This window comes from Streptomyces sp. UF-297, assembly GCF_058245575.1.
Map to the genome: position 1 here is coordinate 1 of NZ_JBSIBZ010000087.1, position 40638 is coordinate 40638.

The window sequence follows — 40638 nt, forward strand, 5'->3', positions numbered from 1 at the left end:
CCCCCCCCCCCCCCCCCCCCCCCCCGGCTCGTACGGCCGCTCTCGCCGCGGGCGGTTACCGAGGCGCGTCGCCGTCCGCCGCCTGCGCGGTTGTCATGCTCGGCGCCGATTCGAGGGTTGGGCCAACGCAGCCTCGGCGGCGGCGAGGATGCTGCCGAAGGAGCTGGTGATCATCCGCGGTGCGAGGTGCCGGGTGAGGAAGGCACCGACCAGCGGGGCGCGCATCTCCGCGCGGGTGGTCCAGTTCACCAGGGTGCCGCCGTCGACCTCGGTGAACGTCATACGGCCGAGTTCGTGCCGGGACGGCGGCAGGCTGCGCTCGACGACGTACTCGGTGGAGTACGGCGGGTCGTAGTGAGTGACGCGCTCCCGCAGCCAGCCGATCATCCAGAGGTGACTGCGCACCGCGCCGACACCGTAGGGCGCCGTCTCGCCGCGCCGGGTCAGCCGGCAGCGCAGTACCAGGGGCGAGCGCGTGTAGTTGGAGGTCGTGGTGAGCCAGGCGAACACCTCGTCGATGGGGGCGTTGATGGTGCGCTCGACGGTCATGGTTTCCATGGCAGATGCTCTCCTCGGTCCAGTGGGCGCACGGTCTCGGAGCGGTGCAGCTTGTCCGGGTTGCGAATGGCGTACAGGCCGGTGATCTGTCCGTCGTGGATCTCGAAGGCGAGCAGCCAGTCGAGTTCACCGTCGGTGATGCAGCGTGCCGCGGGCATGCCGTTGTAGGTGGCGTGCTCGATGTGGGTCGTCGCGTTGAAGGTAGTACGAGCCACGCCGAGGATGAACCGGGCGACCTCCTCGCGCCCGGTGATCGGGCGGCGGGCGGTGACCACTTTCCCGCCCCCGTCGGCGAGCTGTACGACATCGGGCGCCAACAGATCCATCAACGACTGGACTTCGCCGGTCGCCGTCGCGTGCAGGAAGCGCTGGACGATCTCTTGGCCGGCCTCGGAGTCGGGCTCGAAACGGCGACGGCGCGCATGGACGTGCCGACGCGCGCGGTGGGCGATCTGCCGGACACTGACCTCGGTCTTGCCGACCGAGGCGGCGATCTCGCCGTGGGAGTAGCCGAACACGTCGTGCAGCACGAACACCGCGCGCTCGGTGGGGTTCAGCGTCTCCAGGACGAGCATCATGGCCATCGACACCGACTCGGCCAGGATCGCGTCCTCGCTCACGTCGGGCGTGGTGCGGATGGGCTCGGGCAGCCAGGTGCCGACGTACTCCTCGCGCCGCGCCTTGACCGCGCGCAGGTGATTGAGGGCCTGCCGGGTCACCAGACGGACCAGGTAGGCGCGCGGATGCTCGACCGTGGACTGATCGACCGCGCTCCACCGCAGGTAGCTCTCCTGCAGTACGTCCTCGGCGTCGGCGGCGCTGCCCAGCATCTCGTACGCGATGGTGAACAGCAGCGGACGATGCTCGGTAAAGGCGTCCTCAGCCATGCTCCGCCCCCACCCCGACCATGCGTCGGCACCCTGTCATCACACCCGGCTCCTCTCTTCGGCTGCCCATCGGGACACTTCGGACCAGCGATCCGTGACAGTCCATCGTGGTGATTCAGTTCACAACTCAGGACAGTTGAAGCCCGGGCTTCGATCACGGCAGGTCAGAGGCATCAAAACATGCAGGTCAAGAGGCAGAGAGGCCCGGCCGCTCAGCGAAGCGTTCCGTGCCTCTGCCGAGCCTTCCGAGGCACCGCGCTGGATTCGCGCCGGCTCCCGAAGGGATCGATTTCCCCGGTTGAACAGCCGCTGCAGCAGTGCTGATTCCTGGTCTCACCCATGAGCATCCGGCGCGACTTTCGCCGTCGGCGATGTGGAGCGGGCCGGTCAGGAGGCGCCGGGGTTCCGTGATGACCCGCCGTTTCGCAAGGTGATCAAGGTAACTCGTCTCCCGTGGGCGGGAAGGGACGCCAAGCAGCGCGCTATGAGACGTTTTGAGTGGCAGGGGCGAGGACACGCCTCTCACGTGGAGCTGGACGAAAAGGGGTGCGGAGCGTGCGGACATGGAGCACGGCTGATATGAACATGGCGATGGAACTCGGCTTCAAGGTGGCGCGGCGGGGATACGACCCGGGGCAGGTCAACGCATACATCAGGAGCCAGTCCGAGGGGCAGCCGGCGGATCCGCCCTCGTTCGATCTGGTGAGGCGGGGCTATGACCGCGCACAGGTCGATGCGTACATCAAAGGCCTGCGGAGATAGCCGTGCATGCTGCCGGGCCCGTCGTATGCGCGGGCCCGGCAGAGGGTGCCGAGAGTTCGGCGCGGATCGTTACGGCCGGACGTCGACGGGCCTTTCGGTGCGCAGGTCGTTGACGAAGCCGTCCTTGACCACGCGCACCCAATAGGAGTGCGTGCGGACGTGCGCGGGGATGTCGGCGCTGCGTTCCAGCTTGCGGTCCATCGAGGTGGCGCCGCCCTGGACGTCCCGCTGGAACGTGTAGGGGTCCCACAGCCCGAGCTCGCTGATGTAGAACGGCTTGCGTTCCATCAGCATGACCTGGTCCGGACTGCCCTGTGTGGGCTCCCAGTTGACGCGGACGGTGCCCGCGTCGAGGCGGTCGACCGACTTGATCGCCGGCGCCTTCGGGATCACGGAGGAGGCGGCAGGCTTGAGGCCGTTGCTGCGGATCGTCCGCGGCACCCACTTCTCGTAGCCGTCCGGGTTGTCCAGCTTTCCCGTGACACGCAGCTCCGTGGGGGCCTGAGTCTGCCCGCCCGCGCATGCGTCGACCTGGGCGACCTTGTGCCAGCCGGAGGAGATCCTGACGTCGTCTTCCTTCTGGAGCTTCAGCTCGCGGGCTGTGCCGTTGAAGACCCCGCTCACGGAATAGACGTAGCGGGAGTCGTGGTCACGGACGACCTGGTAGCTGCACCGGTCCACGGCCGCGGCGCGCGCGTCGACCGCCGAACGGGGCGACGGCGCGGTGCCGGACGGTGCGGAGGCGGAGGTGAGAGTGGGGGCGGCGTCGGGGGTCGACGAAGTCGCGGTGGCGACGCCTGTACCTGCGGCAAGGGCTCCAAGACTCAGCGCGCACACGGCGATTCCGGCGGCGGTACGAGACGGCATGCATCCTCCGGTGGCATCTCACGGTTAACGATCAAGACCGGACGCTACCGGCAATGGATAGTCAATAGGAAGTCATGAACTGGCAAAGCGGCGGGTTTGCGTCAACTCCCTTCAATTGATGTCCGAGATGGGTCGGCGGCGATGGCTTTGGCAATGGCGAGGAGCCGCGCTGCCGGGGCGGCGCTCAGGCGCCGGTGCTGCTCGGTTAGCGGCAGGCGCGTGTGCGCCTGGCTCCCCGTGACCCACTGGATCGGTCACCCCCCGGCCCCTGCACCAGTTCCTGCCACTTTCAACACTGATGCGCTTTCCGGGAGTTGGCGGGACCCCACCCGTCCTGCTGCACAGCGGCCACATCCCGCCGGACGACCGGTCATCACGCCGGACGACCGGTCCTGTGATGCGCCGCGCCAGTGCCGGGGCACCGATTCGGGGGCGAGTTCCGCCTCGGACGGTACGACCGGCCCCACCAATGCCCGACGCTCCACCGCGGGATTGCGGCATCTCCGCGCACTACACGTCAGGGCTGAGCGAGGTCACGAGGTCGGAGGCGGCCAGCAGACGGACCGTCCTGGCATCCAGGCCGGACGAGTGCAGGGCGAACACCTCGGCCTGCCGGGGGAGTACGAGGTCGCCGCGCAGCAGGTACGCCAACTGGGCCTGGGCCGGGTCCGGGGCGGGCCCGCTGTCGGTGGCCGGAGTGCCGATCCGGCCGGCGAACGCCGCGGCGTCCTCTTCCTCGCGGCGCCGGTAGGCGCTCACCGACCCGTCGTGGTGACGTACCAGGACGGTGGCGGCGCGGGCAGCGGCCTGCCAGGTGGCCAGTTCGCCGAGGCCGACCCGGGCGCCGGAGGCGAACAGCCCCGTCAGACCACGGCCGAGGAGGGCCAGGTCCTCCGCGTGGCGGTGCACGGCGTGGTGGGTGCCGGTGACGCCCTTGACGACGTCGAGCCAGCGCATCGTACGGCCCGAGACGTCGAGCACCATCGGGACCGCGGCGCGCGCCCGGCCCGTCAGATCGAAGCGCTGCTCGACCTGGCGCGGATCGAACGCCGCTCCTTCGCTGCCGGGCCGGTCACGGACCATGAGTCCGGCGAACGCTTCGTCGAGGTCCTCGAAGGCGACGTTGTTGAACGAGAAGACGACGGCCACTACGTACCGCACGCGTTTGGCGTTCAGCTTGTCCAGGTCGAGGTCGACGAATTCGGACGCGCCGCGCGGAGCCGGTGCGCTCGTCAGGTCGCCCGAGTGCACCGCGGCGTCCCGGCGGTAGCGCAGGTGGGTGTAGTCACAGGTGCCGATCTGCTGCCAGTCCGCGGTGAACATCGCCGTGGACAGGTCCAGGTCGGTGCGGCCGGAGGTCTCGCTCTCCATCCAGTGCAGGAACAGACGGATCGTCCTGCCCTCGGGGATCGCCAGTTCGCTGCCGCGCGGCAGCGTCACCAGGGAACGCGAGGCGGTCCGCTCCGCGAACGGAGCGACGACACCGTCCAGGGCAGCGTCGATGACCGCGACGCCCACCGGCGGCCGGGTGCCCGCACGGCGCAGGACCTCACCGGTCAGAACGGTCACCGCACGGTCGACGACGCCGGCCGGCAGCGGTGCGCGCTCGTCCGCCGTGATGTGTGCCTTCGCGTTGCCGCCCTTGGGGAAGAACACGCGGTCGTGTCCCGGGGCGGTACGGGTACGGATCTCGCCGAGCGTCGAGAGCAGCACCGGTGCGGACACCCGCGGCACGGCCTTCTCCAGCGCGGCCAGCACCGCCTCGCTGCTGCCCTGATCCGTGCCGTCCTGATTCGCGCCGTCCTGGTCCGTGCCGTCCTGGTCCGCCAGACGCAGCAAGTGGTCCAGGCGGCGCAGCAGTTCGCCGGGGCGCTGGGAGAGCAGCGTCACGGCGGTGGCAATGTCCGCTGCGGCGAGGGCGGTCTCGACCCGGCCGGGCCAGTGCGGCAGGCGGACCTTCTCACCGGAGACATCGGCGTTCGGCACCTGCTGTGCTGTTGCCCGCAGTTGTGCGGACAGGCTGTCGTCGGTGAGCCGGACCTCGCGCAGCGCTGCGACGGCGAGGGTTGCCCGCGGGTAGCGGTCGGCGTACTCGAAGGGGTGCAGCCGCTCGGCGGCGTGCTTCCACGCCATCTCATGGCGCCGCATGTCCTCGATGACCAGGGAGGGTTCGAGCCGGTCGAGTACGGACAGCAGAGCGCGGCGCAGCGGGCGCGGCACCTTGGTGAAACGCGGCACGGTGACCAGACCGGCGTCCCCGCCGGAGCGCACCACGAGCAGGCGCAGCACATCGGTCGCCGTATTCACCAGGCCGTCGGCGGCAGGGAGCGTCACGTCGTACGCCGCCGGGTCGGCGAGCAGCCACGCCAGGACACGCGCCTTGGTCTCACGGCCCGGGATGGTGCGCGGCAGCCAGGACAGGGCGGCACGGTCCCGGGTCTCCAGGAGGGTTTCGAGGTCGTCGGTGTCCTGCGGGCTCAGCGCGCCGGAGCGGGCCAGCAGGGTGTCCAGCTCACGCCCGGCATCGGCGGTACGGGTGGTGAGGTCGCCGCCGTACGTGAGAACCCTCAGCCGCTCCGGCAGGGCCCGGCCGGAGCGGGCGGGGGCGCGCGGCGGCTGCGGGCGCAGGAACGGTTCATCGGCGTCGAGGCGACGGTGGCACACCGGACAGGCGGAGAAGTCCGCACCGTCGAAGCAGGCGCGGCACACCAGGTGCGCGCACGGCGAGACGGCGTGCACGGTGCCGTCCGTACCGCACAGGACGCACGGCTGCTCCGGCGCCTGGAACAGGAGTGTCAGCACACGGTCGACATAGAAGGACAGGGTGTCGGTGGGCGTGCTGGCGGGGAAGTTACGGAAGAGCGGGGTGTGGTCGATGTCGGCGCCCAGGGCGTGGTCGATGTCCGCCAGCAGAGCGCGACCTTGGACGGCCAGCGCTCCGGCTTTGAGCGCGGCGAAGGCCTGCCGCAGCTCGGCCGCCAGCAGATAGCCGCGCTCCAGGAGATCGGCTTCCAGCAGTGAGACCCCGGCGAGGCCGTCCACCGTCGGTTGCGTGCCGGACGTGGTGGGGACGGGGAGGTAGACGGCTCCACGACGGGACAGCAGCACGGCGGTCAGGCTGCGGCGGCTGTCGGTACCGGTGGTGATGGTCGTGGTCGTCATGGCTGTTCCTCCCCTCCCCGGCGAAAGCGCCGGGGCCGACGCGGCACCGGCCGGTCGGGCCGGTGCCGCGCGAATTCCTTGAAAGCGAGCGCGAGGTGAGCCGGGTCATTTCCGTAAAGCGAGACTCGCAGCCATCTCAGCGCCGCACCGCGCCGAACGTATCAAGCCGACGAAGTCCGCTGCACCTGCGTTGTGTTGCCTCGGAGGAACGCGCTCACCTGCGCCAACGCCCCTTGAGGAACCGCCTTCCGGTGGTCAGCGCACACCAGCACTGATCCGAGGCTCAAGTAGGTGCGGGGCGGAAAGGGAACGCGCTCGTTTCAGTGAGAGGAAAGAGAAGGAAGCACGTTACGGAGCCGCCCCGCGTCGCACACATTAGCAACCATGAGATAGCCGGCGCGCCGGATTATTACTTCCGTTCAGCGGGGGCCAGTTCATAACCGGCCGCCTCGACCGCTTCGCGCACGGCCACGACGTCGAGAGCCCTGTCGCTGGTCACGGTGACCGTGTCGTGGTCGACGTCCATGGCCACGCCGGTGACGCTGGCCAGGCGCTCGAGTTCCTTGGTGACGAAGCCTGCGCAGTGCCCGCAGGCCATGCCTTTCACCGTGTACGTGCTCTCGGTCATGCCGATGACTCCAGGCGCCCGGTCTGCATCGTGTCGGGATCGGAATCGGGATCGAGGAATCTCTTACAGGCTGTCAAATTTGCAGGACCCGGAAGATTTAACAAGGTGTAAGAGTTGACTTCGCCTCAGGTTCCACGCCGTCGCGCCGACGCCCAGCGCAGCAGGGCACGCATCCTGGATGCCGCGCTCCGGCTGCTGAACACGCACCCCGACGCGAGCGTCGAAGGCACCCTTTCGCCGGACTGGCTGGTAGCCGTCACCGCCACACTCGGCCACGCCGCGAGCGACGAGGTCGAAGCGGGCCGTATGTCCGACACAGAGGCAGCGCACGCCCTCCGCACCAGCCTGTTCCGCGTGCTGGGTGCGGCCGCGCCCGCACCCCCCGCCCTGTAACCTGCGCCTTTGCAAAGGAAGCCCGCGCCCTGAGCGGGCCTGTCGAAGTCCGGCGCGCTTCCGGACCCCGTAAGGGGCGCGGGGCTGTGCCGATATGCGGCCGCAGGCGCGTCGGCTCAGGCCTCGAGCCGGGCCGCCAGTCCGTCGAGGACCCGGTCGAGTCCGTACGCGAAGTCGGCGTCGCGGATCTGCTGCGGGTGTACGTCCTGGCGGGCGGAGCTTCCCTCGCGCAGGCGCGGGTGTTCCTGCGAGGCGTCGTCGAAGGCTGCCCGCAGGTGGGCCACCCACTCCTGCTCGGTCATGCCGCTGCGGGCGATCTGCGAGAGGTAGGCGGCTTCGGAGGTCGCGATCCCGATGACGTACGCCATGAGCGTGCCCACGGCCTGGTCCTTCTCGTCCGTGGAGAAGCCCGCCGCCTCGAACTGCGCGAGCAGTCCCGACGTCGCCCGCATGGCGTTCGGGCCGATGTGGACGAGGCCCACCTGGCCCAGCTCGGGTGCGATCCAGGGGTGCCGCAGGGCCATCGCCCGCAGGTCGGCCGCGCTCCGGGCGACGGCCGCGCGCCACTGGGTGCGGTCGGTGGCGGCCGGTACCTCCAGCTCTCCGTAGATGTCGTCCACGACCAGCTCGATCAGCTCGTCCTTGTTGGACACGTGCCGGTAGAGGGAGGTGGCCGCCGCGTTCAGGCGCGTGCCGAGCTTGCGCATGCTGAGCGCCTCGACACCCTCCGCGTCCAGCAGCTCGATCGCCGCGGCCACGATCTGCTCGCGGGTCAGCTGCTCCCGCTGCGGGCGGCGCGGGCGGGTCCACACCGATGCGATCGGCTTCTCGTCGGCTGGCATGCGTCCCTCATCCCTGTTCGTCCCGTTGTTTCGCCCCCACGGTAGCGCACGCTGTACGCACCTTGCGTACAGCGTTCTCTCGTGCGTACAGTGTTCGCATCGAGAGAACGCCGTACGCATCGGGTGGGAGACTGGCATGTCGAAGAGCGTGAGCTGGGACGAGCGGGGCAACTGGGGCGCCAACGGCGAGTGGGGGACCCGGAATTCGGCGGGACGGAAGCTGGACCTCGCCCACTGGCAGGCCCGCCTCGACGAACTGCGCGCCCAGCACCACGTCCCGGGGGCGTCCCTCGCGCTCCTCGTCGACGGGACGGTGCATGAACTGGCCAGCGGCGTACTGCACCGCGGCACCGGCGTGGAGGCGACGACCGACTCGGTCTTCCAGATGGGCTCGATAGCCAAGATCTACACCGCCACCCTGATCATGCAGCTCGCCGAATCGGGCCAACTGGACCTGGACGCACCGGTCGTGGACGTACTGCCGGAGTTCTCGGTCGCCGACCCCGAGGCGACCAGGGCGATCACCACGCGCCGGTTGCTCAGCCACACCAGCGGCCTCACCTGCGACTTCACCCATGACAGCGGGCGCGGGGACGACTGCCTGGCGAAGTACGTCGAGGCCGCCAAGGACGTGGCGCTCGACTGCCCGCCCGGCGAGGCGATCTCGTACAGCAGCGTCGGCTACAACCTGCTCGGCCGGATCATCGAGGTGGTGACCGGCAAGGTCTGGGACGAGGCGCTCAAGGACCTGCTCCTGACCCCGCTCGGCCTCACGCACACCATGACGCTGCCCGAGGAGGCGCTGCGCTTCCGTGCGGCGATGAGCCACCTGGGCGAGCCGGGCCAGGACCCGGACCCGGCGCCGTCCTGGGACCTGATGCCGCGCTCGGCGGGCCCGTACGGCAGGGTCATCGCCACCGCCGGGGACCTCGCGCGGCTCGCGCGGATGCACCTCAACGGCGGTGTGGCGGAGGACGGGACCCGGGTGCTCTCCGAGGAGACGATCGCGCTGATGCAGCGGCGCGTGGTCGACTGCCCCGACAAGTGGACGGTCAGCTCGGACGGTTGGGGCCTGGGCTGGACCCTGTACGACTGGAACGGGGTCCGGGGCTACGGCCACGACGGCGCCTCCATCGGGCAGTACGGCTACCTGCGCGTGGTGCCGTCGGCGGGCGTCGCGGTCGCGCTGCTCACCAACGGCGGCGGTGCGCGTGAGGTGTACGCGGCGCTCTACCGCGAACTCCTCGCCGAGCTGGCCGACGTGACGATGCCGGAGCCTTTCGCCCCGGCGGCCCAGCCGCCCGTGGTCGACTTCGCGCCGCTCGTCGGCACCTACCGGCGCGCGGGCGTGGTCATCACCGTGACCGAGAAGGACGGTGCGGGGCACATGGTGTACGAGTTCGTCGACGGCATGAAGGACTTCTCCGAGCCTCTGCAGATCGAGCTGCTGCCGGTGACGGAGACGGTCTTCGCCGGTACGGGGGTGGGCGCGGCGTTCAGCGAGGACTACATGCCCGTGGTCTTCGCCACGCTGCGGGACGGCACGGGGTGCGTGTACGTCGGGATGCGCTGCGGGCCCAAGGTCGCGTAGCGCAGAGCCCGGATTCACGGGACCCCGGGGGCGCTGTCCCCGGGGTCCCGTTGCGGCGCATCGGAGGTCTGCGGGCGAGCGGCGGATGTGCGGCAGGGCCTTCTGTGCAGTCCCTAGGAGCGGCCCACGTGACCCCGCAGCTTCGTCGAACGGCCGCTCAGGCGACGGCGGTTGGGGCGGTGGTCCTGGTCAGGCGCAGGGCGGCGAGGGCGAGCAGGGCTGCGGCGGTCATGCCCGCGAACATCGGGACGGCGGTGTGCTCCCCGCCGAGGCCGACCAGCGGAGCGGCCAGCGCGCTCAGCAGGCTCTGGGCGGTGCCGAGTACGGCGGAGCCGGTGCCGGCGGCCTGCGGGACACGCTCCAGGGCGAGCGCGGCCGCATTGATGCTGACCGGACTGATGCCGACGAACGCGGCGTAGAGCAGGACCAGAACCACGGCCAGGTTGAGCCGGTCGGCCAGGGCGAGGGCGCACAGGGCGGCGGAGCAGACCAGCATCACGCCCAGGCCGGTGCGCAGCAGCGAGGCAGGGCTGAAGCGGCCGACGAGCTTGGTGACGGCGATACCGGCCAGGACGCTGACGATGCCGACGGAGGCGAAGGCGGCCGAGGTCTGGCCGACGCTCAGGCCCAGGAGGTTCTGGAAGAGGAAGGAGGCGCCGCCCAGGTAGCAGAAGAGGACGGCCAGGGCCATGCCGAAGCAGAGCGTATGGCCGAGATAGGAGCGGTTGCCCAGGACTTCGCGTACGGCGCGTGCGGTGTCCGCGATACCGTCGCGGTGGCGGCGCTCGGGCGGCAGGCTCTCGGGGACGGCGACGACCGCGGCGACCAGGGCCAGGAGCGAGGCGGCCGACAGCGCCCAGAAGACGGCACGCCAGTCGGCGGCTTCGATGACGGCGCCGCCCACGACGGGCGCGATGACCGGTGCGATGCCCATGAGGGTCATCAGGACGCCGAGGAGCTTCGCCGCTTTGTCGCCCTTGGCGACGTCGGAGATGACGGCACGGCCGATGACCACGCCCGCGGCTCCGCTGAAGCCCTGGAAGAACCGGAGTACGGTCAGCCAGCCCAGCGAAGGGGCGAGCGCGCACAGGCCGGTGGCTATCACACAGGCGGTCCCGCCGATCAGGATCGGGGCGCGGCGCCCGAAGCGGTCGGAGAGCGGGCCGAGGAGCAACTGGCCCAGGCCCATGCCGATCAGGAAGGCCGTGAGCGTGAGCTGGACGCCTGAGGCGTCGGTGTGCAGATCACTCGTCATCTGCGGGAAGGCGGGCAAGTACATGTCCGTGGCCAGGGGCATCACGAACGCGAGCAGCACCAGGGCCGCTGTCATCACAGGCATCCAAGAACTCCGTACGAAAGAGCAGATCGGGCAGCAGCCGTATGGCCCGGTGACCGCCCAGGGACGGGAGCTGTTGCCCGGGCCCGTGATCTGTCGCTGTTGCCGGTCTTGACCGTAGGAAGCGGCCTGTACTGCCGCGTCGGTCCGGAGACCGGAACGACATGCTCCGAATGTCCTAGGCGAGATGACGCAGGACGGTTGGTCCTCACGCGCGCTCAGGTCGGAACGGGTTCTGTACCGGTGCGCCCGGAAGAGTTCAGCGCCTCGCTGCGGGTCGGCCGCATGCGTGGCCGCTGTCGGATGCTGAGGCGATGTCCAGGAGGGGGTCCCCGTTCTCAGGGGTGCCGAAGACGAAGATCACTCCTGACGGGGTGGTGCGGATCGCGCACTGGTCCTCGAAGGTCAGGGGCGCGAAGGTTTCCCACCGGCAGTCGGCGGCCGCCAGTGCGTCGAGGACGCGGGCGTAGGTCGGTTCTCCGGTGAACGACTGCGTACGGCCCGGCTCCAGCGCAGGCATCTCCAGCGTGGCCGTGCCGGTCTGGAGGTGGACCGCTTCGATCCGTCGGCAAAAAGACTGGCAGGTGCCGATCTCCAGACCGCCGTACGCGTACAGGTACGGACGGCCGTCACTGCCGAGCGACGAGCCCTCCGCCCACGGCGGCCCCAGCACCTCGATCACCTCGTCCAACTGGACGCCGCAACGCACGGGACCGATACCGCCGGTGCGCGCGAAGTCGGCGAGAACTTCCATGATGGACATCCGGCGGATCCTGCCACAGGGCTGTCCGCTTGATCCAGCGGATTGGTCGAGGCGCTGCGAGGGCGAGCGTGTGCCCCTCGACGGGGACTGCCGGTTCTGGCGTGGGCTGTCAGTCGCCACGCAGCCGTACGAAGCGCGCGGTGCGGTGTCGTTCGGTGCCGACCCGGAGTTCGACGCGCAGGGTGGTGTCGGGCTGTACGGGGTGGAGAGGGCCGGCGTCGGGGTCGAGGACTGGTGTGCCGAGGTGTCCGTCCAGGGCGGCGGCGAGTTGGCGGGCGTGGGCGGGGGAGAGCTGGGGGGAGGTCACGGCGCGGGTGCCGTCGTCGAGTTCGACGAGCAGGGCGTGCGGGCGGCGGGGGGTGCCGGTGATGCCCAGGAGGCGGGCGTCGGTGGTGTCGCTGTGGCGGATCTTGAGCCAGCCGGCGCGGGGGGAGTAGGGCGTGGCCAGGCCCTTGCAGACCAGGCCCTCCACGCCGACGGAGGTGAGGGTGTCGTACCAGATGAGGGCCTGGTCGCGGTCGAGGGTGGCCATGACGGGCTGGATGGGCGGGCCGATGCCGTCGAGCCGGTCGAGCAGGTACTGCCAGCGGTGGGAGAGCGGATGGGTGCGCACGTCCTGGCCGGGCAGGGCCAGGACGTCGAAGGCGGCGTAGGTCAGCGGGACGCGGTCGCGGGCGCGGGCGGCCGGCAGGCGCAGCAGTTGCGAGAAGACGAGACGGCCGTCGGTCCAGGCGCAGATTTCGCCGTCCAGGACCAGGCCGGCCGGGAGTTGGGCGATGGCCTGGGCCAGGGAGGGGAATTCGGGGGCGAGGTCGCGGCCGGAGCGGGACTGCAGGACGGGGTTGCGGCCGTAGCCGAGGGCGAAGGCGATGGCGCGGAAGCCGTCCAGCTTCACGGAGTACTGGACCCCGCCGGGCAGGGCGTCGGCGGCCGGGATGGTGCCGGTCCGTTGGGGCCGCACCACGTCCACGGGCGGGTCCAGCACCACCTTGGGCCGGGCCGGCGTCGGCGGTGTGCCGGGTGCGGCGCTGCGGCGCGGTCGCTGCGGGGAGGCCGCCGGTGGCGGGGTGTCGGGAAGGGGGCGGGCGTTGTGGGGGTCCAGGAGCGGGGCGAGCAGGTCGCCGTCCTCCTCGACGCGGGCGGGCACGTCGTCCAGGGTGAAGCGCAGGTGCCCGGGCTCGAAGGCGGCTTCGACCTCGTCCCAGCTCAGCGGCGTGGAGACGGTGGGCTCCTCGCGCAGGCGCAGGGTGTACGGGGCCGCGGTGGTCTTCTTCGGCGAGTTCTGGGACCAGTCGATGAAGACCTTGCCGACGCGCTGGGCCTTGGCCATGGTCGTCACCACCCGCTCGGGCTGCCGGGCGGCGAGGTCGGCGGCGATGGCCTTGGCGTAGGCGGTGGCCGCCTCGGGGGCGGTGGGCTCCAGTGGTACGTACAGGTGCAGGCCCTTGGAGCCGCTGGTCTTGACCCAGGCGGTGAGCTGGTCCTGGGCGAGGCGTTCGCGCAGGCGCAGCGCCACGAAGCAGCAGTCGACCACGGTCCGGCCCTCGCCCGGGTCCAGGTCCAGGACCAGGCGGTCCACGGTCTCCGGGGCCTGGGTCGTCCACTGGGGGACGTGGATCTCCAGGCAGCCGAGGTTGGCGGCCCACAGCAGGCTCGGCAGGTCCTGGAGCAGCACCTGCTCGGCGTCGGTGCCGCTCTTGCGGGGTACGGAGGCGCGCTGCACCCACTGCGGTGTCCCGGCCGGTGGGGCCTTGGCGAACCACTGCTGTCCGTCCACGCCCTCGGGGGCGCGGAGGAAGGAGGCCGGGCGGTTGTGGACGTGGGGGAGCAGGGCGGGGGCGATGAGCGTGCAGTAGCGGATGACCTCGGCTTTTGTGGTGCCGGTGGCCGGATAAAGGACACGCTCCAGATGGGTCAGGCGGACTGGGCGGCCCTCGATCTCCATCGTCGGCATATCATGAAGAATCCCACATTTAGGACATGGCTATGCGATCTACATGGTCCGGCGCCCTGGGCTTCGGCCTCGTGTCCATCCCGGTCAAGATGGGCAAGGCCGTCGAGGACAAGAGCGTCTCCTTCCGGCAGGTCCATGCCGAGGACGGCGGCCGCGTCAAGTACGTCAAGGTCTGCGCCGAGGACGGCAAGGAACTCGTCTCCGGCGAGATCATCAAGGCGTACGAGGCCGATCCCGACACCCTCGTGCCCCTGGAGGACTCCGAGCTTCGGGCCCTGCCGCTGCCCACCGAGAAGACCATGGAGATCTCGGGGATGATCGCCGTGGCGGCCATCGACGAGCTGCAGCTGGGCGACCCGTACTACCTGGCGCCCAGCAACGCGGTCGCCAACAAGCCGTACGTCCTGCTGCGCGAGGCCCTCGCCCGCTCGGGGCGGGCGGCGGTGGGCAAGTTCGCCGCCCGCGGCCGCGAGCGCCTCGTGGTGATCCATCCGCATGGCGAGGTGCTGCTGGCCCGTGTGCTGCACTGGCCCGATGAGATCCGTTCCGCCGACGGCATCGCCCCCTCCGGCCGTATCAAGATCACCGAGGAGGAGCTGGACCGGGCGGACGACCTCATCCAGGCCATGGGCGAGGCCGACCTGGACAGCTACCACGACGAGTACCGCGAGGCCCTCGAGCAGCTGGTGGCCGCCAAGCTGCAATCCGGCGGCGTACCCCGGGCCGAGGACGGGACGGCGGAGCCGGCACCGGTGATCGACCTGCTCGCCGCCCTGGAAGCCAGCATCGAGGCCACCGGCCGCCGTACCGGTACCAGGACCGGGGCGAAGAAGACCGCCAAGCGCACCCCGAAGAAGACCGCCAGCGCCACCACCGGCCACGGCGCCCGCAAATCCACCGCCAAGCGGCACCTCGCCGCCGTCCCGGAAAGCTCCGGCTCGGGCAAATCCACCGGCACGAAGAAGTCCACCGCCACCACGGCCAAGAAGACCTCGGCCGCAAAGACGGCGTCCAAGAAAACCACGGCGAAGAAGACCACCGCGAAGAAGCCGACCGGCACCAAGAGTGCCGCCAGGAAGACGGGCTGAGGCGGGCCGGAACCGGATCCCGGTCCATGCGGACGGCAGCCGCCGTCAGGACGACGGGAGGTCACGGACGCTGACGTCTGCGCACAGGCCGACGCAGGGCATACCTGATGCGCCACCACAGTCTTCGCACACGAGGTGTACCGGTGGAGTAGTCGGCCTGTGCCCACCCGCTGCGTACGCGGCGTCCGATGGGGCGGCCCTCGCGCGGATAGCGCTCATCTGCTTTTCCGGCCATGAGCCCTCCTCCAGAGCGTGAGACCCACAGCTCGCCATCGTTCCACCGGCCGGGGCGCATCAGCCCGCCGGTGCCGGCCGGGGCTGTGGGATCGTGGTGGGGTGACGTCGTTGGAGGATCTTGTTCGGTTGCGGCGGGCCCGGGACCTGATGGATCGGGAGTATGCGGAGCCGCTCGATGTGCCTGCGCTGGCGCGGGCTGCGCTGATGTCGCCGGGGCATTTCTCGCGCAGCTTTCGCGCCGCGTACGGGGAGACGCCGTACAGCTACCTGATGACGCGGCGGATCGAGCGGGCCAAGGCGCTGCTGCGGCGGGGGGACCTGACGGTGACGGAGGTCTGCTTCGCGGTGGGCTGTACGTCGCTGGGATCGTTCAGCTCGCGGTTCACCGAGCTGGTGGGGGAGAGCCCGAGCGCGTACCGGGCCCGCAGCCACGACGAGGGCGCCGCCATCCCGGCCTGCGTCGCCAAGGTCTATACGCGACCGGTCAGGAATGGAGAAGCGAAACCCGAGGCCCGCCCATAGCGTGGAACGCATGGACATCAAGCTTTCAAGTTGCTTCATCGCCGTCGACGACCACGACAAGGCGCTCGCCTTCTACCGGGACGCTCTCGGGCTGGAAGTGCGCAACGACGTCAGTTTCGAGGGGATGCGCTGGGTGACCGTCGGCCCGCCGTCGCAGCCCGACGTGAACATCGTCCTCGAACCGCCCCTCGCCGACCCGAACGCCTCGCCCGCCGACCGGCAGGTCATGGCGGAACTCCTTGCCAAGGGCCTGCTGCGCGGCGTCATCTTCCAGACCGACGACGTCGACGCGACCTTCGAGCGCATCCGGGCCGCGGGCGGCGAGGTGCTGCAGGAGCCGGTCGACCAGCCGTACGGCGTCCGCGACTGCGCCTTCCGCGACCCCTCGGGCAACATGCTGCGCTTCAACCAGCCCCGCGGGCAGTGAGCTCCGGTTCCGCACGGTCCGAAGCGGCCTACGCGCGCCGATCGCGTAGGCCGCGGATCTTTGCCGCGAGCGTGCGGGCGAAGCGGATGAAGTGGACGTAGAAGAACGAGAACCAGAACTGCGCACTGTTCGAAACTGATTAGATCGGCCAGGCGACGTCGACGGAGGCCGCGCGGGCGGCTCCGCGGAACAGATGGAGACACCATGAGTACGGCCAAGAGGAATTCCACGCACTCGCCTGCGCCGCACGCTGCTGACAGCCACGACCTGATCCGCGTGCACGGCGCACGCGAGAACAACCTCAAGGACGTCGACATCGAGATTCCCAAGCGGCGCCTGACGGTGTTCACGGGAGTCTCCGGTTCAGGCAAGAGCTCCCTGGTGTTCGACACGATCGCCGCCGAGTCGCAGCGCCTGATCAACGAGACCTACAGCGCCTTCGTGCAGGGCTTCATGCCGAACCTGGCGCGGCCGGAGGTCGACGTACTCGACGGCCTCACCACCGTGATCACCGTCGACCAGCAGCGGATGGGCTCCGACCCGCGCTCCACCGTCGGCACCGCCACCGACGCCCACGCGATGCTGCGCATCCTCTTCAGCCGGCTCGGCAAGCCGCACATCGGTCCGCCCAGCGCGTTCTCCTTCAACACCGCCTCGGTCCGGGGCAGCGGTGCGATCACCGTCGGTACGAAGAAGGCGGTGAAGGCGACCTACGAGCGCACCGGCGGCATGTGCACGCGCTGCGAGGGCCGGGGCAAGGTCTCCGACATCGACCTCACCCAGCTCTACGACGACTCCAAGTCGATCGCCGAAGGCGCGTTCACCATCCCCGGCTGGAAGTCGGACAACGTCTGGACCGTGGGGATCTACGCCGAGTCGGGCTTCCTCGACCCGAACAAGCCGATCCGCAAGTTCACCAAGAAGGAGATGCAGGACTTCCTCTACCGCGAGCCGACCAAGGTGAAGGTCAACGGCGTCAACCTCACCTACGAGGGGCTGATCCCCAAGATCCAGAAGTCGTTCCTGTCCAAGGACAAGGAGGCGATGCAGCCGCACATCCGGGCGTTCGTGGAGCGCGCGGTCACCTTCACCACCTGCCCCGAATGCGACGGCAGCCGGCTCAGTGAGGGCGCCAGGTCCTCGAAGATCAAGAAGATCAGCATCGCCGACGCCTGCGCGATGGAGATCCGCGACCTGGCCGAGTGGGTCCGCGGACTCAAGGAGCCGTCGGTGGCTCCGCTGCTCACCGCACTGCAGCAGACCCTCGACTCGTTCGTGGAGATCGGCCTCGGCTACCTCGCGCTCGACCGCCCGTCGGGCACGCTCTCGGGCGGCGAGGCGCAGCGCGTCAAGATGGTCCGCCACCTCGGCTCCGCGCTCACCGATGTCACGTACGTCTTCGACGAGCCCACCACGGGCCTGCACCCGCACGACATCCAGCGGATGAACGACCTGCTGCTACGGCTGCGGGACAAGGGCAACACGGTGCTCGTGGTGGAGCACAAGCCGCAGACCATCGCGATCGCCGACCATGTCGTCGACCTCGGCCCGGGCGCCGGTACGGCGGGCGGCACCGTCTGTTTCGAGGGCACCGTGGAGGGGCTGCGGTCCGGCGACAGCGTCACCGGCCGCCATCTGGACGACCGGGCGGCCGTCAAGGAGTCCGTGCGCAAGCCCGCCGGCGCCCTGGAGATCCGCGGCGCGGCGGCGCACAACCTGCAGGACGTGGACGTCGACATCCCGCTCGGGGTGCTGACCGTGGTCACCGGGGTCGCCGGATCCGGCAAGAGTTCGCTGGTGCACGGATCGGTCCCGGCCGATGCGGGAGTGGTCTCGGTCGACCAGAGCCCGATCCGCGGCTCGCGGCGCAGCAACCCGGCGACGTACACCGGACTGCTCGAACCGGTCCGCAAGGCGTTCGCGAAGGCCAACGGCGTCAAGCCGGCGCTGTTCAGCGCCAACTCCGAGGGCGCGTGCCCCACTTGTAACGGCGCCGGCGTCATCTACACCGACCTGGCGATGATGGCCGGTGTCGCCACGCAGTGCGAGGACTGCGAGGGCAAGCGGTTCCAGGCGTCGGTCCTGGAGTACCGCTTGGGCGGGCGCGACATCAGCGAGGTGCTCGCGATGTCGGTGGAGGAGGCCGAGGAGTTCTTCGCCGACGGCGAGGCGCGCACGCCCGCCGCACACAAGATCCTCACCCGGCTCTGCGCCGTCGGGCTCGGCTATCTCAGCCTCGGCCAGCCGCTGACCACGCTGTCCGGCGGCGAGCGGCAGCGGCTCAAACTCGCCACGCACATGGCGGAGAAGGGCGGCCTGTACGTCCTCGACGAGCCGACCACCGGTCTTCACCTCGCCGACGTCGAGCAGCTGCTCGGTCTGCTCGACCAGCTCGTCGACTCCGGCAAGTCGGTGGTCGTCGTCGAGCACCACCCGGCAGTCATGGCACACGCCGACTGGATCATCGACCTCGGCCCCGGCGCCGGCCACGACGGCGGCAAGGTCGTCTTCGAGGGCACCCCCGCCGACCTCGTTGTCGCCCGCTCCACCCTCACCGGCGAGCATCTCGCGCAGTACGTCGGCAAGTGACCGAGGCCCTGGCGGCCACCGCGGGGCGAGTTCTCGTATCGCAGAGGACTCGCCCCGCGTGCTGTCCGCCGACGACGGCGGGTTCAGGAGACCGGATGTCCGGCCGAGCGTGAGCGCCGGTGGGCGGCGACCCGCTCGCGGGTTGCGCAGCGGCGCGAGCAGTAGCGGCGCTCCGGGCCGCTGCCCTGGGTGATGAAGACGTCGTGGCAGCTGGAGGACGCGCAGATTCTGCCGGGCGGCTGCTGGCGGTCCCAGACGAGGACGGGAGTCTTGCGAGGAGCGTGCGATGCCGAGTCGATCAGGAGCGGGGAGTCCGGAGGGCGGCGAGTGAGGCCATGCCGCTCACGAGTTCCATCGTGCTGCTCGGCGCGGACGGCACTCCCGCATCCGCGTACGCGCCCGCAACAGCGGTGAACAGCCGCTCGGGGTGGGCCAGTTCACCGGCGAACTCGGCGTGTACGCGCTGGGCGGCGTGCTCCAGCGGCACATCGGCCGTGGCGTGGGCCTGCGCCGCCTCGGCGATCTGGACCAGGTAGGTGCGGAAGGCGTGCACGCCGTCGCGGTCCATGATGTCGCCGTGGCCGGGCACGAAGGTGTGCGCGCCGGTGTCCAGCAGCGTGTCGACGGACCGTATGCACTGGGCCAGCGACCCGGACCACACGATCATGTGGCCGCCGTCGAAGAGGCAGTCCCCGGCGAACACGGTGCCGTCGCCGGGGACATGGACCGCGACATCCCCCGCGCTGTGACCGGGACCGAGATCGATCAGCTCCACCGCCACCGAGCCGACCGTGACCTCCTCGCGGCCGGTGAAGGTCCGCGTGGGCGCCACCACCTGCACACCGGAGAAGTCGAAGCGGCCGAAGTGCTCCACCACGTACGAGGTGACCGCGTCGGCCGCCGCCGAGCGGGAGAGCGCGGTCAGCTGCTCGGGGCTCATCTCCATGCACTGGTGCTCGGCGGAAGCGGCCGAGGTGATGATGTCCGCACCGTCCACGAGCTGGTGTCCCCAGGTGTGGTCGCCGTTCTGGTGCGTGCTGACCACCGTTTCGATCACCGTGCCGGGAAGCGCGGCGGCCACCGCGTCCAACAGCTTGCGCGTGGCGCCCAAGGTGAACTGCGTGTCCACGAGCAGCGCCTGGCCCTCGGAGGCGACCAGACCGCTGTTGCTGAACCCCCATTGCGTACGGTCGGTGCGGTCCTGGACCCAGGCCCAGGTGGCAGCGGACAGCGGGCGCAGGGCGGGAGACGTCACGGGGTTCCTGTTCTGTCGAGAGGCACGGCACAGTGGCAGGCCGTGCGGGCAGGAACATCATAGGAAACGGTGCATTTGTCATGGCCCGCCGGGCGGGCGGAATCTTTCCCTCGCAGCGCCGGTGTCCATTTTCGACAGGTGCGGCTCCGTTATCGACCTCGTTCGGTGCAGGCCCGCCGGAGAGCATGAAGGCATGAACGCCAAGCAGCCGCGAGGGCGTGCGCATCGCGCCTGATCCTCCTGCTGTCCTTCCCGTACGTCCGAGGAGTCCGTCATGCTCTCCACGCCGACAAGACCCGCCGTGCGACGGCGTCCCGCCGCTCCCCCTGAGTCCGGTGAGCACCCCGAAGGACTCCTCGGCGGGCGCGGTGAGTTGGTCTTCGCCGGGCTGGCCACCGTCACCTTCTTCACCGGCCTGGCGCTGAGCCTGTCCTCAACCGGGCCCCGTGCGCTCGCGCTCGGGTTCTTCATCGCCACGTACTTCTTCGGCGGGTTCTTCACCCTGCGCGAGGCGATCGGCTCCGTGCGCGCCCGGCGCTTCGAGGTCGACTTTCTGATGCTGGTGGCCGCCGCGGGTGCGGCGTCGCTGGGCAAGTGGGAGGAGGGCGCGGTCCTGCTGTTCCTCTTCAGCGTCGGGCATGCGCTGGAGTCGTACGCGATGGGGCGCGCCCGCCGCTCGATCGAGGCGCTGGCCTCGCTCACCCCGAAGACCGCCCTGCTGCTGCGCGACGGCGAGCGCGTGGAGGTGCCGGTCGAGGCGCTGACCGTGGGCGACACGGTGCTGGTCAAGCCGCACACGCGCTTTCCCGCCGACGGTTTCGTACGCGAGGGCGTCAGCGATGTCGATCAGGCGCCGGTCACCGGCGAGAGCGTGCCCGTGGACAAGCGGCCCGTCGACGACCCGGTCGCCGCGCTGCGCAACCCGCGCACCGTGGGTGACGACAGCCGGGTCTTCGCGGGCACGGTCAACGGCGCGGGTGCGCTGGAGGTGACCGTGACCAGCCGCGCCGCCGACAACACCCTAGCCCGGGTGGTGGAGTTGGTGCGCGGCGCCGAGTCGCAGCAGTCGCCCACCCAGGCCTTCACGGCGCGCTTCCAGCGGTTCTTCGTGCCCGGTGTGCTGGTCCTGGTGGCGGTGCTGCTGCTGGCCGGGCCGGTGATCGACGAGCCGTTCTCGGCGACCTTCTACCGGGCGATGGCGGTGCTGGTCGCGGCCAGCCCGTGCGCCTTGGCGATCGCGACACCCGCTGCCGTGCTCAGCGCGGTCGCCCGTGCCGCCCGCAGCGGGGTCCTGGTCAAGGGCGGCGGCCCGCTGGAGAACCTGGGCCGGCTCACCGCGTTCGCGTTCGACAAGACCGGCACCCTCACCCAGGGGCGCCCGCGGCTGACCGATGTCGTCCCCGCGCCCGGCGCCACGGAGCGGGAGCTGCTGGCCACGGCGGTGGCGGTGGAGCGCCTCAGCGACCACCCGCTGGCGCTGGCGGTGGTACGGGATGCGACGGCCCGCCTCGATGACGGGGAAGGCGCTGCCGTTGCGGAGGCCCGGGAGCTGCACGCGCTGGTCGGGCGGGGGCTGGCGGCCCGGATCGGCGAGGAGCCGGTGTGGGTCGGCAGCGCCGCCCTCTTCGAGGAGCTGGCGGGCCCGGCGCCGGAGCGCCAACTCCTGGACACCGTACGCATTTTGGAGGAAGACGGCCGGACCGTCATGGTCGTACGGCGCGGCGGACGCTACCTCGGCGCGCTCGGCGTCATGGACACCCCGCGCCCCGACGCCGCCCTGGTCGTCGCCGAGCTGCGCGCCCTCGGCATCCGGCGCACCGTACTGCTCTCCGGCGACAACCAGGCCGTGGCCACCGCCGTCGGACGGCAGGTGGGCGTGGACGAGGCGCGCGGGCAGCTGCTGCCGCAGGACAAGGTGCGAGCGGTGACCGACCTCGGCGCCGGTAGGGGCAAGGTCGCCATGGTCGGCGACGGCGTCAACGACGCCCCGGCGATGGCGAACGCCGGCGTCGGCATCGCGATGGGCGCGGCCGGCTCCGCCGTCGCCCTGGAGACCGCCGACATCGCCCTGATGTCCGATCGGCTCGACCGGATCCCGCTGGCCACCGGGCTGAGCCGCAAGGCCTCCCGCATCATCAAGCAGAACCTGTATCTCAGCCTGGGCATCGTCGCCGTCCTCATCCCCGCCACCCTGCTCGGCCTGGGCATCGGCCCCGCCGTACTGGTCCACGAAGGCTCCACGCTGATCGTCGTGGCCAACGCACTGCGGCTGCTGGGCTACCGGCCGCGCGCCACGCCCAGCCCCGCGCGGAAGTCGCCCGGCGACTGACCGGCGGTCCGGGCGAAGAACTTGGCGAAGTTGGCGGCTTCGCTGAAACCGAGACGACGGCCGACGGTGGCGGCCGTCAGATCGGTGTGCGCCAGCAGGCGCTTGGCCTCCAGCGCGACGCGCGCGTCGATCACGGCCTTCGCGGACTGCCCGGTCGCTTCCAAAGAGGCGCGTGTGAGCGTCTTGGGCGTCGTGGCGAGCCGGGCGGCGTACGCGGTGACGGAACGCTCCTGGCCGAACGACGCCTCCAGTTCCGTACGGAAGCGCGAGAACAGCTCACCGGGCCCCGCGGGCGTCAGCTCGCCCTCCGGCTCGGGCAGCAGCGAGATCCGCAGCAGTAGCGCGGCCAGCTGGTGACGCAGCAGGTCGGCGGCGGGCTCACGGGGCCCGGCCTCGTGCTGGTCGTGTGCGCTGAGGAGCAGATCGACATGGGCGGACAGCTCGTGGGCCACGGCGGGGGCGAGCTTCCAGTGGGCGGGGCCGAAGGGGTCGTCGAGCAGCGCCTGGATGCGCAGGGGCGGCGGAAAGTCGGGGGTGAACAGGACCATCCGCGCCTCCAGGCCCGGCTCGGGCGCGTACCGGTGCACCTGTCCCGGACGGATCCACAGCAGCGTGCCGGGCTCGCAGTCGTGATCGACGAAATCGACCATATGCGTGCCGCGGCCTGCCGTGACCAGGACCAGGAGGTGGAAGTCCAGACGCTGCGGCAGGGCGCGCAGCTGCGGTGCGGAGCGGCGGCGCGCATCGGCCAGGGAGTCGATGTCGATGCCCAGGGCAGGGCAGTGCGGATTGCGGTACTCGACGTCGACGATCTGCGCCGACGGTGCGGGATGTCCCTTTTCGACCATCACGTCACCGGAACATACCTCGTCGGCCCCTGTACGGCCCGGCAGCCTGGAAGTACCCGCAAGAACGGGCAACCACCTCGCAGAACAGGAGCCACGGCCATGGGCGGCGTACTGAAGAACAAGGCCTGGATCACCAAGCTGGCCTCGGCCGTGCTCGCCGGCAGGCAGGGCGACGGCCCAACGTCCTCGGCGGAGGCGGGCACACCCCGCACCGGTACGGCACCGGGCGGCCTCGGGGGCGTACTGGGGCAGGCGTCCCCGCAGCTGCGGCAGTGGGCCGACCGGCTCGATACGGCGGTCGGGGCGATGGGGCGTGGCGGCACGGAAGCCACCCCCGCTGAAGGCCGGGACGCCACGGGGACGGCGGGTGGTCGTGGGGCACCTCCGGCCGACCGTCCCGCCGGTGGGGAGCCACCGGAGGGCGGCCGTAGGGCGTAGGGCCGAGGCGGCTGGGCCGGCGTGGTGCACGGGTCCGGGCCCCGGCGTCCGGGCCCGGACGCCGCCGGGCTCGGCCGACGGCGGTGTCGCGGGCGGCTCACGGCGTGCGCTGCGCCAACGTCCCGGGCGCGCTGGAGCGGATCGCATGCAAACCGCTCTTCCTCGACGGAGAACGTCCGGGGCGTTGCTCACTGCGCAGCGGGTGGGGGTTTGATGCGCCAGAGCTGGTCCTTGATGGCGGTGCAGGTCCATTGCACCGCTTCGGCGTGGTCGGCGGAGCTCGTTCTGTAGACGGCCAGGCACTTTCCGCTGTTGACGTGACGAGGGTGTAGGTGTTGTTGCTCTGTTTCTGCAGGGTCCGTGACTGGTCGGGCTGTGCTCCGCAGGGCCACTGCACCGCCGGTGCGGCGATGTCGTGGCTGCCGGCGCTGATGGCCGGATAGCATGCCGCGTCCAGCGCCCCTGCCCGAGGGGGCCGGTCGGCGGCGCGAGAGGCACGGACTAGATTTCTCGCTCGTGACCGACACCTCTTCCTACCTCTCTGCGACAGCCGACGCCTACGATGCCATCGCCACCGTCTATGCCGATTTCGCCCGCGATTCGCTCGACGCCCTTCCGCTGGACCGTGCGGTGCTCGCGGCGTTCTCCGATCTTGTGCTGAGCGCCGAAGGCGGACCGGTCGCCGAGCTGGGATGCGGCCCTGGATACTTGACCGCGCACCTGCGGGACCGAGGGCTGGACGTCTTCGGCATCGACCTGTCGCCGGTGATGATCGATCTCGCCCGCGAGACGTACCCGGACCTGAGGTTCGAGGTCGGTTCCATGGACGCCCTGGACCTGGCCGACGACGAGCTGAACGGCATCGTGTCCTGGTACTCGGTCATTCACACACCACCGCGGAACGTGCCCGCGTACTTCACCGAGTTCCGCCGGGTACTCGCACCCGGCGGCCACCTCGCGCTCGCCTTCTTCGAGTCGGAGGGCGAGCCGGTCACGCCGTTCGATCACAAGGTGACGACGGCCTACCGGTGGCCGATCGACGACCTCGCGGCCCTCGCCCACGAAGCCGGGTTCGTGGAAATCGGCCGGATGCTGCGCGAACCGGGCGAGGAGGAACGGTTCCGCCGGGGCCATCTGCTGATGCGCCTGGACAAGTAACGGGCCCCTTGAGTCAGGCCCCCTCCCACACCTGGCGCAGCGGTACCTGCACCGGCAGGCCGGCCGCTCTGGCCGGATAGATCCTCTGCAACGCCCGTCTCTTCAGCCACACTTGTACGGCACGTGCGACGTACTGGTGACCACTGCCCGAAGGGCCAGGCATGCAGCCGGAAACGACAGGCCGCGACGGGGTGTCGCCGGCGCCGGTGCGGGAGGAGCGCCCGGTCGGTCGCCTTTCGCTGCGTGCCGACCTCAGGGCGGTCCTGCCCGACGCCGGTGCGGCGGTGGTCGTCACCGCGGCCGTGTTCGTCTTCCTGTATCTGCGGATGCGTTCCGGCGCGTCCGCGACGGTCGCGGTCATGCCCTTCATGAACGACCCCGGCACGTACTGGATGTATCTGCTCAGCCAGGCATTCGGCTGGTCCGGCCTGCTGTGGGCGTGGGGGACCGTCATCTTCGGGCTGCTGCTGTCGGGCCCCAGGCCCGACCGGCTGCCGGTGTCCCGTGCCGTGCTGGAGCGCTGGCACCGCACGACGAGCCTGACGACGATGGCGCTGATGTTCGCGCACGCGCTGATGTTCGCGGCCGAACTCGTGCGCTACGAGGCCGGGTTGGCGTGGGCGGAGCGGCTGTGGGCGGGGGTCGCGGACTCGTTCGTACCGGGCTGGTACGACTCGGGGACCGGCCAGGTGGCCATCCCCATCGGGCAGGGCGCCCTGTATCTCGCCGTCCCCCTCGGCCTGCTCTTCTACGTCCGGCACCGCATCGGCCCGAAGACCTGGCGCCGGCTGCACCGCTTCGTCATCGTCGTGTATGTGCTGAGCGTCTGGCACACGCTGCTGTACGGCACCAACGTCTGGTACGACGAGTGGCCGCGTACCGCCCTGTGGCTGCTGCAACTGCCCGTCGCGGTGCTGCTCCTGCTGCGGCTGGTGCGCCCCGCGCGGCGGGCCGAGCGCCTGGGGGCGCCCGGCCGGCACGCCGGGGCCGCCCCGCTGCGCTGGACGGTGCGGGCCGCAGGCCGGGCGCTGGCCGCTGCCGCGGTCCTCGGGCTGCTGGCCGTGGTGCTCTCCGGCCATGACGGAGGGCGGTCCCGCCCGGCCGAGCCGCCCGTGACCGCCCCGCACGCTCAAGAGCCGGAGTGATCCGGTACCGCCACGGCCGGGCGGGCGGCGGGCTCCCCGGGCAGGAACGACACCTGCGGCGCGCCCGTACGCGCATGGACGCTGACCTCGGCCGTGACGCCGTACACCTCGGCCAGCAGCTCCTCGGTCAGCACCTCGGCAGGCGGCCCCGAGGCCGTCACCGCCCCCTCGGACAGGACGTAGAGGCGGTCGCAGTAGTACGCGGCGAGGTTCAGGTCGTGCAGCGCCACCAGCACCGTGGCGGGCAGCCGGCGCATGATGCCCAGCACCTCCAACTGGTGCCGAATGTCCAGGTGGTTGGTCGGCTCGTCGAGGACCAGCAGGGAGGGCTGCTGGGCCAGGGCGCGGGCGATGAGCACCCGCTGGCGCTCGCCGCCGGAGAGCCGGTCGAAGGGGCGGTCCGCCAGCGCGGCCGCGTCCACCGACTCCAGGGCCCAGACCACGAGCGCGGCGTCCTCGGCGCTGTCGCCGTCGAGCAGCCGCTTGTGCGGAGTGCGGCCCATCGCGACGACCTCCCGCACGGTCAGGTCGAACTCCGCGCCCGACTCCTGCACCACGGCGGCCACGGTACGGGCCAGCCGCCGCACCGGCAGCGACCAGGCGTCCCTGCCGTCCACGCGGACGCGTCCCGCGTCGGGCCGCAGGACGCGGTAGACGGCGCGCAGCAGGCTGGACTTGCCGCTGCCGTTGGGCCCGACCAGCCCGACCACCTCACCCGGCCCGGCGGTCAGCGAGACGTCGCGCACCAGATGGTGTGCCCCGGCGGTGAGCGTGATGCTCTCGACGGCCAGTTCGGTCGCGCTCATGCCACTCCTCGGTCCACGGTGCGGCGGGCGTCCCGGCGCATCAGCCACAGGAAGAACGGCCCGCCGCACAGCGCGGTCAGCACGCCGACGGGGATCTCCATGGGCGCGGCCACCGTCCGCGCCGCGATATCGGCCCAGATCAGGAACACCGCTCCGGCCAGCGCGGCCGCGGGCAGCACCCGGCGGTGGTCACCGCCCACGAACAGGCGCACGATGTGCGGCAGCATCAGCCCGACGAAGCCGATCGGCCCGGCCGCGGCCACCAGGACGCCGGTGACGAGCGAGAGCAGGACGAACATCCGCGCCCGGAACCGGGCCACGTCCAGCCCCATCGTCGTGGCGGATTCCTCGCCCGCCAGCAGCAGGTTGAGCGATCGGGCCTGGACCAGCAGCACGGCGATGCCCAGCAGCAGCGCCGCTCCCGGCAGCCACAGCGTGCCCCACTGCACGCCGCCGAGGCCGCCCAGGGTCCAGGCCAGGACCGCCCGGGCCTCGTTGCCGCGGTCGGCGGTCAGCAGCAGCATGTCCATCACCGCCGTGAGCACCGCCGCCATCGCCACCCCCGACAGCACCAGCCGCACCGAGGTGATGCGCCCGCCGGTACGGGCCGTCGCGTAGACGAGCAGCAGGGTCAGCAGCGCTCCGGCGAAGGCCGCGGCCGACAGTGACACCGGGCCGAACAGGCTCACACCGAAGACGATCACCGTGACGGCTCCCAGGGACGCGCCCGAGGAGACCCCCAGCAGATACGGCTCCGCCAGCGGGTTGCGGACCAGCGCCTGCATGGCGGTGCCGATCACCGCGAGCCCGGCGCCGGTCACCGCACCGAGGAGCACCCGCGGAGCCCGTACGTCCAGCACGATCGTCTCGCGCGCCCGGGACCAGACCGGCTCCGACCAGTCCGCGCCCAGCGCGTGGGTGACGATGCCCCACACCTGACCGGGCGGCACGTGCACCGATCCGATGGCCATCCCCGCCGTGGCGGAGATCAGCAGCAGGACGCCGAGGACCACGAGGGTGAGGGGGAAGGACCCGCGGCGCGGCTGCTTTCCGACATGGTGGCCGCGTAAGCCCGCGGGGGTGGGCACGGCCGTCCGGGCGGGGGCCGTCACCGGAAGCTCTCCGGGTGCAGCGCGCGGGCCAGCTCCTCGACCGCGTACGGAGGCCGCACTCCGACGAGGGTGGCGGTCAGCGGCAGCACGACGAACCGCTTGTTCCTCACCGCGGGTACGTCGGCGAGCGAGGGCTGCGCGAGCAGGAACTTCTTCTTCTGCTCGACGCTCCCGGCCCCCGCGTAGTCATAGATCGCGATGACCTCGGGCTTACGGTCGACGACCTGCTCCCAGGAGACGTCGCCGAACACCTCGTCGAGGTCGGTGAACACGTTCCGCCCGCCGGCGAGTTTGATGATCTCGGTGCCGAGGCTCTTGCCGCCCGCGGTGAACGCCGCCTTGTCGCCGCTGTCGTACACGAAGACCGGTACGGCGCGGTCGCCCTCGACCGCCGCGGTGGACCTGCTCACCCGCCCCTTGAGGTCGGCGACCAGCTTGTCGGCCCGCTCCCGTACGCCGAAGAGGGTGCCGATGGTGCGGATCTCCTCGTAGGTGTCCTGCATGGACACCTGCTTCTTCCCGCAGTACTCGCGGTTGAGATAGGTGTCGATACCGGCTTTGGCGAAGGATTTGCGCGAGCGGCCCTCGTTTTCGGCGAACGCGCTCTCGTAGCCGCCGTAGACGAAGTCCGGCTCGGCGTCGAGGACCCGCTCGAAGGACGGCTCCTTCTTCGCCAGCTGCGGAATGGCCGCGAAGTCCCTCTGGAATTGCGGCAGTACGGCCGAGTCGGGGAAGGCGGTGCCGATCATCCGGTCCTTCAGTCCGAGCGCCAGCATCAGCTCGGCGGGGTGCTGGTGGATGGTGACCACCCGGGAGGGCGGCTTCTTGTACGTGGTGCGCGTGCCGCAGTTGTCGATGGTGAGCGGGAAACCCTCGGCCGAAGAGGCCGCGGGTTTCGCGCTGTTGGTGCCGTCCTTCGCTGTGCCGCAGCCGGCCAGCAGAGCGGCGGACAGGGCGGCGGCCAGTGCCGCGGCGCACCGGGCCCGGCGGCGCCGGGCGGCGGGGGAAGAGATGAGGGGACGGGGCGTGCCGTCGTACACGTAGAGCCTCCTGCGGAGTCCGCGCTCCTCGGAACGGGCCCGCGACAGGCCAGTGTCCTGACTCCCGGATCGACGTTCCCCCTGGCCTTCCCGCGCGGCGCGCAGTGGCGTCTCAAAGGGCTGAACTCCCCGGTCACAGTGGCGGGACCGTGCCGGAATCGCACCGGCTTCCTGTCTCCCGTCGCGGTGATGACCAGGCGATATTACGGTTGGTCGGGCCCGGGGCAAAGGGCGCGCGGTGACCGGCCACGCGCCCCTGATCGCCTCACGCCTCGCGGACGGCCCGCAGCACCAGCCGCTCGGCGTCGTGATCGTAGGGACGGCCGTCGAAACCGCCGAGGATCTCGATGCCCCCGAAGCCCGCCTCCTGGGCCAACTGCCGCAATTCCACGGCGCTGTAGACGAACCAGACCAGACTCGCGCGGGTCACGCGATCACCCCGCACGAGCACCCAGTCGCTGCGCAGCCGCGCCCAGTCGTCCAGCACCGTGTCGGTCTGCACCAGCAGGTCCGCGCCGCGCTGGACGACCTTGGGCGGGGTGACCTTGCGGGCCAGCAGTTCCTTTCCGGCCATGTCCAGGAGCAGGGTGCCGCCGGGCGCCAGGCAGCTGTGCATCGTGCGCAGCGCGCGGGCGTTGTCGGCGGGGTCCTCGAAGTAGCCGAAGGAGGTGAACATGTTGAGGACGACGTCGAAGGCCTCGGCCTGCGCGTACTCCCGCATGTCCGCCCGCACGTACCGGGGTGACACACCGGCCTCGGCCGAGCGCTTGCGGGCGCGGTCCAGCATGGCCGGGCTGCGGTCCACCCCCGTCACATCGAAGCCCCGGCGGGCGAGCGGAACGGTGAACACCCCCGGCCCGCAGCACAGATCCAGCACCCGGGCCCCGGGCGGGAAGGACAGCAGATCAGAGCTTTCGAGCAGCTCCTCCGCCTGGGAGTAGCGCTGGTCGGAGAAGAGGAAGTCGGAGAACTCGGTCCAGAAGTCATCGTCCTGGAATCCGCCCGTGTGCGTCATCGGGAGCCGGTGTTCCTTCCGTGCGGTGGTCGTCGTGGACAGGGGGCGCCGCGGAGCCGGCGCGGCGCAGGGTGAGCAGGAGGGGCGGCAGCAGGACGCACTGGGCCGCGGCGAGGAGCCAGAACCAGCCCGTGTGACCGGCGCGTTCGCCGAAGCCGTACAGCTGCCCGCCCAGCACGCCGCTGGCACAGGCGCCGAGCCCCGCGGCGAGCCGCTGCTGTCCGAAGACCACGGCGTCGGAGCGGGGGCTGCGGCGCAGCGCCTCCAGATCGTTCTTGAGGAAGAGCACGATGTCGCCCAGCGTGATCAGGACCCCGCCCGCCAGCAGCGCGGCCCGCGTGCCGCACGCCAGGACCGCCATCCCGCCGGCCAGTCCCGCGAACCCGGCCACCAGGGCCAGGGGGTAGCTCATCCGCCGGATCGCGTCCGAGGCGAGCGGCTGGACGACGATGACCAGGACGAAGCAGGTCAGCAGCACCAGGCTGTAGAACGCGCTGGAGGCCCGCTGCACGGCGTACACCGCCAGGTAGTGCTGGAAGTGGAAGTAGAGGTAGAACGCCAGCCCGTTGGCGACGAAGGGCAGGACGGCCACCCCGCTCAGCAGCCCCCGGCCGGGCGCTCGTACGGTACGGGGCCGTTCCCCTTCCGGCAGCCGAGCATGCCCCACGGCGACGACGGCGAACAGCGCCGTCACGACGAGGAACAGCGGACCGGGGGAGGACAGCACGAACGGTCCGGCGATGAGCGGGCCCACGGCCATCCCCGCGTTGAGCGCCGCGTTGCCCGCGGACAAGAACGCCGGCCTGCGCTCCTCGTCCACCCCGTGCACCAGGTACGCCTTGTTGGCCGGCAGGTACAGCGCGGCGCCGCAGCAGGTGAGGATCAGCGCCGCCACGGCCACCGGCGGCCACCGCAGCGCCGCCAGGAACGCCGCGAAACCCGCCGTACGTACCACCAGCGCCCACACCATCGTGCGCCGCAGCCCCACCCGCTCGGCGAGCGCGCCGCCCAGGACCCCGCCCGAGAACTGCACGAGGGACGCCGCGGCCAGCACCACCCCGACCGCCCCGAGCCCCATCCCCAGCCGCTCGTACAGGAAGACCGACATGAACGGCAGGACCATGAAGCTGCCGAGCGGGATCAGGAAGGAGCTGAGCAGCAGGAAGCGCAGCGGCCCGGTCAGGGTGGACAGCGCGGAGCGCAACCCCACGCCGCCTCCGGCGTGTTCAGCCATCCGAGGTCCGGTGCTCCGCCGCTTCCGCTGCGGGGAACGGCGCGGTCAGGACCCGTACGGCATTGGCGGCGGCGACGGCGCGGTGGGTGGCCAGTTCGGCCGTCTCGCCCTCCGCGTAGACGATCCCCGCGTAGCCGCGGCTGTCGTCCAGGTGCTCGATGAGGTCGCCGATCCGCTTGACCGGATACCAGGCGGGGGACCCCGGCATCTCCGGCAGCCGGTCGAGTCCGCTGACGCCGGTGAACACCCCGGGCCGCTCGGGGTAGCCGAGGACGAAGGCCGACGCCGGGCCGCCGGGCAGCCGGGCGTCCATGAGCCGGGGGCGGATGCCGAGCGCCGCCTCGATCATCGCCTCGTAGACGTTGACGCCCAGGCCCCGGCACATGCCCTCGGCGACGAGCGCGCCGCCGATCCGCGGATTGATCTCCACCACTTCCGGGCCCGCTGTGGTCAGGGCGAATTCCACATGGGCGAACCGGTCGGTGTAGCCGATGGCGGCGAGTACGCGGTCGAGCCACCGCTCCAGGTCGGCCCGCTGCTGCTCGGGGAAGGCGACGGGGAACGCGGTGATCTGTTCCCGGAAGTGCGGCTCGGGCGACATCAGCCGGCTGGAGACCCCCAGCAGCCGCGTGCGCCCGGCCCAGGTGAGGGTCTCCGCGCTGTACACGGGACCCGGGAAGTACGGCTCGGCGAACAGGCGGCCCTTCAGCTGCCGCCCCGCGGCCTCGGCCAGCGCCGCTGTCACCTCCTGCTCGTCCCGGACCAGCCAGACGTTCTGACTCCCCGTGCCCGCGCTGTCCTTGAGGATCGCCGGCAGACCCACGCTCTTGATCAGCACCGTGGCCGCTTCCGCGTCGCCGGTGTCCGCCTCGGCGGCCCGCGCCCGGGTCAGCCCGGCTGCGAAGAGCTGGTCCCGTACGGCGGCCTTGTCCCTCGTCAGCCGCAGCACCGCCGGATCGAGGCCGGGCAGGCCGAAGCGGGCGGTGAGATCCGCGCCGACCAGCATCCAGGTGTCGGTGGAGCTGATCAGCCCCCGCAGATCCGCGGTCCGGCCGAGCAGCGCAGCCACCCGCTCCGTGTCGAAGGTGTCGGTCTCCACCACCTCGACGGCTCCCGCAGGCAGCTGCTCCAACTCGTAGGCGTAGTAGGCGGGATCGCGGGTCAGCAGCCGCAGCGGCACGCCCAGCCGGGCGGCGGCGCGCGACAGGTGCCCCAGCCCGAAGGTGAGTGATTCCAGGCAGACGACGGTCATGCGGAGGCCTCCTTGCGGTGTGACGGCCAGGGGGCGCGGTTCCACGCCATCGTCGACCAGGGCATGGTCATGTCCTCGGGGCCGGCGACCTCGGTCGGCTTGAGCGCGGTGAGGTCCGCCGCCTCCCGGTGGCGGGCGAACACCCGCTCCACGTAGCGGTGGCCGGTGTCCGCCCCGATGACCAGGTGGAGGCGGTCGGGGTGGCGGCGGGTCTCGTACGTGGCGGTCAGGTAGGCGGCGCCGGTGGACAGCCCGGCGAAGACGGCGTGCTCGCGCAGCAGGGCGACGGCGCCGGACAGGGCATGGGTGAAGTCCATCCAGTGGATGGCGTCGTACAGGTGGTGGCGGACGTTGTCGAAGACGATCGAGGAACCGATCCCGGCGATGATCGCTTCCGGGTCGTGGTGGTCCTGGCTGCCGAAGGTGACGCTGTCGAACGGCTGCACCCCGACCAGCCGGACGCCGGGATCGCGCCGCCGCAGGTGCTCGGTGAGCCCGCCGGTGGAGGCACCCGACCCGACCCCGCCGACGACGGTCAGCGCGTGGTCCGGCAGCGCGGCGGACACGATGTCCGCGACCTCCCGGTAGCCGAGGTAGTGGATGGCGTCGTGGTACTGGCGCATCCAGTGGACGCCGGGCCGCTCGGCGAGGATCTCCCGCACCCGCCGCACGCGTAACTCCTGGTCGAGCTTGAGGTTGTGCGACGGTGCGACCTGCTCGACGGTGGCGCCGAGGATCTCCAGCTGGGCTAGCGTCGTGGTGTCGACGGTGGTCGAGGCCACGATGTGGCACCGCAGGCCGTAGCGGTGGCAGGCCAGTGCCAGGGCGTAGGCGTAGATGCCGCTGGAACTGTCGATCAGGGTCTGTCCGGTGCGGATGGTGCCTTGGTCGAGGAGCCGGCGGACGGCCGCGAGCGCCGAGTAGATCTTCATCGACTCGAACCGCAGCAGGACCATGCCGTCCGTGAGCCGGACGAGGTCGGGGGTTTTGAGGGCGTCGGCGATGTGGGGGTGTGTCACACGTAGCCTCCGTGGGCGAAGGAGCACTGGTGGCCGAGCGAGTGGAAGAAGGCGGACAGTTCGCCCTTCAGGGACGGTGCGGGCCGGCGTCCGAAGAGGTAGCCGATGACGGAGCCGGTGTGGGCGACGAAGAGGCCGTCCGCCCCGAACTCCTCGCGGTGGGCCAGTACGGCTTCGAAGGTGTGCTTGGGCAGCGCCTCCTGGGACAGCACGCCGCTGATGGTGGCCGCCCTGGCCACGGCGGCCGCGTCCCCCGAGGCGAAGCCCTTGAGGAGGTCCGTCAGGCATTTCTCGTACTCCGTCGCGCAGCGCCGGTAGTGCCGCTGCAGCAGGGGAGTGACCGCGGCGGTGTCCACCGTGCCCGGCTCCATGACGAAGGCGGTGTGGAAGCCGATGCCGGCGCCCAGCCGCCGTACGACACGGTGCCGGGCGCTCAGGTAGAGCGCGAACTCGTCGAGGAACACGCTGTCGGCCCGCTCTATCGCGGAGAGGATGCCGATGACCGCGTCGGCGTCGTACGGCAGGGAGAAGACCTGGAACAGACAGCGCAGCGTCGCCACGATGTCCGCCGTGGAACTGGCCATCCCCACCCCGACGGTCAGGTCCGAGTGGGTGCTCCAGCGGCCCGGCGGCAGCGTCAGCCCGTAGTGCCCCAAAAAGAGCCGTACGGCCGTCGCCGCCTTCTCGCCGAGCGGCAGCTCATGGCCCGGATGGGCGCCGGGCGTGAAATACACCCAGGAGTGGCGGTCCACGGGGAACGAGACCAGCGCGATGTCCGGATCGCCGACAGGGCGCAGCGGGCCCTGGAAGAGCTCGCCCAGCGTCCCGTGGCAGACACCGGAGACCGGCCGCGCCGAGGCACCATCGGATCCGGTCAGCATGGGCCACCGCACAACAGCCTTGTAGGGAGCGGCTGGTGGCAGCTCCTGCGGTACGCCTCGGTCACGAACACGCCCTCCTCGCCGCACCCGGCCCGAGGAATGACCGCAGAGCGAGAAGGCGGCCGCGACCGTACGCGCGTCACGCCGCCTGCACCGCCGACCCAGCCCTCGAGGTCACCGTGAACAGCGCATGCGTCGCCGCACGCGCACAGTGGCAGGTCTTCGGACTCGTGGGCACGTCGGCCGGGCCTTCCGGCGACATCTACTGGCCGTCGCTTCCCGCGCCCCTGGACGGGGCCCAGTGCCGTTGACGGCGTTCGCTCCCACTCACCGCTGCGGGACAGTCCCGGATTCCCACCGGGTTCCCTCTTACGACGCGCCCCGGAAAAAGGCGCGAACCGACTGCGCACATCAGCGTAGAGGCGCCGTTGCCGCGGCAACAGAGTGACCTGAGGGGTTGGCTTGATTGCCCCCGCTGACACGGCGCGGGATCTGTGGCATCGGGCGGCCGGAGCATCCGGGGGACGCTGCGGGACGAGAGGTGGCGGTGCGCGGCAGGCTGCCCTGCCCAGGGAAAAACGTGACGGCCGGGACGGGCTCGGGCGAGCCCGTCCCGGCCGTCACCGGTTCAGGACGAGGCGAGCTCCGCCCGGACGGTCCGCGCGGCGGCGACGAGGTTCTCCAGCGAGGCGCGGGTCTCGGGCCAGCCGCGGGTCTTCAGACCGCAGTCGGGGTTGACCCACAGGCGCTCGGCCGGGATGGCGCCGAGGCCCTTGCGCAGCAGGCTGGAGGCCTCCTCGGCGCTCGGCACGCGGGGGGAGTGGATGTCGTACACACCGGGTCCGGCCTCGCGCGGATAGCCGTGGGCGGCCAGCTCGCGGGCGACCTGCATGTGGGAGCGGGCGGCCTCCAGGCTGATGACGTCGGCGTCGAGGTCGTCGATGCCCTGGACGATGTCGCCGAACTCGGCGTAGCACATGTGGGTGTGGATCTGGGTCCGGTCCTGCACACCACTGGTGGTCAGGCGGAACGCCTCGGTGGCCCAGGCGAGGTAGGCACTGTGGTCGGCCGCCCGCAGCGGCAGCGTCTCGCGCAGCGCGGGCTCGTCCACCTGGATGACCGAAGTCCCGGCCGCCTCAAGGTCGTTGACCTCGTCGCGCAGGGCGAGGGCGACCTGGCGGGCGGTGTCGCCCAGCGGCTGGTCGTCGCGGACGAAGGACCAGGCGAGCATGGTGACCGGGCCGGTCAGCATGCCCTTGACCGGACGGTCGGTGAGCGACTGGGCGTACGTCGTCCAGCGCACCGTCATCGGCTCGGGCCGCGAGATGTCACCGGCGAGGACCGGCGGGCGCACATAGCGGGTGCCGTACGACTGGACCCAGCCGTGCTGCGTGGCGAGGTAGCCGGTCAGCTGCTCGGCGAAGTACTGCACCATGTCGTTGCGCTCGGGCTCGCCGTGCACGAGGACATCGATGCCCGCCTTCTCCTGGAAGGCGAGAACCTCACGGATCTCGTTCTTGATGCGCTCCTCGTACCCGGCCGTGTCGATGCGGCCCGCGCGCAGGTCGGCCCGGGCGGTGCGCAGCTCGGCGGTCTGCGGGAAGGAGCCGATGGTGGTGGTCGGCAGCAGCGGCAGGCCCAGGTGGGCGCGCTGGGCGCCGGCCCGCTGCTCGTACGGGGCCGAACGGCGGCCGTCGGCGTCGGTGACGGCGGCGGCGCGGTCGCGCACGGCGGGGTCGTGGGTGATCGCGGAACCGGCGCGGGAGGCCAGGTCGGCGCGGTTGGCGGCCAGTTCGGCGGCGATGGTGTCGGTGCCCTGTGCGAGACCGCGGGCGAGCGTGACGATCTCGGTGGTCTTCTGCCGGGCGAAGGCGAGCCAGCGCAGCACCTGCGGGTCGATGTCGCGCTCGGCGGTGGCGTCGAGCGGAACGTGCAGCAGCGAGCAGGAGGCGGCCACGTCCACCCGGTCGGCCAGGCCCAGCAGCGTGCCGAGGGTGGCCAGCGACTTCTCGAAGTCGTTGATCCAGATGTTGCGGCCGTTGACGACACCGGCGACCAGCCGCTTGCCGGGCAGGCCGCCGGCCGCGGCGAGCGCGTCCAGGTTGCCGGCGGCGGCCTCGGTGAAGTCCAGCGCCAGACCGTCGACGGGGGCCTTGGCCAGGACGGGCAGGGCCTCGCCGAGCCGGTCGAAGTACGAGGCGACCAGCAGCTGCGGGCGGTCGGTGAGGGCGCCGAGGTCACGGTAGGCGCGCTCGGCGGCGTTCAGCTCGGCCGCGGTGCGGTCCTGCACCAGCGCGGGCTCGTCCAGCTGCACCCAAGTGGCCCCGGCCGCACGGAGGTCGGACAGCACCTCCGCGTACACGGGAAGGAGCCGGTCGAGCAGGGTCAGCGGATCGAAGTCGGCGGCGACGCCGGGAGCGGGCTTGGACAGCAGGAGGTAGGTGATGGGGCCGACGAGGACCGGGCGCGGCGTGAGGCCGAGCGCGAGCGCCTCCTTGAGCTCACCGACCTGCTTGGCGGAGTTGGCGGCGAAGACCGTGTCGGGCCCCAACTCCGGTACGAGATAGTGGTAGTTGGTGTCGAACCACTTGGTCATCTCCAGCGGCGCCACGTCCTGCGTGCCGCGCGCCATCGCGAAGTAGCCGTCCAGGGCGTCGGCCTCGACGGCGGCGCGGTGCCGGTCCGGGACAGCTCCGACCATGACGCTGGTGTCCAGGACGTGGTCGTAGTACGAGAAGTCACCGGTCGGCACCTCGTGGACGCCGGCCTCGGCCAGCTGCTGCCAGTTCGAACGGCGCAGGTCCTTCGCGGTCTCCAGCAGGGCGTCCGCGGTGACGCGGCCCTTCCAGTAGCCCTCGATGGCCTTCTTCAGTTCGCGGTTCTGACCCTGGCGGGGGTAGCCGTACACGGTGGCCCGTGCTGCCGCGGCTGCGGGCTTCGCTGTCACGGAACTCTCCTTCGCGGATGTGTTCTTCTGCAAGCCCCGGCGACGGGAGGAGAACGCGAAGGAATGACACACCGGCCGGACCACGAAGCGCGCAAGACGCACGTGCTCGCCTGATATGTACGCCGACCCGCCCTCGAGGTCACCGGAGTGTCCGCACACGTATGGACGCGTACGGGCAACGGGCAGGTCTTCGGACTCGTGAGCACGCCGACCGGATTCCTCCGGCGGACACCTACTGGCCGTCGCTTCCCGGATCCGCGGCCCGGATCCAGTGCGTATAACGGCGTTCGTTCCCACTCACCGCTGCGGGGCAGTCCCGGATTCCCACCGGGTTCCCTCTTACGACGCACCTGCCTGGCGGACAGGGCGAACCAGCTGCACCGGCCACACTAGAGCGCTCACACCCCCGACGAACACCCCTGTTCACATAGCGGTACGTGAAATGAGACACGATCCGGCCGCACATGCGCTTGTCACACCGCAGCCCGGCGGTGACACCCGGCAGCGGCTTCACGCGCGGCTAGCATCAGCACCTTCGCCAATAGCTGGAGTTCGCCGTCATGCCATTGCCCCGCCTCGGAGTCGTCATCGTGACGATGGGCACCCGCCCGCGAGAACTGGAGGCCCTGCTCGCCTCGGTGGAAAAACAGGACACACCCGCCACGCGCGTCGTCCTCGTGGGCAACGCAACACCCCTCACCGACATTTCGGCGGACGTGACCAAGATCCCGCTCGAGGAGAACCTGGGCTGCCCCGGCGGCCGCAACGTCGGTCTGAAGATGTTGCGCGATGCGGGCGAGGTCGATGTCGTCATCGAGCTGGACGATGACGGCCTGCTCATCGCCGACGACGTCTTCCGTAGGGTCCAGCGGCTGTTCGCCGACGATCCGGAGCTGGGGATCGTCGGATTCAGGGTGGCTGACGAACGCGGCCACACCGAGCGGCGCTGGGTCCCGCGCCTGCGGGCCGACGACCCGATGCGCCGTGGCCCGGTGACCGCGTTCCTCGGTGGCGGACATGCCTTCTCGATGCCCATGCTCCGTCAGATCGGCCTGTGGCCGGCCGCGTTCTTCTTCGGACACGAGGAGTCCGACCTGGCCTGGCGCGCACTCGACGCGGGCTGGACGATCCTGTACGAACCCGCACTCGTCCTCCAGCACCCCAAGACCTCACCGGCCCGCCATGCGGTCTACTACCGTTTCACCGCGCGCAACCGCGTCTGGCTCGCCCGCCGCCGCCTTCCCGCCCTTTTGGTCCCCGTCTATCTCGGCGTGTGGATCCTCCTCACCTTGGCGCGCATCCGGTCCCTCACCGGCCTGAAAGCCTGGTGGCGGGGCTTCATCGAGGGTGTGCGGACATCCTGCGGCCCGCGCAAGCCGATGACATGGCGCACGGTAGGGAAAATGACGCGCCTGGGCCGCCCGCCGATCCTCTGAGAGCCCGATTCGCGGGGCGTCACCCCGCCGGCTCGGTGTGATGGTGAACGCGAGCGGACGTCGGCCGGCCTCACCGGCCAGGTGGATCTTGGGGGTTGTACGCAGGTCCGTGGACGGGCCGTTGCTGGGGGTGGCCCTACCGGGGTTGGGGGGATAGCCGTAGTGAGTGGGGGCGGCTGTTCCGCTTAGCGTCTGACGGTGTGAGACATACACGGAACACGGCGAACAGATCACCCCTTGACGGACACCGAGCGGCCCGGTCCGCAGCAGTGCCGGTTATCCCGTCGGGCGTGGTGGCGGCTGCCCTGTCCATGGCGGACGCGGCACAGACGACTGGCGCCGCCGACCACAACACCCAGCACCCCCAGGAGACTTCGTGACCACCCCCAGCCCCGCCGTGCGCCGCGCCTCCGCCGTGGGCCTGACCCTCGCCGCTCTCCTCGGCGCCGTCCCCACCGCCACGGCCTCAGCGGCCCCCACCACCTCGAAATCCGCCTCCGGGCTCGACCGTTACTACGACCAGCGCCTGGGCTGGGGGAACTGCGCCAAGAACGCGGACGACACCGTGGGCCGCGATCTGGACAAGGCCGGTGTGCAGTGCGCGGACGTCACCGTCCCCCTGGACTACGCCGCCCCTCGGGGCCGTACGATCACCGTCGCGATATCCCGGCTCAAGGCCACCGACACCCGCCACCGCATCGGTTCGATCCTGCTCAACAACGGTGGTCCCGGCGGCACCGCGTTCGAGTCCCCGCCGGAGTTCCACGCGTGGATGAAGAAGACCGGCCCGCGCTACGACATCGTCGGCTTCGACCCGCGCTTCGTGGGCCGCAGCACCCCGCTGGACTGCGGCCTGCCCGTCGGCACCAACCTCTTCTCGGCCGGTCTCAGTCGGGCGAGCTTCGAGCGCCAGGTCGCCCTCCAGAAGGACCTGGCCGCCAAGTGCCGCGCCACCAACGGCTCCGTGCTGCCGCACGTCACCACCCGCAATACGGCCCGCGACATGGACGTCATCCGCGGCGCGCTCGGCGAGAAGAAGATCTCCTACTTCGGCTACTCGTACGGCACTTACCTGGGCACCGTCTACACCCAGATGTTCCCCGGCCGCACCGACCGCATGGTCCTGGACGGCGCCATCGACCCCCGCAAGTTCGGCCCCCGACTGCTCAAGGAGGCCGTCGGCGAGAACGAGCAGGCGCTCGCCGCCTGGGCCACCTGGGCCGCCGCCCGCAACGGCACCTACGGCCTCGGCCGCACCCGCGCCCAGGTCCTCGCCACCATCGACCGCATCATCAAGGCAGCCTCGCGCGGCCCGCTGACCGTCGGCACCGCCCCGGAGAGCTTCCGCCTCGACGACACCCAGATCCCGTTCATCCTCCTCGCCGGGCTCGACAGCGACACCGACACCTCACGGGCGGCCCTCGGCGAGCAGATCTCCGTACTGAACAAGGCCGCGGCCGGGCAGCCGACCCGGCTCTCGCCGCAGTTCACCGCGGTCCTGCGGCTCGCCATGACCGGCGAGCAGTCGCACCACGGCAGTGTGCAGTCCGCGGTCATCTGCGGGGACGTGGCGGCCCCGCGCGACCCGGAGGTCTACTGGCGGGACATCCAGCGCAGCCGCGCCGCCTACCCGCGCCTCGGCGCGCTGGCCAACAACATCGGCCCGTGCGCCTTCTGGGACCGGCCGCGCGAGCAGCCCACCCGGATCAAGCACGACGCCAAGGCGCTGATCGTCTCCGCCACGGGCGACCCGCGCACCACACACAAGGGCGCCGTCGCCCTGCACCGCCAGCTGCCGAGCTCCAAGCTGGTCACCCTCAAGGGCGCCAACCGGCACGCGATCTACGGCCTCTACGAGAACACCTGCGTAGACAACAAGGTCAACCAGTACCTGGCCACCGGCGAACTGCCCGTCAACGACCAGACCTGCTCCAAGCGGACCGAGCGGCAGCCCAGGTGAACGCACTCCCCGCAGAGGCCCGGTGCGTTTCGGCCGTGCCCCAAAAGGGCGTGGGGAACCGCGCGACCAGCCACGACGCGCCCGTAGACGAAGCCGGATAGCCGGGCAGGGCAGCGTCGGCCCCGGCTGCGAGCAGGCGTGGGGGGGGGGGGGGGCC

General features: G+C 70.9%; 34 protein-coding genes, 1 pseudogene and 3 riboswitches. Of the genes and pseudogenes, 13 read left to right on the forward strand and 22 right to left on the reverse strand.

Annotation, left to right across the window (positions count from 1 at the left end):
• Positions 1-93: 93 nt before the first annotated feature.
• Both AC4IJH_RS34995 and AC4IJH_RS35000 read right to left on the reverse strand, forming a co-directional pair.
• The gene (locus AC4IJH_RS34995; RefSeq protein ID WP_490855995.1) at positions 94-558 is read right to left on the reverse strand and encodes an SRPBCC family protein; all 465 of its coding nucleotides are present in this window, start codon (positions 556-558) and stop codon (positions 94-96) included.
• Positions 546-1445: an RNA polymerase sigma-70 factor gene (locus AC4IJH_RS35000; RefSeq protein WP_490855996.1), complete on the reverse strand. Its 900-nt coding sequence runs from the start codon at positions 1443-1445 to the stop codon at positions 546-548. The genes AC4IJH_RS34995 and AC4IJH_RS35000 overlap by 13 nt, the downstream gene beginning before the upstream one ends.
• A 579-nt stretch (positions 1446-2024) precedes the next feature.
• Here AC4IJH_RS35000 and AC4IJH_RS35005 point away from each other — a divergent pair.
• Positions 2025-2207: a hypothetical protein gene (locus AC4IJH_RS35005; RefSeq protein WP_490855997.1), complete on the forward strand. Its 183-nt coding sequence runs from the start codon at positions 2025-2027 to the stop codon at positions 2205-2207.
• A 69-nt stretch (positions 2208-2276) separates the two neighbouring features.
• On the opposite strand, the gene AC4IJH_RS35010 is transcribed toward AC4IJH_RS35005, so the two are convergent.
• The 3 genes from AC4IJH_RS35010 to AC4IJH_RS35020 form a co-directional block, all read right to left on the reverse strand.
• Positions 2277-3074, reverse strand: a complete 798-nt coding sequence (locus tag AC4IJH_RS35010) for a hypothetical protein (protein WP_490855998.1) — start codon at positions 3072-3074, stop codon at positions 2277-2279.
• Between the two features lie 510 nt (positions 3075-3584).
• Entirely contained in the window at positions 3585-6236 is a 2652-nt protein-coding gene (locus AC4IJH_RS35015; RefSeq protein ID WP_490855999.1) for an MXAN_6230/SCO0854 family RING domain-containing protein, read from the reverse strand.
• A gap of 409 nt (positions 6237-6645) precedes the next feature.
• The gene (locus tag AC4IJH_RS35020; RefSeq protein WP_490856000.1) at positions 6646-6864 is read right to left on the reverse strand and encodes a heavy-metal-associated domain-containing protein; all 219 of its coding nucleotides are present in this window, start codon (positions 6862-6864) and stop codon (positions 6646-6648) included.
• Between the two features lie 114 nt (positions 6865-6978).
• On the opposite strand from AC4IJH_RS35020, the gene AC4IJH_RS35025 reads away from it, so the two are divergent.
• Entirely contained in the window at positions 6979-7257 is a 279-nt protein-coding gene (locus AC4IJH_RS35025; RefSeq protein ID WP_490856001.1) for a hypothetical protein, read from the forward strand.
• Between the two features lie 116 nt (positions 7258-7373).
• On the opposite strand, the gene AC4IJH_RS35030 is transcribed toward AC4IJH_RS35025, so the two are convergent.
• Positions 7374-8099 (reverse strand): TetR/AcrR family transcriptional regulator, encoded by a 726-nt coding sequence (locus tag AC4IJH_RS35030; RefSeq protein WP_490856002.1) that lies wholly within the window; start codon positions 8097-8099, stop codon positions 7374-7376.
• Positions 8100-8235: 136 nt separating this feature from the next.
• Here AC4IJH_RS35030 and AC4IJH_RS35035 point away from each other — a divergent pair, with 136 nt between their 5' ends.
• Complete coding sequence (locus AC4IJH_RS35035) at positions 8236-9690, forward strand: serine hydrolase domain-containing protein (RefSeq protein WP_490856003.1); 1455 nt, start codon at positions 8236-8238, stop codon at positions 9688-9690.
• Between the two features lie 157 nt (positions 9691-9847).
• Here AC4IJH_RS35035 and AC4IJH_RS35040 read toward each other — a convergent pair whose 3' ends face one another.
• The 3 genes from AC4IJH_RS35040 to ligD all read right to left on the reverse strand — a co-directional run bounded on the left by AC4IJH_RS35040 (position 9848) and on the right by ligD (position 13743).
• Complete coding sequence (locus AC4IJH_RS35040) at positions 9848-11029, reverse strand: multidrug effflux MFS transporter (protein WP_490856004.1); 1182 nt, start codon at positions 11027-11029, stop codon at positions 9848-9850.
• Positions 11030-11285: 256 nt separating this feature from the next.
• Entirely contained in the window at positions 11286-11789 is a 504-nt protein-coding gene (locus AC4IJH_RS35045; RefSeq protein WP_490856005.1) for a hypothetical protein, read from the reverse strand.
• Positions 11790-11898: 109 nt separating this feature from the next.
• Entirely contained in the window at positions 11899-13743 is a 1845-nt protein-coding gene (gene ligD / locus AC4IJH_RS35050) for a non-homologous end-joining DNA ligase (RefSeq protein ID WP_490856006.1), read from the reverse strand.
• A gap of 26 nt (positions 13744-13769) precedes the next feature.
• Between ligD and ku the strand changes: the two genes are divergently transcribed.
• The 4 genes from ku (at position 13770) to AC4IJH_RS35070 (ending at position 18606) form a co-directional block, all read left to right on the forward strand.
• Positions 13770-14831, forward strand: coding sequence for a non-homologous end joining protein Ku (ku, locus tag AC4IJH_RS35055; RefSeq protein WP_490856007.1), 1062 nt, complete (start codon positions 13770-13772; stop codon positions 14829-14831).
• Between the two features lie 384 nt (positions 14832-15215).
• Entirely contained in the window at positions 15216-15590 is a 375-nt protein-coding gene (locus tag AC4IJH_RS35060) for a helix-turn-helix transcriptional regulator (RefSeq protein ID WP_490856026.1), read from the forward strand.
• 10 nt (positions 15591-15600) lie between these two features.
• The gene (locus tag AC4IJH_RS35065; RefSeq protein ID WP_490856008.1) at positions 15601-16017 is read left to right on the forward strand and encodes a VOC family protein; all 417 of its coding nucleotides are present in this window, start codon (positions 15601-15603) and stop codon (positions 16015-16017) included.
• A 204-nt stretch (positions 16018-16221) separates the two neighbouring features.
• Complete coding sequence (locus AC4IJH_RS35070) at positions 16222-18606, forward strand: ATP-binding cassette domain-containing protein (RefSeq protein ID WP_490856009.1); 2385 nt, start codon at positions 16222-16224, stop codon at positions 18604-18606.
• Positions 18607-18689: 83 nt separating this feature from the next.
• Here the strand turns inward: AC4IJH_RS35070 and AC4IJH_RS35075 are convergent.
• Positions 18690-18869 (reverse strand): annotated as a pseudogene (locus tag AC4IJH_RS35075) (CGNR zinc finger domain-containing protein); the annotation flags it as partial.
• A gap of 35 nt (positions 18870-18904) precedes the next feature.
• Positions 18905-19861 (reverse strand): MBL fold metallo-hydrolase, encoded by a 957-nt coding sequence (locus AC4IJH_RS35080; protein WP_490856010.1) that lies wholly within the window; start codon positions 19859-19861, stop codon positions 18905-18907.
• A 274-nt stretch (positions 19862-20135) separates the two neighbouring features.
• On the opposite strand from AC4IJH_RS35080, the gene AC4IJH_RS35085 reads away from it, so the two are divergent.
• A complete protein-coding gene (locus tag AC4IJH_RS35085; protein ID WP_490856011.1) occupies positions 20136-22190 on the forward strand; it encodes a heavy metal translocating P-type ATPase in 2055 nt (684 codons plus the stop codon).
• Here AC4IJH_RS35085 and AC4IJH_RS35090 read toward each other — a convergent pair.
• Positions 22139-23038, reverse strand: coding sequence for a helix-turn-helix domain-containing protein (locus AC4IJH_RS35090; RefSeq protein WP_490856027.1), 900 nt, complete (start codon positions 23036-23038; stop codon positions 22139-22141). The two genes, AC4IJH_RS35085 and AC4IJH_RS35090, sit on opposite strands and share 52 nt — an antisense overlap.
• Positions 23039-23137: 99 nt before the next feature.
• Between AC4IJH_RS35090 and AC4IJH_RS35095 the strand changes: the two genes are divergently transcribed.
• A complete protein-coding gene (locus AC4IJH_RS35095) occupies positions 23138-23476 on the forward strand; it encodes a hypothetical protein (RefSeq protein ID WP_490856012.1) in 339 nt (112 codons plus the stop codon).
• A 188-nt stretch (positions 23477-23664) separates the two neighbouring features.
• Here the strand turns inward: AC4IJH_RS35095 and AC4IJH_RS35100 are convergent, their stop codons facing one another.
• A complete protein-coding gene (locus AC4IJH_RS35100) occupies positions 23665-23922 on the reverse strand; it encodes an RICIN domain-containing protein (RefSeq protein WP_490856013.1) in 258 nt (85 codons plus the stop codon).
• Between the two features lie 70 nt (positions 23923-23992).
• Here AC4IJH_RS35100 and AC4IJH_RS35105 point away from each other — a divergent pair, with 70 nt between their 5' ends.
• Together AC4IJH_RS35105 and AC4IJH_RS35110 are read left to right on the forward strand one after the other, a co-directional pair.
• Entirely contained in the window at positions 23993-24634 is a 642-nt protein-coding gene (locus AC4IJH_RS35105) for a class I SAM-dependent DNA methyltransferase (protein ID WP_490856014.1), read from the forward strand.
• A 161-nt stretch (positions 24635-24795) separates the two neighbouring features.
• On the forward strand, positions 24796-25779 hold the full coding sequence (locus AC4IJH_RS35110; RefSeq protein WP_490856015.1) for a ferric reductase-like transmembrane domain-containing protein: 984 nt from the start codon (positions 24796-24798) through the stop codon (positions 25777-25779).
• On the opposite strand, the gene AC4IJH_RS35115 is transcribed toward AC4IJH_RS35110, so the two are convergent.
• From AC4IJH_RS35115 to metE, 9 genes are all read right to left on the reverse strand, one after another.
• Positions 25764-26585 carry an ABC transporter ATP-binding protein gene (locus AC4IJH_RS35115; RefSeq protein WP_490856016.1) on the reverse strand — a complete coding sequence of 274 codons (822 nt, stop codon included), beginning with the start codon at positions 26583-26585 and terminating at the stop codon, positions 25764-25766. The two genes, AC4IJH_RS35110 and AC4IJH_RS35115, sit on opposite strands and share 16 nt — an antisense overlap.
• Positions 26582-27673, reverse strand: a complete 1092-nt coding sequence (locus tag AC4IJH_RS35120) for a FecCD family ABC transporter permease (RefSeq protein ID WP_490856028.1) — start codon at positions 27671-27673, stop codon at positions 26582-26584. The genes AC4IJH_RS35115 and AC4IJH_RS35120 overlap by 4 nt, the downstream gene beginning before the upstream one ends.
• Before the next feature lie 20 nt (positions 27674-27693).
• Entirely contained in the window at positions 27694-28737 is a 1044-nt protein-coding gene (locus AC4IJH_RS35125; RefSeq protein WP_490856017.1) for an ABC transporter substrate-binding protein, read from the reverse strand.
• 30 nt (positions 28738-28767) lie between these two features.
• Positions 28768-28950: riboswitch (cobalamin riboswitch) on the reverse strand.
• A gap of 52 nt (positions 28951-29002) precedes the next feature.
• Positions 29003-29752, reverse strand: coding sequence for a class I SAM-dependent methyltransferase (locus AC4IJH_RS35130; RefSeq protein WP_490856018.1), 750 nt, complete (start codon positions 29750-29752; stop codon positions 29003-29005).
• The gene (locus AC4IJH_RS35135) at positions 29721-30986 is read right to left on the reverse strand and encodes an MFS transporter (RefSeq protein ID WP_490856019.1); all 1266 of its coding nucleotides are present in this window, start codon (positions 30984-30986) and stop codon (positions 29721-29723) included. Before AC4IJH_RS35135 ends, AC4IJH_RS35130 begins: the two co-directional genes overlap by 32 nt.
• Positions 30979-32238 (reverse strand): ATP-grasp domain-containing protein, encoded by a 1260-nt coding sequence (locus tag AC4IJH_RS35140; RefSeq protein WP_490856020.1) that lies wholly within the window; start codon positions 32236-32238, stop codon positions 30979-30981. Before AC4IJH_RS35140 ends, AC4IJH_RS35135 begins: the two co-directional genes overlap by 8 nt.
• Positions 32235-33257, reverse strand: coding sequence for a cysteine synthase family protein (locus tag AC4IJH_RS35145; RefSeq protein WP_490856021.1), 1023 nt, complete (start codon positions 33255-33257; stop codon positions 32235-32237). Before AC4IJH_RS35145 ends, AC4IJH_RS35140 begins: the two co-directional genes overlap by 4 nt.
• Positions 33254-34138 (reverse strand): GHMP family kinase ATP-binding protein, encoded by an 885-nt coding sequence (locus tag AC4IJH_RS35150; RefSeq protein ID WP_490856022.1) that lies wholly within the window; start codon positions 34136-34138, stop codon positions 33254-33256. The genes AC4IJH_RS35145 and AC4IJH_RS35150 overlap by 4 nt, the downstream gene beginning before the upstream one ends.
• A 197-nt stretch (positions 34139-34335) precedes the next feature.
• Positions 34336-34556: riboswitch (cobalamin riboswitch) on the reverse strand.
• A gap of 210 nt (positions 34557-34766) precedes the next feature.
• Positions 34767-37085 (reverse strand): 5-methyltetrahydropteroyltriglutamate--homocysteine S-methyltransferase, encoded by a 2319-nt coding sequence (gene metE, locus AC4IJH_RS35155; RefSeq protein ID WP_490856023.1) that lies wholly within the window; start codon positions 37083-37085, stop codon positions 34767-34769.
• A gap of 164 nt (positions 37086-37249) precedes the next feature.
• A riboswitch (cobalamin riboswitch) is annotated at positions 37250-37476 on the reverse strand.
• Between the two features lie 169 nt (positions 37477-37645).
• Between metE and AC4IJH_RS35160 the strand changes: the two genes are divergently transcribed.
• Both AC4IJH_RS35160 and AC4IJH_RS35165 read left to right on the forward strand, forming a co-directional pair.
• Positions 37646-38521, forward strand: coding sequence for a glycosyltransferase family 2 protein (locus AC4IJH_RS35160; protein ID WP_490856024.1), 876 nt, complete (start codon positions 37646-37648; stop codon positions 38519-38521).
• Positions 38522-38897: 376 nt separating this feature from the next.
• Positions 38898-40481, forward strand: coding sequence for an alpha/beta hydrolase (locus AC4IJH_RS35165; RefSeq protein ID WP_490856025.1), 1584 nt, complete (start codon positions 38898-38900; stop codon positions 40479-40481).
• The last annotated feature ends 157 nt before the right edge of the window (positions 40482-40638 follow it).

Excerpts from the sequence above, each read along its gene's own strand:
- AC4IJH_RS35090 (WP_490856027.1), bottom strand. The coding sequence starts at position 23,038 with ATGGTCGAAAAGGGACATCCCGCACCGTCGGCGCAGATCGTCGACGTC.
- AC4IJH_RS35035 (WP_490856003.1), top strand. The coding sequence starts at position 8,236 with ATGTCGAAGAGCGTGAGCTGGGACGAGCGGGGCAACTGGGGCGCCAAC.
- AC4IJH_RS35070 (WP_490856009.1), top strand. The coding sequence starts at position 16,222 with ATGAGTACGGCCAAGAGGAATTCCACGCACTCGCCTGCGCCGCACGCT.
- AC4IJH_RS34995 (WP_490855995.1), bottom strand. The coding sequence starts at position 558 with ATGGAAACCATGACCGTCGAGCGCACCATCAACGCCCCCATCGACGAG.
- AC4IJH_RS35100 (WP_490856013.1), bottom strand. The coding sequence starts at position 23,922 with ATGCTATCCGGCCATCAGCGCCGGCAGCCACGACATCGCCGCACCGGC.
- AC4IJH_RS35110 (WP_490856015.1), top strand. The coding sequence starts at position 24,796 with ATGCAGCCGGAAACGACAGGCCGCGACGGGGTGTCGCCGGCGCCGGTG.
- AC4IJH_RS35020 (WP_490856000.1), bottom strand. The coding sequence starts at position 6,864 with ATGACCGAGAGCACGTACACGGTGAAAGGCATGGCCTGCGGGCACTGC.
- ligD (WP_490856006.1), bottom strand. The coding sequence starts at position 13,743 with ATGCCGACGATGGAGATCGAGGGCCGCCCAGTCCGCCTGACCCATCTG.
- AC4IJH_RS35065 (WP_490856008.1), top strand. The coding sequence starts at position 15,601 with ATGGACATCAAGCTTTCAAGTTGCTTCATCGCCGTCGACGACCACGAC.
- AC4IJH_RS35045 (WP_490856005.1), bottom strand. The coding sequence starts at position 11,789 with ATGTCCATCATGGAAGTTCTCGCCGACTTCGCGCGCACCGGCGGTATC.
- AC4IJH_RS35005 (WP_490855997.1), top strand. The coding sequence starts at position 2,025 with ATGAACATGGCGATGGAACTCGGCTTCAAGGTGGCGCGGCGGGGATAC.
- AC4IJH_RS35160 (WP_490856024.1), top strand. The coding sequence starts at position 37,646 with ATGCCATTGCCCCGCCTCGGAGTCGTCATCGTGACGATGGGCACCCGC.
- AC4IJH_RS35130 (WP_490856018.1), bottom strand. The coding sequence starts at position 29,752 with ATGACGCACACGGGCGGATTCCAGGACGATGACTTCTGGACCGAGTTC.
- AC4IJH_RS35095 (WP_490856012.1), top strand. The coding sequence starts at position 23,138 with ATGGGCGGCGTACTGAAGAACAAGGCCTGGATCACCAAGCTGGCCTCG.
- AC4IJH_RS35085 (WP_490856011.1), top strand. The coding sequence starts at position 20,136 with ATGCTCTCCACGCCGACAAGACCCGCCGTGCGACGGCGTCCCGCCGCT.
- AC4IJH_RS35115 (WP_490856016.1), bottom strand. The coding sequence starts at position 26,585 with ATGAGCGCGACCGAACTGGCCGTCGAGAGCATCACGCTCACCGCCGGG.
- AC4IJH_RS35000 (WP_490855996.1), bottom strand. The coding sequence starts at position 1,445 with ATGGCTGAGGACGCCTTTACCGAGCATCGTCCGCTGCTGTTCACCATC.
- AC4IJH_RS35015 (WP_490855999.1), bottom strand. The coding sequence starts at position 6,236 with ATGACGACCACGACCATCACCACCGGTACCGACAGCCGCCGCAGCCTG.
- AC4IJH_RS35040 (WP_490856004.1), bottom strand. The coding sequence starts at position 11,029 with ATGCCTGTGATGACAGCGGCCCTGGTGCTGCTCGCGTTCGTGATGCCC.
- ku (WP_490856007.1), top strand. The coding sequence starts at position 13,770 with ATGGCTATGCGATCTACATGGTCCGGCGCCCTGGGCTTCGGCCTCGTG.
- AC4IJH_RS35140 (WP_490856020.1), bottom strand. The coding sequence starts at position 32,238 with ATGACCGTCGTCTGCCTGGAATCACTCACCTTCGGGCTGGGGCACCTG.
- AC4IJH_RS35150 (WP_490856022.1), bottom strand. The coding sequence starts at position 34,138 with ATGCTGACCGGATCCGATGGTGCCTCGGCGCGGCCGGTCTCCGGTGTC.
- AC4IJH_RS35135 (WP_490856019.1), bottom strand. The coding sequence starts at position 30,986 with ATGGCTGAACACGCCGGAGGCGGCGTGGGGTTGCGCTCCGCGCTGTCC.
- AC4IJH_RS35030 (WP_490856002.1), bottom strand. The coding sequence starts at position 8,099 with ATGCCAGCCGACGAGAAGCCGATCGCATCGGTGTGGACCCGCCCGCGC.
- AC4IJH_RS35060 (WP_490856026.1), top strand. The coding sequence starts at position 15,216 with ATGGATCGGGAGTATGCGGAGCCGCTCGATGTGCCTGCGCTGGCGCGG.
- AC4IJH_RS35010 (WP_490855998.1), bottom strand. The coding sequence starts at position 3,074 with ATGCCGTCTCGTACCGCCGCCGGAATCGCCGTGTGCGCGCTGAGTCTT.